This is a genomic window from Mycolicibacterium houstonense (genome assembly GCF_900078665.2).
Lineage (GTDB): Bacteria > Actinomycetota > Actinomycetes > Mycobacteriales > Mycobacteriaceae > Mycobacterium > Mycobacterium houstonense.
Map to the genome: position 1 here is coordinate 5,410,696 of NZ_LT546207.1, position 55,925 is coordinate 5,466,620.

The 55,925-nt window shown below is 67.4% G+C and carries 55 protein-coding genes, 2 pseudogenes and 1 riboswitch (1 of these 58 running past the window's edge); of the genes and pseudogenes, 19 read left to right on the forward strand and 38 right to left on the reverse strand.

Going from position 1 to position 55,925, the window contains the following annotated elements; genetic code table 11:
- Positions 1-196: pseudogene (locus BN4332_RS27280) on the reverse strand (amino acid permease); the annotation flags it as partial.
- Between the two features lie 9 nt (positions 197-205).
- Positions 206-532, reverse strand: a complete 327-nt coding sequence (locus tag BN4332_RS27285) for a hypothetical protein (protein WP_066902587.1) — start codon at positions 530-532, stop codon at positions 206-208.
- A 159-nt stretch (positions 533-691) separates the two neighbouring features.
- On the opposite strand from BN4332_RS27285, the gene BN4332_RS27290 reads away from it, so the two are divergent.
- On the forward strand, positions 692-1,165 hold the full coding sequence (locus tag BN4332_RS27290; protein WP_066902589.1) for an Lrp/AsnC family transcriptional regulator: 474 nt from the start codon (positions 692-694) through the stop codon (positions 1,163-1,165).
- A gap of 156 nt (positions 1,166-1,321) precedes the next feature.
- Positions 1,322-4,243, forward strand: a complete 2,922-nt coding sequence (locus tag BN4332_RS27295; protein ID WP_200820361.1) for an aminotransferase — start codon at positions 1,322-1,324, stop codon at positions 4,241-4,243.
- A 32-nt stretch (positions 4,244-4,275) separates the two neighbouring features.
- On the opposite strand, the gene BN4332_RS27300 is transcribed toward BN4332_RS27295, so the two are convergent.
- A complete protein-coding gene (locus BN4332_RS27300; protein ID WP_066902591.1) occupies positions 4,276-4,500 on the reverse strand; it encodes a hypothetical protein in 225 nt (74 codons plus the stop codon).
- 97 nt (positions 4,501-4,597) lie between these two features.
- Between BN4332_RS27300 and BN4332_RS27305 the strand changes: the two genes are divergently transcribed.
- Positions 4,598-5,845 (forward strand): TetR/AcrR family transcriptional regulator, encoded by a 1,248-nt coding sequence (locus BN4332_RS27305; RefSeq protein WP_066902593.1) that lies wholly within the window; start codon positions 4,598-4,600, stop codon positions 5,843-5,845.
- Here BN4332_RS27305 and BN4332_RS27310 read toward each other — a convergent pair.
- Complete coding sequence (locus BN4332_RS27310; RefSeq protein ID WP_066902595.1) at positions 5,812-6,081, reverse strand: DoxX-related protein; 270 nt, start codon at positions 6,079-6,081, stop codon at positions 5,812-5,814. The genes BN4332_RS27305 and BN4332_RS27310 overlap by 34 nt on opposite strands.
- Positions 6,082-6,097: 16 nt before the next feature.
- The gene (locus BN4332_RS27315; protein WP_066902597.1) at positions 6,098-7,582 is read right to left on the reverse strand and encodes a flavin-containing monooxygenase; all 1,485 of its coding nucleotides are present in this window, start codon (positions 7,580-7,582) and stop codon (positions 6,098-6,100) included.
- Positions 7,583-7,684: 102 nt separating this feature from the next.
- Here BN4332_RS27315 and BN4332_RS27320 point away from each other — a divergent pair, with 102 nt between their 5' ends.
- The 4 genes from BN4332_RS27320 (at position 7,685) to BN4332_RS27335 (ending at position 12,776) form a co-directional block, all read left to right on the forward strand.
- On the forward strand, positions 7,685-8,602 hold the full coding sequence (locus tag BN4332_RS27320; protein WP_066902599.1) for a LysR family transcriptional regulator: 918 nt from the start codon (positions 7,685-7,687) through the stop codon (positions 8,600-8,602).
- Positions 8,603-8,701: 99 nt separating this feature from the next.
- The gene (locus BN4332_RS27325; protein WP_066902715.1) at positions 8,702-10,030 is read left to right on the forward strand and encodes an MFS transporter; all 1,329 of its coding nucleotides are present in this window, start codon (positions 8,702-8,704) and stop codon (positions 10,028-10,030) included.
- Between the two features lie 44 nt (positions 10,031-10,074).
- On the forward strand, positions 10,075-11,322 hold the full coding sequence (locus tag BN4332_RS27330; RefSeq protein ID WP_066902601.1) for a M20 family metallo-hydrolase: 1,248 nt from the start codon (positions 10,075-10,077) through the stop codon (positions 11,320-11,322).
- On the forward strand, positions 11,322-12,776 hold the full coding sequence (locus BN4332_RS27335; RefSeq protein WP_066902603.1) for an amidase: 1,455 nt from the start codon (positions 11,322-11,324) through the stop codon (positions 12,774-12,776). The genes BN4332_RS27330 and BN4332_RS27335 overlap by 1 nt, the downstream gene beginning before the upstream one ends.
- Positions 12,777-12,795: 19 nt before the next feature.
- Here BN4332_RS27335 and BN4332_RS27340 read toward each other — a convergent pair whose 3' ends face one another.
- The 5 genes from BN4332_RS27340 to thiC form a co-directional block, all read right to left on the reverse strand.
- Complete coding sequence (locus BN4332_RS27340) at positions 12,796-13,725, reverse strand: DUF5996 family protein (protein WP_066902605.1); 930 nt, start codon at positions 13,723-13,725, stop codon at positions 12,796-12,798.
- 122 nt (positions 13,726-13,847) lie between these two features.
- Entirely contained in the window at positions 13,848-14,402 is a 555-nt protein-coding gene (locus tag BN4332_RS27345) for a septum formation family protein (RefSeq protein WP_066902607.1), read from the reverse strand.
- On the reverse strand, positions 14,399-15,025 hold the full coding sequence (locus tag BN4332_RS27350) for an alpha/beta hydrolase family protein (RefSeq protein ID WP_066902718.1): 627 nt from the start codon (positions 15,023-15,025) through the stop codon (positions 14,399-14,401). Before BN4332_RS27350 ends, BN4332_RS27345 begins: the two co-directional genes overlap by 4 nt.
- A gap of 4 nt (positions 15,026-15,029) precedes the next feature.
- Positions 15,030-15,866 (reverse strand): bifunctional hydroxymethylpyrimidine kinase/phosphomethylpyrimidine kinase, encoded by an 837-nt coding sequence (gene thiD, locus BN4332_RS27355; protein WP_066902609.1) that lies wholly within the window; start codon positions 15,864-15,866, stop codon positions 15,030-15,032.
- On the reverse strand, positions 15,863-17,497 hold the full coding sequence (gene thiC / locus BN4332_RS27360; protein ID WP_066902716.1) for a phosphomethylpyrimidine synthase ThiC: 1,635 nt from the start codon (positions 17,495-17,497) through the stop codon (positions 15,863-15,865). Before thiC ends, thiD begins: the two co-directional genes overlap by 4 nt.
- Positions 17,488-17,596: riboswitch (TPP riboswitch) on the reverse strand. Its footprint overlaps the gene before it by 10 nt.
- 552 nt (positions 17,597-18,148) lie before the next feature.
- On the opposite strand from thiC, the pseudogene BN4332_RS27365 reads away from it, so the two are divergent.
- The 4 genes and pseudogenes from BN4332_RS27365 to BN4332_RS27380 all read left to right on the forward strand — a co-directional run bounded on the left by BN4332_RS27365 (position 18,149) and on the right by BN4332_RS27380 (position 22,205).
- Positions 18,149-19,910: pseudogene (locus tag BN4332_RS27365) on the forward strand (MFS transporter).
- Between the two features lie 54 nt (positions 19,911-19,964).
- Entirely contained in the window at positions 19,965-20,807 is an 843-nt protein-coding gene (locus BN4332_RS27370; RefSeq protein ID WP_066902611.1) for an LppU/SCO3897 family protein, read from the forward strand.
- Between the two features lie 22 nt (positions 20,808-20,829).
- Complete coding sequence (locus BN4332_RS27375; protein ID WP_066902613.1) at positions 20,830-21,471, forward strand: class I SAM-dependent methyltransferase; 642 nt, start codon at positions 20,830-20,832, stop codon at positions 21,469-21,471.
- On the forward strand, positions 21,468-22,205 hold the full coding sequence (locus BN4332_RS27380; protein ID WP_066902615.1) for an LOG family protein: 738 nt from the start codon (positions 21,468-21,470) through the stop codon (positions 22,203-22,205). Before BN4332_RS27375 ends, BN4332_RS27380 begins: the two co-directional genes overlap by 4 nt.
- Here the strand turns inward: BN4332_RS27380 and BN4332_RS27385 are convergent.
- From BN4332_RS27385 to BN4332_RS27425, 8 genes are all read right to left on the reverse strand, one after another.
- Positions 22,186-23,499: a phenylacetate--CoA ligase family protein gene (locus tag BN4332_RS27385; RefSeq protein ID WP_066902617.1), complete on the reverse strand. Its 1,314-nt coding sequence runs from the start codon at positions 23,497-23,499 to the stop codon at positions 22,186-22,188. The genes BN4332_RS27380 and BN4332_RS27385 overlap by 20 nt on opposite strands.
- Positions 23,492-23,848, reverse strand: a complete 357-nt coding sequence (locus BN4332_RS33400) for a hypothetical protein (RefSeq protein ID WP_066902619.1) — start codon at positions 23,846-23,848, stop codon at positions 23,492-23,494. Before BN4332_RS33400 ends, BN4332_RS27385 begins: the two co-directional genes overlap by 8 nt.
- A 1,531-nt stretch (positions 23,849-25,379) precedes the next feature.
- The gene (locus BN4332_RS27400; RefSeq protein WP_066902623.1) at positions 25,380-25,994 is read right to left on the reverse strand and encodes a hypothetical protein; all 615 of its coding nucleotides are present in this window, start codon (positions 25,992-25,994) and stop codon (positions 25,380-25,382) included.
- Positions 25,991-27,559, reverse strand: coding sequence for an AAA family ATPase (locus BN4332_RS27405; RefSeq protein ID WP_066902625.1), 1,569 nt, complete (start codon positions 27,557-27,559; stop codon positions 25,991-25,993). Before BN4332_RS27405 ends, BN4332_RS27400 begins: the two co-directional genes overlap by 4 nt.
- 42 nt (positions 27,560-27,601) lie before the next feature.
- Positions 27,602-28,414 carry an exodeoxyribonuclease III gene (locus BN4332_RS27410; protein ID WP_066902627.1) on the reverse strand — a complete coding sequence of 271 codons (813 nt, stop codon included), beginning with the start codon at positions 28,412-28,414 and terminating at the stop codon, positions 27,602-27,604.
- A gap of 18 nt (positions 28,415-28,432) precedes the next feature.
- Complete coding sequence (locus BN4332_RS27415; RefSeq protein WP_435405212.1) at positions 28,433-28,753, reverse strand: GNAT family N-acetyltransferase; 321 nt, start codon at positions 28,751-28,753, stop codon at positions 28,433-28,435.
- 12 nt (positions 28,754-28,765) lie between these two features.
- Complete coding sequence (locus BN4332_RS35650; protein ID WP_066902632.1) at positions 28,766-30,820, reverse strand: putative acetyltransferase; 2,055 nt, start codon at positions 30,818-30,820, stop codon at positions 28,766-28,768.
- 12 nt (positions 30,821-30,832) lie between these two features.
- Positions 30,833-31,426, reverse strand: a complete 594-nt coding sequence (locus tag BN4332_RS27425; RefSeq protein WP_066902634.1) for a peptide deformylase — start codon at positions 31,424-31,426, stop codon at positions 30,833-30,835.
- Positions 31,427-31,564: 138 nt separating this feature from the next.
- Here BN4332_RS27425 and napA point away from each other — a divergent pair, with 138 nt between their 5' ends.
- The 4 genes from napA to BN4332_RS27445 all read left to right on the forward strand — a co-directional run bounded on the left by napA (position 31,565) and on the right by BN4332_RS27445 (position 34,249).
- The gene (gene napA, locus BN4332_RS27430; RefSeq protein WP_029110770.1) at positions 31,565-31,876 is read left to right on the forward strand and encodes a nucleoid-associated protein NapA; all 312 of its coding nucleotides are present in this window, start codon (positions 31,565-31,567) and stop codon (positions 31,874-31,876) included.
- Positions 31,877-31,950: 74 nt separating this feature from the next.
- Positions 31,951-32,421 (forward strand): LytR C-terminal domain-containing protein, encoded by a 471-nt coding sequence (locus tag BN4332_RS27435; protein ID WP_066902719.1) that lies wholly within the window; start codon positions 31,951-31,953, stop codon positions 32,419-32,421.
- A gap of 9 nt (positions 32,422-32,430) precedes the next feature.
- Positions 32,431-33,138: a superoxide dismutase[Cu-Zn] gene (sodC, locus tag BN4332_RS27440; RefSeq protein ID WP_066902636.1), complete on the forward strand. Its 708-nt coding sequence runs from the start codon at positions 32,431-32,433 to the stop codon at positions 33,136-33,138.
- Positions 33,119-34,249, forward strand: a complete 1,131-nt coding sequence (locus BN4332_RS27445; RefSeq protein WP_066902721.1) for a glutamate--cysteine ligase — start codon at positions 33,119-33,121, stop codon at positions 34,247-34,249. Before sodC ends, BN4332_RS27445 begins: the two co-directional genes overlap by 20 nt.
- A gap of 4 nt (positions 34,250-34,253) precedes the next feature.
- On the opposite strand, the gene BN4332_RS27450 is transcribed toward BN4332_RS27445, so the two are convergent.
- Positions 34,254-35,258 carry an Lrp/AsnC family transcriptional regulator gene (locus tag BN4332_RS27450; RefSeq protein WP_066902638.1) on the reverse strand — a complete coding sequence of 335 codons (1,005 nt, stop codon included), beginning with the start codon at positions 35,256-35,258 and terminating at the stop codon, positions 34,254-34,256.
- 71 nt (positions 35,259-35,329) lie between these two features.
- Between BN4332_RS27450 and BN4332_RS27455 the strand changes: the two genes are divergently transcribed.
- The gene (locus BN4332_RS27455; protein ID WP_066902640.1) at positions 35,330-35,956 is read left to right on the forward strand and encodes an LON peptidase substrate-binding domain-containing protein; all 627 of its coding nucleotides are present in this window, start codon (positions 35,330-35,332) and stop codon (positions 35,954-35,956) included.
- A gap of 14 nt (positions 35,957-35,970) precedes the next feature.
- Here BN4332_RS27455 and BN4332_RS27460 read toward each other — a convergent pair whose 3' ends face one another.
- Genes BN4332_RS27460 through BN4332_RS27490 form a run of 7 tightly spaced genes read right to left on the reverse strand, consistent with a single transcriptional unit; the run spans position 35,971 to position 43,063 of the window.
- Complete coding sequence (locus tag BN4332_RS27460) at positions 35,971-36,873, reverse strand: SAM-dependent methyltransferase (RefSeq protein ID WP_066902642.1); 903 nt, start codon at positions 36,871-36,873, stop codon at positions 35,971-35,973.
- The gene (gene mnhG, locus BN4332_RS27465) at positions 36,860-37,213 is read right to left on the reverse strand and encodes a monovalent cation/H(+) antiporter subunit G (RefSeq protein ID WP_066902644.1); all 354 of its coding nucleotides are present in this window, start codon (positions 37,211-37,213) and stop codon (positions 36,860-36,862) included. Before mnhG ends, BN4332_RS27460 begins: the two co-directional genes overlap by 14 nt.
- Positions 37,210-37,509, reverse strand: coding sequence for a monovalent cation/H+ antiporter complex subunit F (locus BN4332_RS27470; RefSeq protein ID WP_066902646.1), 300 nt, complete (start codon positions 37,507-37,509; stop codon positions 37,210-37,212). The genes mnhG and BN4332_RS27470 overlap by 4 nt, the downstream gene beginning before the upstream one ends.
- Entirely contained in the window at positions 37,506-38,048 is a 543-nt protein-coding gene (locus BN4332_RS27475; protein ID WP_084459432.1) for a Na+/H+ antiporter subunit E, read from the reverse strand. Before BN4332_RS27475 ends, BN4332_RS27470 begins: the two co-directional genes overlap by 4 nt.
- Before the next feature lie 58 nt (positions 38,049-38,106).
- On the reverse strand, positions 38,107-39,705 hold the full coding sequence (locus BN4332_RS27480; protein WP_066902651.1) for a Na+/H+ antiporter subunit D: 1,599 nt from the start codon (positions 39,703-39,705) through the stop codon (positions 38,107-38,109).
- On the reverse strand, positions 39,702-40,166 hold the full coding sequence (locus BN4332_RS27485) for a Na(+)/H(+) antiporter subunit C (RefSeq protein WP_066902653.1): 465 nt from the start codon (positions 40,164-40,166) through the stop codon (positions 39,702-39,704). Before BN4332_RS27485 ends, BN4332_RS27480 begins: the two co-directional genes overlap by 4 nt.
- Positions 40,163-43,063 carry a Na+/H+ antiporter subunit A gene (locus tag BN4332_RS27490; RefSeq protein WP_066902655.1) on the reverse strand — a complete coding sequence of 967 codons (2,901 nt, stop codon included), beginning with the start codon at positions 43,061-43,063 and terminating at the stop codon, positions 40,163-40,165. The genes BN4332_RS27485 and BN4332_RS27490 overlap by 4 nt, the downstream gene beginning before the upstream one ends.
- Before the next feature lie 131 nt (positions 43,064-43,194).
- On the opposite strand from BN4332_RS27490, the gene BN4332_RS27495 reads away from it, so the two are divergent.
- Positions 43,195-44,619, forward strand: a complete 1,425-nt coding sequence (locus BN4332_RS27495; protein ID WP_235654216.1) for an FAD-dependent monooxygenase — start codon at positions 43,195-43,197, stop codon at positions 44,617-44,619.
- A 6-nt stretch (positions 44,620-44,625) separates the two neighbouring features.
- Here BN4332_RS27495 and BN4332_RS27500 read toward each other — a convergent pair whose 3' ends face one another.
- The 3 genes from BN4332_RS27500 to BN4332_RS27510 are packed head-to-tail and all read right to left on the reverse strand — an operon-like array spanning position 44,626 to position 46,016.
- A complete protein-coding gene (locus BN4332_RS27500; protein ID WP_066902659.1) occupies positions 44,626-45,075 on the reverse strand; it encodes a DUF1707 domain-containing protein in 450 nt (149 codons plus the stop codon).
- A gap of 60 nt (positions 45,076-45,135) precedes the next feature.
- Positions 45,136-45,630 (reverse strand): SRPBCC family protein, encoded by a 495-nt coding sequence (locus tag BN4332_RS27505; protein ID WP_066902661.1) that lies wholly within the window; start codon positions 45,628-45,630, stop codon positions 45,136-45,138.
- Positions 45,627-46,016, reverse strand: a complete 390-nt coding sequence (locus BN4332_RS27510; protein ID WP_066902663.1) for a hypothetical protein — start codon at positions 46,014-46,016, stop codon at positions 45,627-45,629. The genes BN4332_RS27505 and BN4332_RS27510 overlap by 4 nt, the downstream gene beginning before the upstream one ends.
- 21 nt (positions 46,017-46,037) lie before the next feature.
- On the opposite strand from BN4332_RS27510, the gene BN4332_RS27515 reads away from it, so the two are divergent.
- A complete protein-coding gene (locus BN4332_RS27515) occupies positions 46,038-46,622 on the forward strand; it encodes a TetR/AcrR family transcriptional regulator (protein ID WP_066902665.1) in 585 nt (194 codons plus the stop codon).
- Positions 46,623-46,632: 10 nt separating this feature from the next.
- Here BN4332_RS27515 and BN4332_RS34705 read toward each other — a convergent pair whose 3' ends face one another.
- The 3 genes from BN4332_RS34705 to BN4332_RS27525 form a co-directional block, all read right to left on the reverse strand.
- Complete coding sequence (locus tag BN4332_RS34705; RefSeq protein WP_235654217.1) at positions 46,633-46,950, reverse strand: ESX-1 secretion-associated protein; 318 nt, start codon at positions 46,948-46,950, stop codon at positions 46,633-46,635.
- Between the two features lie 33 nt (positions 46,951-46,983).
- Positions 46,984-47,772, reverse strand: a complete 789-nt coding sequence (locus BN4332_RS27520) for an EspA/EspE family type VII secretion system effector (RefSeq protein ID WP_235654218.1) — start codon at positions 47,770-47,772, stop codon at positions 46,984-46,986.
- A gap of 112 nt (positions 47,773-47,884) precedes the next feature.
- The gene (locus tag BN4332_RS27525; protein WP_066902668.1) at positions 47,885-48,619 is read right to left on the reverse strand and encodes a hypothetical protein; all 735 of its coding nucleotides are present in this window, start codon (positions 48,617-48,619) and stop codon (positions 47,885-47,887) included.
- A 46-nt stretch (positions 48,620-48,665) separates the two neighbouring features.
- Between BN4332_RS27525 and BN4332_RS27530 the strand changes: the two genes are divergently transcribed.
- Positions 48,666-49,121 carry an SRPBCC family protein gene (locus BN4332_RS27530; protein ID WP_066902670.1) on the forward strand — a complete coding sequence of 152 codons (456 nt, stop codon included), beginning with the start codon at positions 48,666-48,668 and terminating at the stop codon, positions 49,119-49,121.
- A 522-nt stretch (positions 49,122-49,643) separates the two neighbouring features.
- Here the strand turns inward: BN4332_RS27530 and BN4332_RS27535 are convergent.
- The 6 genes in view from BN4332_RS27535 to BN4332_RS27560 are tightly spaced (at most 35 nt apart) and all read right to left on the reverse strand, a layout consistent with a single transcriptional unit that may run on beyond the window.
- Positions 49,644-51,872 carry an AAA family ATPase gene (locus BN4332_RS27535; protein WP_066902672.1) on the reverse strand — a complete coding sequence of 743 codons (2,229 nt, stop codon included), beginning with the start codon at positions 51,870-51,872 and terminating at the stop codon, positions 49,644-49,646.
- Position 51,873: 1 nt separating this feature from the next.
- Positions 51,874-52,755: a CDP-diacylglycerol--serine O-phosphatidyltransferase gene (pssA, locus tag BN4332_RS27540; RefSeq protein ID WP_066902674.1), complete on the reverse strand. Its 882-nt coding sequence runs from the start codon at positions 52,753-52,755 to the stop codon at positions 51,874-51,876.
- Entirely contained in the window at positions 52,752-53,450 is a 699-nt protein-coding gene (locus BN4332_RS27545; RefSeq protein WP_066902676.1) for a phosphatidylserine decarboxylase, read from the reverse strand. The genes pssA and BN4332_RS27545 overlap by 4 nt, the downstream gene beginning before the upstream one ends.
- 35 nt (positions 53,451-53,485) lie before the next feature.
- Positions 53,486-54,673: a molybdopterin molybdotransferase MoeA gene (gene moeA / locus BN4332_RS27550; protein ID WP_066902723.1), complete on the reverse strand. Its 1,188-nt coding sequence runs from the start codon at positions 54,671-54,673 to the stop codon at positions 53,486-53,488.
- 2 nt (positions 54,674-54,675) lie between these two features.
- Positions 54,676-55,599 carry an SDR family NAD(P)-dependent oxidoreductase gene (locus BN4332_RS27555; protein WP_066902677.1) on the reverse strand — a complete coding sequence of 308 codons (924 nt, stop codon included), beginning with the start codon at positions 55,597-55,599 and terminating at the stop codon, positions 54,676-54,678.
- Between the two features lie 31 nt (positions 55,600-55,630).
- A protein-coding gene (locus tag BN4332_RS27560) for a flavin-containing monooxygenase (protein ID WP_066902678.1) crosses the window boundary here: on the reverse strand, positions 55,631-55,925 show its final stretch. It continues 1,001 nt past the right edge of the window; only the last 295 of its 1,296 coding nucleotides appear in the window; its start codon lies off the right edge, out of view; it ends in the stop codon at positions 55,631-55,633.

Below are 55,925 nucleotides of genomic sequence, written 5' to 3' on the forward strand. Positions count from 1 at the left end.
CCAGCCGGGCCGAGGATGTCGCATTGCAGTAGGCGACGACGGCGGCCACGGCCAGCCCGATGAGCAGACCGCTTCCGCCCGCCGCTGCCGCCGGGGCCAGGGCGGCGAAAATGCCTGCGCCCACCATGGATCCGAGGCCGATCACGACGGCGTCGGTGGTCCCCAGCCTCCGTTGGAGTTCTCCGGGCGTGCTCACCCCGTGATGTTAAGGCGTATCGCGGTTGGGCATCAGGGTGTCGTGCGCCGACGATGTCGCGGCACGGAACAACACGGCGATCAGGGCCAGCGCGCCGAGCGCCACCACCGGAATGGTCCACAGCCGGCGCGTGGTCAGGGCCGACCCGCATTTGTCCACGTACTCACCGCCGGCGGCGGTGGCCTGAACGAGATGAGCCGAATAGCCGGTGCCGCAGGGGATCTGCATGCCGAACTTGTCGAAGTCGTCGAGGTACACCGGCATGCTGAGCAGATACAGCCCGATGGCGAGCACCACGGCCCCGGCGATTCCGATGTATACGGCGCGAAAACTCACTCGTCCCCCCTTAGCGTCGTGCGCTGCACAGCGCACACGGTTCATTCTCAACGATGTGTCGGATGGATCGCTCTTTGCGCCGGGTCGCCGGGCACACCGGTTACGATGCGTAACCAATGGAACCGAAAGAGTTCATATTCCGCACTTGTGGAGAGTCGCATGACCTCACCCTCTCCTGAGTCCAAAGACGATCTCGACGATATCGATCGTGTCCTGCTGACCGCGCTTCAGAAGGACGGTCGTATCGGGTATGCCGAGTTGGGTGAGCTGGTCGGCCTCACCGCGGGCGGGGCACGCAAGCGGTTCAAGCGCCTGCAGGACCGTGGAATTCTGCGGATCGTCGGTGTCACGGACCCGCTCCGGCTCGGTTATCGCAGTATGGCGATGGTGGGCGTCGTTGTCGACGGCGATATCGAGACCATTGCTGAGGCGCTCAATGGCATCGAGGATGTCATCTACGTCGTTCTCTCGGCGGGCCGCTACGACCTGCTGGTCGAGGTCATCGCCGCCGATCAGGCGGCCATGCTCGAAGTGATCAACCGAAAGATCCGTCCCATCCCGGGAGTGGCTCGGGCTGAGACGTTCCCGTACTACGGAATCCGCACCCACCGGTTCGAGTGGGGCGTCCGCTAGCTCTCCCGACGGAATGCGGGTGCCGGCCTCTGGTCGTCGATTTCTCCCGGACCGGGCTGTCGTGGTGATCAAAGATTACTAGAATAGATTTTCTGGTCATGTAATATGACTACCTATTCGGGACCGGTCACGATATGAACTCTGATTGGGGTAGTAGTGGACAACATCGCCGATCAGCGGTGGCGCCTTGCCCGCCCGGCCGTGGAAGCCGAGGAGGCTGCGCGGATCGTGGCCGAGCAGTTCGGCGTTGACGGTCGAGTTTCTGAGCTCGGCAGCCAGCAGGACCGCAATTTTCGCGTCGACCCCGAATCGGGTGCCGGGCTGCTCTTCAAGGTCAACCATCCCTCGGTGCCGCCCGAGGTGGTGGACTTGCAGGCCACGGCGTCGGACCGCCTGCGGGCCGCCGGCATCACGACGCCGGCGGTCCTTTCGACCGTCAGCGGGCAGCGGTCGATCGCGATCTCCGCGCCTGACGGGACGGTCGCGCGGGCGTGCGCCTTCGAACTGGTTTCGGGTGCCCCGGTCGCGGAGCGCGAGTCGCTCACCGGTGCACTGGTTCAGGAGTTGGGCACTCTCGCCGGCCGCACGGTCCGAGCGCTGGCTGGCTTGGAGCATCCGGCCGCAGATCGAAAGATCCAGTGGGAGCTGAGCCAGAGCCTCGACGTCGTCAAGGTTCTGCAGGACGACCTTGCGGCTCATCTTCGCGAGAAGTGTCTCAATGCGGCACAGGAGGCGGCCGCGCAATTGGGAGTGCTTGCCTCGGCACTGCCTCGTCAGATCATCCACGGCGACCTGACCACCGACAACGTGCTGACGGACGCACACGGCGGGTTGTGGATCGTGGATCTCGGGGATGTGTCGTACTCGTGGCGCGTCGCCGAACTCGCGATGCTCGCGGCCGACATCCTCGGACGCACCGGCAGCATGACCATGGTCGGACGAGCCGTTCGAGGGTTCGCCGCGGAGGTGGAGCTGACCGACGAGGAGCTCGCCGCTCTGTGGCCGATGATGGTGCTCCGCGGTGCGGTCTTGGTGGTCAGCGGGTGGAGCCAGCTCCGCATCGACCCGGACAACGCTTACGCGCGGGAGCGGCTCGAGCATGAATGGCAGGTGTTCGAGCGCACCCTGGATTACCAACCGGCTCAGGCCACTTCGCAGCTGCGTCTGGCCGCCGGCCGAGCCCATGTCGCGGGATACCGCTATTCCGAGACCGTGCCCGGTAGTGGCGAAGCGAGAGTGATCGACCTCGGTGTTCGCAGCGAAGCGCTCGACCGCGGTCGGTGGATCGCGCCCGGCGCCGAGCGTGAGCTGGCACGCGAAGCGCTCGCGCATGCCCCTGTCGCGGTCATGCGGTTCGGCGAGGCACGACTCACCCGGGTATCGCTGGAGGTGGGACAGCCGGCGTCGACCCGCTCGCGTTGCGTTGAGTTGTGGACGCGGCCAGGAACGCTTGTGCGCGCGCCCTTTTCAGGCTCGGTCGTGCCGGAAGACGCCGGCCTCGAACTGGCCGACCGGGGTGTTGTCCTGCGCTTCGAAGGACTTTCACCTGCCGCGGCCAACGGTGACGTACAGGCAGGTGAGCTGATCGGGCGGGTCGCTGCCGATCCGGAAGGTCTTGGCCGGCTGGTGATTACCCGCCGGGTGCTGGACGCATCCGGTGACGCGATCTTCGCCGGCCCGGACGACGAGTACGAGACCGACGGTGCCGCAGACCCGTCGCGGATCCTGGGGCTGCCGTCGGTTCCCGACCCGCTCGCCGAGTTGCGGGCCGAACGGATGCGTCGCGATCACGCCATCGGCGGCGCCGCCGAGCGATACTACGCCGAGCCGCCGCAGATCGAACGCGGCTGGGGGACAAGGCTGATCGACACGCAGGGCCGGGCCTACCTGGACATGGTGAACAACGTGACCGCGATCGGTCACTCGCATCCGCGGCTGGCGGACGCGGTGGGGCGGCAGCTGAACCTGCTCAACACGAACTCGCGGTTCCTGTACCGAGCGTATGCCGACTTCACCGAGAAGCTCCTCGCCTGCAGCCCGGATCCGACGCTGGACACCGTGATCCCGGTGAACAGCGGTTCTGAGGCGATCGATCTCGCGATCCGGCTCGCCCGGGTGGCCACCGGTCGGCGCGATGTGATCGCGACGCGCGAGGGCTACCACGGGTGGACGATGGCGGCGGATGCGGTGAGTACCTCCGCCTACGACAATCCGAACGCGCTGTCCTCACGCCCCGAGTGGGTGCATCTGGTTGATGCCCCCAACGCATATCGCGGCCCCTTTCGTGGGCCGGACGCCGGACCCCGGTATGCGGCGCAAGTCGCCGACATCGCCGTTGCGCTCGTATCGGAAAACCGTGCCCCGGCGGCGTTCATCTGCGAGCCCGTGCTGGGCAACGCGGGCGGCGTGATCCCGCCCGAGGGTTATCTCGCGCAGGCATATGCAGCCGTGCGCCGACACGGTGGGCTCGCCATCGCCGACGAGGTGCAGGTCGGGTATGGGCGACTGGGCGCCGCGTTCTGGGGCTCCCAGATGCAGGGAGTGGTGCCGGACATCATCGCGGTTGCCAAGGCCGCGGGCAACGCCTATCCGATCGGGGCGGTCATCACCCGTCGTGAGGTGGTCGACGCACTGCGCGCGGAGGGAATGTTCTTCTCCTCCGCCGCAGGCGCGCCCGCCGGGGCGGTTGCCGGGTCGGTAGTCCTGGACGTGATCAGGGAGGAAGGGCTGCAAGCCAACGCGGCCCGGGTCGGGGCTCACCTGCGCCGGCGACTCTGCACCCTGAGCGAAAAGCACGCGATCATCGGTGCCGTTCACGGCTCGGGGCTGTACCTGGGAGTGGAGCTGGTCCGCGATCGTGTGTCGCTGAAACCGGCAACGGCCGAAACCGCCTGGCTTTGTGAGCGACTCCTCGGCCTCGGCGTCATCATGCAGCCGACCTCCGAACGGCAGAACGTCCTCAAGGTGAAGCCACCGCTCACGCTCACGGTCGATGAGGCGGACGCTTTCGTCGACGCGGTGGATGTCGCACTGACCGAACTCGGTGCCCGGGACGGCGCCGTGCGGGTCAGCGGGTAGTCGATCGTTGAGGTGGGGGCACGCAGCCGCCCTCACGTCATGCACACGTCGGTGAACAACAGCACCGGCCAGGAGACGATCGCGCCCAGGAAGGACACCACCGCGTCGAGGCTGCCCAGCCCGTGCAGGTGGTCAATGTGGGTGCCCGACCAGAAGGTGCCGATCAACAGGTAGGGCACACCGAGCACCACAGCAACGACGATGAGCTCACCGACGGTGACTCGGTAGGCCAGCAACCTCCGCAACCTGGCAAGCACGCAACCCCCATCCTGGTCTCAACGCCATATATGTTAATCCTGATTCTCGGTCGGAGAACCATTTTGACCGGGCTGTTCGGTCCGTTATGGTGACGGAATGGCGCGCATCTCGCCCCGGTCGATCGACAGCGGTGCCAATGGTGTGCGACGCCGTCCGAAGGACCGAAAGGCCCAGATAGCACGGGCGTCGGCGGAGTCTTTCAGCGCGCTGGGATATCACGGTGTGAGCATGGAGGCCATTGCCTCGCGGGTCGGAATCTCCGCGGCCGCGTTGTACCGGCACTATTCGAGCAAGTACGAATTATTCCGCGACGCCGTGCTCAATCTCAGTCAGCAACTCGTCGACAGCACCGCCTTCATCGACGACGCCGAGGGGGACCCCAGGGAGCAGTTGCGCCGCCTGGTCGCCGCGCTCAGCGACACCGCCTTGGTTAACCGCGAATCCGGCGGGCTGTACCGCTGGGAGGCGCGTTATCTGCGGGGCGACGACCAGCGCACCCTCGACGCGCAGGTGCGCACGGTGCATCGCCGGATCCATCGGCCGCTGATGGAGCTACGGCCCGAACTGGGATCGCGAGCTCGCTGGACCTTGTCGACCGCCGTGCTCGGGGTGATCGGCAGTGTCGTCGATCATCGGGCCAAACTGCCCGCCGGCCAGGTCCGCGCCCTGCTCGCCGACATCTGCGACACCGTGCTGGCCGCCGAACTGCCGGAGCTCCCCAATCCGACGGATCCGGTGGTGGCACCACAGCCGGTCGTGGGCACGACCAAATATGAAGCGCTGCTGACCGAATCGATGCGGCTGTTCAACGACAAGGGTTACCGCGACACCACGATGGAGGACATCGCCGCCGCGGTCGGCATGCCCGCATCGGGGATCTACCGGTACTTCGCCGGCAAATCCGACATCCTGGCCGCCGCGTTCCGGCGGGCCGCCGACCGGCTGTCGGCGGACATGTCCGAGGTGCTCGGCGCGACCCCGGACCCCGAACAGGCGCTGGGTGCCCTGATCGACGACTACGTCGCCCGATCGTTCGACCGCCCCGAACTCGACTACGTGTACTACACCGAACGCCTCAACATGACGCCCGCCGACCAGAAGATCCTGCGCGACATGCAACGGGCGGCGGTCGAATCGTGGGTCGAGGTGGTGATGCCGGTGCGCCCGCAGTGGAGTGCGGGACAGGCGCGCTTCGCGGTTCATGCCGCGATGGCCTTGGTGATCGACTTGGGCCGGCTGATGAACTACCAGAATTCCGAGCAGGCCCGCGCCGTCGTCGCGGTCCTGCTCGATCTGACCCTGCTGGGCCGCTACCGGTTACGGACGGCGTTGCCGGCCAGGTAGGCCACGTAGCCCAGGGTGCCGATGGTGGCCAGCTTGCGGGTCTTGGGCATCAGGAGGCCCAGCCCGATCGCGGTCTCGATGCCGCCGTTGGTGTAGATGTGCTTCTGAGTGTCCTTGGGGAACGCCGGCTTGGTGATCGATTCGAACAGCTGCGGCTTCACGAAATGTGAGACGCCGGCGCCGAAGACGCCGAGGCCGACGAGCTTGGCCAGCGTGGAGTTCTTGCCCTCTGCCATGTGTGATCCTCTCTGATCAGGCAAATGTGTAGTCGCTCAACGGGAATCGTGAAGCTTCCGCGACGGCCCGGCGGGTCGTCATCGGCCGGAGCAGCGTTGCCTCGCCGCTCGGATTGAAATAGTACGACCGTGCCGATGCGCAGTTGCCGAGGGTGAACAACGAGTCGCCCAGCGCTTCGGTCATCCGGCCGAGGTAGCGGCTGTTGGCCTGCTCGGTCACCTCGAACGTGGTTGCGTCGCGGCGCTTGAGTTCGCCGAACAGCCGGTCCATCAAGCGCATCTGGTATTCCATGGTGTTGAAGAAGTTCAGACCGAGGAACGCGTACGGACTGGCCAGGCTCAGGTAGTTCGGGAAATACGGCATCGATACGCCCTGGTAGGCCTGGAACCTGGTTTCCCGCCACCACTTTCCGAGGTTACGGCCGTCGCGCCCGATCACCTCGATGGCTGGGAAGTTGGCCTCCCACAGGTCGAAGCCGGTAGCCAGGACGAGAGTGTCGATGACCGTCTTGGTGCCGTCGGCGTTGACGATGCCGTCTTCTTCGATACGTTCGATGCCATCGGCCTGCAGGTGTACGTGCGGCTTGGTGAACGTGCGGTAGTAGCCGTTGGAGAACGTCGGGCGCTTGCAGCCGAAGTCGTAGTCCGGGGTGAGCTTGCGGCGCAGCTCGGGGTCGCGGATCGAGGCGAACCGGTGCAGCTTGGCCAGATCGGACGCGGCGATGTTGAACCGCCGGAAGTACCGGTGCTTGAGCACGGCGGTGTCGACCATGAACGCGTAGATGCCGTCGGTGACGGCACGGATGGCCCGTTGCGCGGCAGGCACACGGGCGAACAACGCCTTGACGCGACCGGAGAACTTCAGGTCGATCTTGGGCACCACCCAGATCGGGGTGCGCTGATAGACCGTCAGATCGGCGGCTTTCTTGGCCAGCTCGGGGATCAGCTGGACGGCGGTGGCGCCGGTGCCGATGATCGCGACGCGACGGCCGGTGGCGTCGTAGTCGTCGTCCCAGTCGGTGGTGTGGATGACCTTGCCGGCGAAGTCGGTGATGCCCGGGATGTCGGGAGTGTGCGGCTGGGACAGGAAACCGGTGGCGGTGATCAGAAACCGTGCGCTCAGTGCCTCGCCGCCGGCCACGGCCACCCGCCAGAGCGACGCCTCCTCGTCCCAGTGCGCGCCTTCCACGGTGACGTTGAACCGGATGTGGCGGCGCACGTCGTACTTGTCGGCGACGTCGTCGGCGTACTGCTTGATCTCGGTTCCCGTGGAGAACAGGCGCGACCAGTTCGGATTGGGCTCGAAGAAGTACGAGTAGGTGGTGGTGGGTACGTCGACGGCCAGGCCCGGATAGTGGTTGACGTACCAGGTGCCGCCCAAGTCATCCTCGCGGTCCAGGATCGCGAAGTCGTCGATCCCGAGCCGTTTGAGCTGGATGGCGGCGCCGATGCCGGCGAAGCCGGCGCCGACGATGATCGCCTCGTATTCCCCCGCGCTCATGCCGCAAACAGTACCGCAGGTACCGGGTACTTTGTCGAGGGCCGGCGCCGACGAGCGCGCCCGCAGCTACCTTCATGGTGTCGCGGGCGGCATCATTTCGGCATGGCGAAGTCGTTCACGCTCGTCCAACTGAGGTACTTCACCGTGGTCGCGCGGCTGGAGAACATGAGGGCGGCCGCGCATGAACTCAACGTGACCCAGTCGACGCTGTCGTCGGCGATCCACCAACTCGAACACGAGCTGGGCGCACAGCTGTTTCAGCGGCTGCCCAGCCGGGGGCTGCGGCTGACGGCCGAGGGCCGCAGGCTGCTCGTCGAGGCCAGGACGTTCCTCGAGGACGCCGACCAGCTCTACCACTCGGTGCGGGCCGAACGTGAGGAACTGGTCGGCGACCTCGCGGTGGGCATCTTCTCGCCGATTGCTCCATTTCATGCGCCGCACCTCCTGACCGCGCTGGAGTCGCGTCACCCGGGCATCAACGTGCGGGTGCTCGAAGGTGATCAGGAGACCCTCATGGGCGCACTCGTCGAGGGAACGTGCGAGATCGCCGTGATGTACAACCTCGGTGTCGGAAGCGAATTCGACTACCGTGTGCTGGAACGAATCCCGCCGCACCTGCTGGTCTCGGCCGGACATCCACGTGCCGCCCGGCCGGATGTTCCGGTGCATCTGCGGGAATTCGAGGATGAGCCGTTCATCTTGCTCGACCTCAAGCACACGCGCGAGTACTACCTCGACTTCTTCAAACGGTTGGGGCTCCGGCCGCGCATTCGGCACTTCGTCTCCGGATATGAAACCGTCCGGTCCTACGTGAGCCTGGGGCATGGCTACTCCATCTTGAACCGGCGCCTGGCCCACAACATGACCTACACCGGCGCCCCGGTGGTCCCGCTGGAATTGGCCGACGAGTTGCCCCCGATCGAGGTGGTCCTGGTGCGGGTACGGGGTTCGCGTCCGACCAGAAAGTCGCTGGCCTTCGAAGAGGTGTGTGCGGCCTTGTACGACGACCCCGGCCGCTGATCGATTTAATCGAACGGCCTGTGCGATCTTCTTCGTTGGACGTGTGTGAGGGCGGTCACCAAACTGGACGGACGTGACCCCCGACGAGAGCAGAATTCCATGCCGTTGACAGAGCAGGAGCAACGTGTGCCCACGGTGTTGCCGACCGGAACACCCAGCTCAGGGATGCAGAAGCGGGTTCTGGCCGGCGGCGGCATCGGACAGTTCATCGAGTTCTACGACTTCACGCTGTACGGGCTGTCCGCGGTCACCCTCGCGAAGTTGTTCTTTCCCGGCGGTAGCGCGCTGACCGGTCTGCTCGCGACCTTCGCCACGTTCGGTGTGGCCCTCTTCGTGCGGCCACTGGGCGGCCTGTTCTTCGGGGCGCTGGGCGACCGCATCGGCCGCCGCAAGGTTCTGTTCATCACGCTGGTCGCGATCGGCCTTGCCACGGCGATGATCGGGCTGCTGCCCACCTACGCGAGCATCGGCATCGCCGCTCCGATCCTCCTGGTGGTCTGCCGGTTGATCCAGGGGTTCTCCGCGGGTGGTGAATCCGTCGGCGCTCCCGCGTTCGTGTTCGAGCACGCCCCCTTGGAGCGGCGCGGTTTCTGGCTCAACATCACCATCGCCGCAACCGCCCTGCCGTCCGTGGTCGGCGGAACCCTGATCCTCGTGCTGTCGTCGACCATGCCGTCGGAGGCATTCCTGTCCTACGGCTGGCGGATCCCGTTCCTGCTCGCGTTGCCGCTGGCCATCTTCGGCGTGTGGATCCGTACCAAGACCGAAGAATCCGAGGCCTTCAAGCAGGTGCTGGCCAAGCATGAGCACGACGAATACAGCCCGATCCGGGAAACCTTCCGGGAGAACAAGGTCCGGATGGCACAGGTCATCTTCGTGATGGGCCTGACCGCCATGGGGTTTTACTTCCTCTCGGGATACTTCGTGTCCTACGTCCAGACCTCCGGAAACCTGAGCCGCGAGCAGTCCCTGCTCGCCAACGCGGTTGCCATGGCCTTCTATGCCGTGCTGCTTCCCGTCGGCGGGATCATCGGCGACCGGGTGGGCCGCAAGCCGATGCTCATCGCCGGATCCATCGCGCTGGCAGTACTTTCCGTGCCCTGCTTCATGCTGGTGACCAGTGGTTCGCTGCCGTTGGCCATGGCCGGGCAGCTGCTGTTCGTGGTGCCGCTGTGCATCTACGGCGGCGGGTGCTACACGTTCTTCGTCGAGGTGTTCACCACGGCAACGCGTTTCACCTCGGCGGCGATCAGCTACAACGTCGCCTACGCGCTGTTCGGCGGCACCGCACCCTTCATCGGAACGATGCTGGTGTCCACCACCGAGATGAGCTCCGCACCCGGCTACTACATGGCGGCAGCCGCGGTGATCGTGCTGCTCCTGCTGGTGTTCACCCGGGTTCCGGAGACCCGCCGACGCATCGGCTGACCGCAGATCTGCCCGAAATTCTTTTTCTACCAAGGAGATCCAACATGGGAACTACCGAGTTCCTCACCGACTTCCATCACGTGGCCACGTTCGGCGCGACCGACAACAACGGCGTCGACCGCCAGGCTGCGACACCCGAGGACAAGCTGAGCCGGGACTGGTTCGCCGCGTTCGCGGCCGAACGCGGCTGGGAGCTTCGCGTGGACGGCATCGGAAACATGTTCGCGCTCATCGAGTTCGTGCCGGGCGCGCCCTACATTCTCATCGGGTCGCACCTCGACTCGCAGCCGCTCGGCGGCCGATTCGACGGTGCCTACGGCGTGATCGCAGGGCTACACGCAGCCGAGCGCGTCGCCCAGCGGGTGGCCGAGCACGGCGCCGGCGTCCAGTACAACCTCGCCGTCGTCAACTGGTTCAACGAGGAGGGCGGGCGGTTCGCCCCGTCGATCATGGGCTCCTCGGTGTTCGCGGGGTTGATGTCCGAGGACGAGATGCTCGACGTGCGTGACCTTTCGGGCGTCTCGGTGGCCGAGGCGCTGACCGCGATCGGCTACCGCGGCAGTGATCCGCGACCCGAGGTGGCCGGATACGCCGAGATCCACATCGAGCAGGGCCGCATCCTGGAACGCGAGGGCATCACGCTCGGAGCGGTGGACTACTCCTGGTACACCCAGAAGCTGGACATCGAGGTGCTCGGTGAGCAGTCGCACACCGGCGCGACGGCCATGGCCGACCGGCACGATGCACTCGTGGCCGCGAGCAAGGTCGTCCTGCTCGTGCACGACGTCACGAAGCAGTTCGACGACGAGGCCATCGTCTCGTCGGTCGGGCGGTTCACGGTCGAACCCAACTCGCCGATCGTGGTGGCGCGGCGCGTACATCTGGTGGCCGACCTGCGCTCGGCGTCTCCGGAGATCGTCGCGGCAGCCCGGGCCAGCCTGCTCGCCGACATCGCCGAGATCGCCCGCGACCACGACATCCGGATCAACGTCCGGGACTTCGACATCCGTGACATCCAGCGTTACCCGCAAGCCGGCATCGAGCTTACCGAGAAGGTCGCTGCCGATCTCGGGCTGAGCGTACGGCCGATCCGCACCATGGCCGGCCATGATTCGGTGGCGATGAACCGCATCGTGCCCACCGTCATGATGTTCATCCCGTCCGTGGACGGCGTGAGCCACTGTGAACGGGAGTTCAGCACCGACGACGACATGGTTGCCGGAGTGGATGCCCTGACCGGAGTGGCGTGGGAGATGGTCCGCGGTGCCCTGCCGCCCGAGGCGGACGCCTGATGGACACCGGTGTCATGACACCGCTGGCGTACCTGAACGCCGTCGAGGCGGTGAAAGCCTTTCGGCGATTGGAACTCTCACCGCTCGACGTGCTCGAGGCGCAGATCGAGCAGATCGAAACCCACAACGGAGACACCGCCACGGGCGTCAACGCTTTCACCGAAACCCTTTTCGACGAGGCAAGGACCTCGGCCCGGCGGGCGGCCGACACCTACGCCCGCTGTGCGGCCACGGGGCAGGAACCGCCCCCACTGCTGGGTATCACGGTGGCGACCAAGGAGAAACACGGGATCGCCGGATTGCGGCTCGAGCAGGGTCTGGCCGCGCACCGGGGGCGGATCGCCGAGCACGACCACCCGGTGGTCGAGCGGATCCTGGCGGCGGGCGGGATCATCCATGCCCGCACCACGAGCCCGGAGTTCAGCTGCGCGACCGTGACCCACTCGCCGATGTGGGGCGTGACGCGCAACCCATGGAACCGTGCGACCTCACCCGGCGGCTCGTCGGGCGGCGCGGGGGCGGCCCTGGCCGCCGGATTCACCACGCTGGCAACGGCATCCGACATCGCCGGGTCTACCCGCATTCCCGCGGGATTCACCGGCACGGTCGGTTACAAGGCTCCCTACGGCCGGATCCCAGGTCTGCCGCCGCTGGCTGCGGACTGGTACCGCGGGGACGGTCCGATGGGCCGCACCGTCGCGGACGTGGCCCTGCTGAGTTCGGTGATGTCGGGACGGCACCCCGTCGACCACGCGTCGTGGGGCGCACACGGCGAAGTGCCCTCGCTGGGCGGCGGTGTGCAGGGCTTGCGGATCGGCTTGAGCATCCGGCTCGGCGACCATCCGGTCGCCGACGAAGTCGCCGCCAACACCCATGCGGTGGCGGCCGCCCTGCAGCAGGCCGGAGCCGAGATCGTCGACGTCGAGCTGCCCTGGACCACGGCGATGATTCGCGAGACGATCTTCGCGCACTTCGGCCACATCCTCGGACCTGCCATGGGACGCGAGACCGCCGGGACCGAAGCCGAGCTCGCCGGCTACACCCGACGGTTCATCCACGACGCTGCCGTTGCGGCACAGCGTTATTCACTGGTCGATTCGCTGGGCATGGACGCCCGGATCCGCGCGGATCTGGCGACCGCCATGCAGGGCATCGACGTACTGCTGTGCCCGACCTCGGCCGTGACGTCGCTACAGGCCGACGGTGAATACCTCGACGGTCTCGACACGCCGTTCGGCCATCGCGAGCACTACTGGGAAGGCCACCTCACCAGTCCGTTCAACGTGGCCAACCACTGCGCGGTGCTGTCGGTGCCCAGCGGTCTGTCCGACCAGAACGTGCCGACGGGCGTGCAGGTGGTGAGCCACCCCCACGACGAAGCGATGGCGTTCCGGGTCGCACACGCCGTCGAGGCCCTGGTCGGATTCGACGGCCGACCCGCGTTGGACTCCTGAGGCCGTCTGGCCTGACCCGTCACCTCGGCTCCAGCCAGCGCCTGGGATCGTCCTCAAGGCTCGCGCGGTCCCAGCCGCCCAGGTCGGCGGCCGCGGCATAGCTGGACTGCAGGAATTCCAGCAGCGCGCGGTCGGGGTCGGGTGCGGTGCGCACCGCTTCGTAGGGCAGCAGGAACTGCTTGAAGTCCGCGCTGTAGAAGGCCGCGTCCGGGCCGACGGTGTAGTCGGCGAAGCCCTCCGGTTCGGGATAGGCGTACGCGTAGAACGCGCCCTCCTCGCCGCCCCCGGGCCAGAAACCGCAGCTGCTCAGCTCGTGCGAGTAACCCTCCACCATCACCCAGTCGCCGCAGTTCGGTGCCCCGCCCGGATGCGTGGGCGCGGGGCGCCCGGAGAATCTCGTACAAGCCATGTCGAACGAGCCCCAGAAGAAGTGCACCGGGCTCACCTTGCCGATGAAGTGGGAGCGGAACTCGCCGATCACCCGATGGGCCTGGATCAGCTGGCGCCAGAACAGATTCGCGGCCCGTGGGTCATAGGACGCGTGCTGATGGTCCTCGGCGAACGGAATCGCCGGATCGACCTCGTTGGGCGCAGCCGAGATGCCCGCTTCGATACCGAGGGTCCGCAGCGCGGACAGCGTCTCGGTATAGAACTCGGCGACCGGTTTGGCGGTCAGTGCGACGGTGGCGGATCCACCGTCACTGGTGCGGATCGCCAGCACGTGGTCGACGAAGTCGAACTCCATGTCGAACACCCGGTCGCCGTAGGGAATCGACGACGTGGTCAACCCGCGCGGACTGACGTAGAAGGTGACCTGCCACCAGTGATTGAGTAACGGCGAGTGCGTGAGCCGGACCTTGCCCACGATCTGCGTCCACATGTGCAGTGTGTCGCGGGTCGGCTCCCAATCCGATACGCGCAGGCTGGGCCAGCCGTTGTCGCTGCTCATTCGAATTCCTCTCCACTGCATCGGTCGGTGCGAAAATCGCATGATGCGAAGACAATTCGGAGCTTGTCCGGCCGGCCGGTGCGCCGGTGGCAGAACGCTCTACCGCCAGCGTAGGCCGCCGGTTACGTGATTTTTCCGGTCCGGGGATTTTCGCTGGTGGCGATGCACGTGACGGTGCGGTCACCGCGCTTCCAGGAGTCCGCGGTGGGGTACAGCACGAACAGCTGGATCCCGGACTCGGCGGTGGCGTCCGGTGCGTACTCGGCGAGCGCGGGTCCGCATTTGTCGGTGTACTTGACCACCTCGGCATCGCCGGGGAAATCGCCTTCGGGCAGCGTCAGAACCGCGAACACCTCACCCTTGTGCGGCTGATCGCAACTCACCGTCTTGACGTACAGCACGCGGCTGCTGTCGGGAACCTCGCTCAGGCAGTCGCCCGAGCGGACCTGGCTGGCCTCGGTGGCGCCGCGGTCGCGGGCGAGATACAACACCGCTGCCGCGGCGATGACGATCGCCACCAGCACCACGACCGCCAGCAGCACCCACTTGAGCGCCGAGGACTTCTTCGGCGGAGCCGAGAACTGGTCGGGGCCGGTGGAATACGGCTGTGGCGGCGGCGGCGGGTAGCGGTGGCCCAAGGGATCGGGAGGTCCGGGCGGGCCGGGCGGATACGTCATGGTTCGACGATATCGAGTGCCCGCAGTGCGGCGTCCACCGCGAGGGCCGGCACGTTCAAACTCTTGGATCCGAGATCGTGCCGGGCGCCGGTGATGACGACCAGCTCGGTGTGACCGCTCACCAGAGCCGCGGCAGCGGTGAGCTCCTCGACCGAACCGAACGGGTCGGCGGTGCCGTGGGTGAACACCGTGGGCACCGTGATGCGGGACAGGTGCTCGGTGCGGGCGCGTTCCGGCTTGCCCGGCGGATGCAGCGGGTAGGAGAACAACGTCAGCACGTCCGGGCCCGCACCGTCTGCCGTCACCATCGACGTCATCCGCCCGCCGTAGGAATGCCCGCCGGCGATCACGGGGCCATCGGCCAAAGTACGGGCCAGCGCGATCGCCTCGGCGATGCCGTCCTGATCCCCGGCGGCCGACCCCGACGGTGGTCCCTTGGGCCTGCGGCGGCGATACGGCAGGTTGTACCGGATGGCCAGCCAGCCCCGGGCGGCCCACTCGTCACAGGTCTTGATCAGCAACGCGGAGTCCCGATTGCCGCCGGCGCCGTGGGTGAGCACGACGACCCCGGTCGGCGACGTCTCGGGTTGATGGGCGATGCCGTCGATGGCCTCGAGGTTCATCACCTCAATCTAGGGCCGTCAACCTGAACAGTGCCGACACCGGGCCATGGCCGTGGCCCAGCGGGTAGGCCGCGCGCAGACACTCGGTGACCCAGCGCTTGCCGAAGGCCACCGCGTCGGGCACCGAGTAGCCATGGGCCAGCGCGCTCGCCGTGGCGGCGGCCAGCGTGTCGCCTGCGCCGTGGTCGTGGCCGGTGTCGATGCGCTCGGCGTCGAATTCGCGGAACTCGGCGCCGTCGAACAGCAGGTCGGGCGCCCGGTCGGAGGTCCGCAGATGCCCGCCCTTGACCAGCGCCCATTTCGGGCCGAGTGCGTGCAGGGCCTTGGCGGCGTCCCGCTGGGTGGCCTCGTCCACCACTTCGATGCCGGTGAGCAGCCGGACCTCGTCGAGGTTGGGCGTAACCAGCGTGGCCAACGGGAACAGCGCGGTGCGCAGTGCCTCCAACGCGCTGGGATGCAGCAGCGGGTCGCCGTGCATCGAGGCGCACACGGGATCCACTACCAGCGGAGCGTCGAGGTCCTGCCGCTTCCAGGTGTCGGCGATGGTTTCGATGATCTCCGACGAGGCCAGCATCCCGGTCTTGGCGGCCTGCAGCCCGATGTCGGAGGCCACGGCCTCGATCTGCCCGGCCACCACCTCCAGGGGAACTTCGTGAAACCCCTTGACGCCCACTGAATTCTGGACCGTCACCGCGGTCACGGCGACCAGGCCGTGCAGGCCGAGCATCGCGAACGTGCGCATGTCGGCCTGGATACCTGCCCCGCCACCGGAATCCGACCCGGCGATGGTCATCACCCGGTGCGGGGTCTGACCAGGCGGGGTCAGCGGAAGCAGATTCATGACGAGGCCAGGGGCAGATACACCCGGTTGCCGTGGTCGGCGAACTCCTGGGATTTCTCCGCCATGCCCTGGGCGATCTCGTCGGGCACGCCGTTGGGATAGGCATCCCGGATGTCCTGCGTGATGCGCATCGAGCAGAACTTGGGCCCGCACATCGAGCAGAAGTGCGCGGTCTTGGCGGGTTCCGCCGGCAGGGTTTCGTCATGGAACTCACGGGCGGTGTCCGGGTCCAGCGACAGCGCGAACTGATCGTGCCAGCGGAACTCGAACCGCGCCTTCGAGAGCGCGTCGTCACGCTGTTGGGCCCTGGGATGCGCCTTGGCCAGATCGGCGGCGTGTGCCGCGATCTTGTAGGCGATCACCCCGTCCTTGACGTCCTTGCGGTCGGGCAGGCCCAGGTGCTCCTTGGGCGTGACGTAGCACAGCATCGCGGTGCCGGCCTGGGCGATGATGGCCGCGCCGATCGCCGAGGTGATGTGGTCATAGGCCGGAGCGATGTCGGTGGCCAGCGGGCCCAGCGTGTAGAACGGCGCCTCTTCGCAGAGTTCCTCTTCCAGTCGCACGTTCTCGACGATCTTGTGCATGGGAACGTGGCCCGGGCCTTCGATCATCACCTGCACGCCATGAGATTTGGCGATCTTGGTGAGCTCACCCAGCGTGCGCAGCTCGGCGAACTGGGCCTCGTCGTTGGCATCGGCGATCGACCCGGGCCGCAGCCCGTCGCCGAGCGAGAACGTGACGTCGTAGCGGGCCAGGATCTCGCACAGCTCGTGGAAGTTGGTGTAGAGGAACGACTCCTGGTGATGTGCCAGGCACCACGCCGCCATGATCGAGCCACCACGCGACACGATGCCGGTGACCCGATTGACGGTCAGCGGGATGTAGCGCAGCAGCACCCCGGCATGCACCGTCATGTAGTCGACGCCCTGCTCGCACTGTTCGATCACGGTGTCGCGGTAGAGCTCCCACGTCATCTTGGTGGGGTCACCGTTGACCTTCTCCAGGGCCTGGTAGATCGGGACGGTGCCGACCGGGACGGGGGAGTTGCGCAGGATCCACTCGCGGGTCAGGTGGATGTCCTTGCCCGTGGACAGGTCCATGATGGTGTCGGCGCCCCACCGGGTGGCCCACACCATCTTGTCGACCTCTTCGCCGATCGAGCTGGTGACGGCCGAATTGCCGATATTGGCATTGACTTTCACCGAGAACGCCTTCCCGATGATCATCGGCTCGCTCTCCGGGTGATTGTGGTTGGCCGGGATGACCGCACGGCCGCGGGCCACCTCGTCGCGCACCAGCTCGGGTGAGACACCTTCGCGCTCAGCGATATACGCCATTTCGGCGGTGATCTCGCCAGCCCGCGCGCGTTGCAACTGGGTGCCGCGGTCGCGAATCACAGCCGGACGCGGCGGCAGGCCGGCGTTCAGGTCGATCACCGCATTCTCGTCGGTGTACGGCCCCGAGGTGTCGTACAGGTCGAGATGCTCGCCGTTGGTGAGATTCACCCGGCGAAACGGCACCCGCATGGACACGCCGTCCCGGTTGATCTCCCGATAGGTCTTGGTGCTCCCGGTGATCGGACCGGTGGTCACGGAAGGGTCGGTAAGGCCGCCAAAAACAGAACTGCTCATGAAAATCTCCCTACGCCGGCATTACCCGGTCAGGTTCGTACGGTCGACGGGCGTACCCGTCCTCTCAGCGCGCTCGTGCGCACTCCCGCGTGTGTGGTTTGCAGGCCCCAACCTAGCGCAGACGTTGCGCGGTGGGTAGTAACGGTCATGTTTCGTGTGGTCAGGCCTTACTTGCCGCAGGGGACTCTGGTCCACGTGTGGCCAATTCAACCCCTCGAGGCACTTACGCCGCGGATTGCAGTCACCAGGCGGCTGCAACCCGACACTTAGAGTGTGTCTAATCAATGTGAATAGTGTTGCGGCCCAAAGGGAGACCCTGACGTGCCACCCGCCAGGCCCAATTGCGCGACTCGACACGGGCGCAGCTGTACGCCCGCAAACTGCAGCCCTCGTCTAGGCAGTTCCGAGACCCGGGAGATTCTCCGCTCGTTCGCGGCGCGATCGTCGGCCCACAGTTTCTGCGGCGTTCGGGTTGCGTTGGACGGTGCCGCCGTTTTCGACTCCAGGGTGGGCCGATCGTGTGATTTGGCGACCCTCGGGTGGAAAACTGCGCGGCAGAGGAGGGCGCCTCGGATTGCCCGCACCCGATTTATATAGCTAATATATGCGTTTTGCATAGGCGATAAATGCGATTTGAGATGCGAACACGCGATGACGACTGAAGCTGATCTGACCAACGCGGCCGCTGGTGCCGACACCGCCCAGGCCGAGACCGCCGAGCGCCGTAAACGGATGGATCACGACCACCCCTTCTACAAGTGGGTGGTGCTGTCCAACACCACGTTGGGCATCCTGCTGGCCTCGATCAACGCCTCGATCGTGCTGATCTCGCTGCCCGCGATCTTCCGCGGTATCGGCCTGAACCCGCTGGCCCCGGTCAACGTCAGCTACCTGCTGTGGATGCTGATGGGCTACCTGGTGGTGACGGCGGTGCTCGTCGTCCCGTTCGGGCGGCTCGGCGACATGTACGGCCGGGTCCGCATCTACAACCTCGGCTTCGTCATCTTCACCGTGGCCGCCATCGCGCTGTCCTTCGACCCGTTCCAACTCGGCGGCGGTGCGGTCTGGCTGATCGGCTGGCGTGTCGTCCAGGGCATCGGCGGAGCCATGCTGATGGCGTCGTCGTCGGCGATCCTCACCGACGCCTTCCCGGCCAACCAGAGGGGGATGGCGTTGGGCACCAACATGGTGGCCGCCGTCGCCGGGTCGTTCCTCGGCCTGCTGATCGGCGGTTTCCTGTCCGAGTGGCATTGGAAGGCCGTCTTCTGGGTGGGCGTGCCGATCGGCGTCCTCGGCACCATCTGGAGCTACCGCTCGCTGAAAGAACTCGGGGTCCGCACCGCGGGACGGCTCGACTGGGCCGGCACCCTGACCTTCGGCCTCGGCCTGACGGTGCTGCTGATCGGCATCACCTACGGCATCCAGCCCTATGGTGCCTCCACCACCGGCTGGACCAACCCGTGGGTGCTGGGCTCGATCGCCGTCGGCCTGCTGCTGGTGGTGGCGTTCTGCATCGTCGAGCTCAAGGTGTCCTCGCCGATGGTGGACATCCGGTTGTTCAAATCGGCCGCGTTCGGGATGGGCAACTTGGCCGGCCTGATGTCCTCGGTGGGCCGCGGCGGACTGCAGTTCATGCTCATCATCTGGCTGCAGGGCATCTGGCTCGCTGCACGGCTACAGCTTCGAGTCAACCCCGCTGTGGGCCGGTATCTACCTGTTGCCGGTCACCGTCGGGTTCCTGGTCGCCGCGCCGATCGCCGGATCGCTCTCTGACCGCATCGGTGCGCGGCCGCTGACCGTCGGCGGCATGCTGCTGATGGCGGCCACCTTCGTGGCGCTGCTGCTCATCCCGGTCAACTTCGACTACTGGGTGTTCGCGATCCTGGTGTTCCTCAACGGCCTGGGCGGCGGCATCTTCACCGCCCCCAACACCGCGGCGATCATGTCGAGTGTGCCGGCCGATCAGCGCGGCGCGGCCTCGGGTGTCCGATCCACCTTCTTCAACGCCGGCAGCTCGCTGTCGATCGGCATTTTCTTCTCGCTGATGATCGTCGGGCTGGCCAACACGCTGCCAACGGCGTTGACCAGCGGCCTGACGCAGCAAGGTGTTTCGGCCGCCGTCGCCCACGACGTGGCGAACCTGCCCCCGGTCGGCAGTCTGTTCGCGGCCTTCCTGGGCTACAACCCGATGGCAGAGTTGCTCGCCCCCTACGACGCGCTGCACCAGCCGGGCGTGAACGCCGATGTGATCACCGGCCAGACATTCTTCCCGCAGCTGATCACCGAGCCGTTCCATTCCGGACTGACGGTGGTGTTCACCGCTGCTGCGGTGATGATGGTGATCGGTGCCGTGGCGTCGATGTTCAGTGCGGGCCGCTATGGCACGGAGGCTGGGGCCGACAACGAGGCCTGAGCGGGCCCGTCAGCAAACGAATCCCCGGGCGTTGGTCATGGAATACTCACCGCCATGGTCGTGCACAATCTGGCCGCCGCTGAAAGCGCCGCGTACTCCGCGGGCTATCTCCTCGGCGGGCTGCTGATCCCTGGGCTGGGGTTGCTGCTGCTGATCCTCGGTCTGGTTCGGCGTTCGTCGTCCCGGTCCCAGCCGAGCGGTCAACCCGGGTATCCGCCGGGCTATCCGCAATCCGGTTTCCCGCCGGGCTATCCACAGCCGGGCTATCCGCAGCAACCGGGTTACCCGCAGCAACCGGGTTACCCGCCGGCCTATGGCGTGCCACCCAAGAAGGGCGGCACGGTGATGATCGTGATCGGTGTGATCCTGCTGGTGCTCGGCCTGCTGGGGTTCGCGGCTCGGATGGCGTCACGGACGTCGGAGTCGGGCTCGGGGTCACGCACGTCGAGCTCGAGCTCGACTTCCGGGGCCCCGAGGTCGGGCCGCGCTGGTGACTTGGCAGTGGGGGATTGCATCACCGGCGATCAGTACGCCGCGGCGGACATGAACGTCACCTCGGTCGACTGCAGCAGCCCGGAGTCCGTCTACGAGCTGGTGTCCAAAGGTGGCGCATCCTCGACATGCCCGGACGGCAAACGGGACGACTCGGACTACTCGGTGCTCATGAACGAGTCCCTCATTTACTGTTTCATCCTGGACATCGAAGAGGGCCAGTGCTTCGACGTCAACGAAGCGGACAATCTCGTCACCCCGGTGGAATGCTCCGACCCGAGCGCTGACATGAAGATCGTCAAGCGCGTCGACGGATCAACGGACACCGGCGTGTGCGATTCCGGCGCGCGGGCGGTGGCCTTTCCGGAGCCGGCACGGGTCTACTGCGCCGAAGACCCGTCGTAGTAGTCGACCTACACTCGGGCCGATGAGCACCGCACAGCGTCGCGGATTCAACGACGCCATCACGAGCTTCTGGAGTTTTGCCGCGCCGGCCTACGACCAGGGCTGCCTGCAGCGGTGGGTGTACCGGCCCGCCCAGGACGAGGTGGTCGCCCAGCTGCGGCAGCGCGGTTCCCGTGCCATCGCCGACATCGCCTGCGGTACCGGCATCCTTGCCGATCGCATCGAACGGGATCTGCGTCCCGATGAGGTCTATGGCCTGGATATGTCCGCCGGAATGCTCGCCCAGGCGGGCAAGCGTTCGGACCGGGTGCGGTGGATGTCGGCCCCGGCCGAGGAACTGCCGTTCCAGGACGGCTTCCTCGACGCCGTGGTCACCACGTCGGCCTTCCATTTCTTCGATCAGCCCGCCGCGCTCGCGGAGTTCTATCGGGTGCTGACGCCCGGGGGAATGGTGGCGGTGACGACGATGAGCCCCCGCAGGACGTTCCTGCCGCTGCACGCGCTGTCGGCCGGTGTGGGGGCGCCTGCGCACAGCCCCACCGAAACGGAGATGCGCGCGCTGTTCGAAGGGGCCGGATTCACCGTGGCCGAACAGCACCGGGTGCGCAGGCCGGTGTGGACGCCGATCTCCGACGTCATCACGGTGGGGGTCAAACCCGCATGACCGAGAACGACGAGAGCCCGCTCCAGATTCGCGGCTCGGTGCAACTCCGACGCGACCGCTGTGCCGCCACGACCGCCGATCAGCGACTGCTGGACCGGCGCGGCCCCACCGATTGGGTGCACACCGATCCGTGGCGGGTGATGCGCATCCAGGGCGAGTTCGTCGACGGCTTCGACGCCCTCGCCGAGATGCCCAGGGCTGTCACCGTTTTCGGTTCGGCGCGGACGGTGCCGCATTCACCCGAGTACCGGTTGGGCGAAGAACTCGGGATCGCGCTGGTGCGAGCGGGGTACGCGGTGATCACCGGGGGTGGTCCGGGCTCGATGGAGGCGGTCAACCGCGGGGCCAGCGAGTCCGGCGGCTACTCCGTCGGACTCGGCATCGAACTGCCCTTCGAGCAGCGCCTCAACCACTGGGTCGATCTCGGCATCAACTTCCGCTACTTCTTCGTCCGTAAGACCATGTTCGTGAAGTACGCCCAGGCATTCGTGTGCCTGCCAGGCGGATTCGGCACCCTCGACGAGCTGTTCGAGGCGCTGACCCTGGTGCAGACCCACAAGGTCACCGAGTTCCCGATCATCCTGCTCGGTGTCGACTACTGGTCGGGCCTGATCGACTGGATCCGCAACACCATGCTGCGCGGCGGAAAGATCTCCGAATCCGATCTCGCGCTGCTGCACTGCACCGACAGCGTGGCCGAAGCCGTCGACCTCATCACCGCGTCGGCGCGGTAGCCGAGTAGTAGCGCCGCGGCTTCCCCGGCCCCAGATCGGCCAACGTGGCCACCCGGGTCACCTCGACGGGCCGGCCCAACAGCAGGGTCAGCGCCTCGATCACCCGCTGCCGATCACCCGAGGCGATCACCGCCGAGACGCGGCCATCCGCATCCTGCGTGACGCTCCACCCGCGGGCGCCTGCCGCCTGCAACTGCTGGGTGAGGTCGACGCACGGCACCGCGTCGCCGGCGGTCGAGACGAAAACCGTTGCCTGTCTTCCCTCCAGATCGGTCAGCGCGGGCCGGCCTCGATGGGTGACGAGTCGGCCGTAGTCGCCGGTGCGGTACCGCACGAGCGGCAGGAACTGGTTCTCGCCACAGGTCACCACGATCTCACCGGCCAGCACCTCGACGTGCACCCGCCGTTTCGCCACCACGAACGGACCGCCGTCATCGCTGACCGCAATGGGCCGAGTCTCGTGCAGGCCGTAGACGTCCAGCACCGGGCAGTCGTACGCCGCCTCCAGTGCGCGGCGCAGCGGAGCGGTCAACGTCATCGCCCCGGAGATCAGCGCCAGCGGCCGCAAGGCCGCGGCGAGCGCAGGTTCCAGCAGCACCTCCAGCGACGTCGGCGTGCCGCTGATCACCTGAGGGTCGGTGTCCCGCAGAAACCCGTCGCGCTGCGCACTGCCCCCAGACCAGGTGGCCGGATGCAGGTTCAGCCGGGCCATCAACGCCTCACCGAAACCCGGGATCACCGAGGGATAGGTGAACGCCTGCCGCTGAAACACCATCTGCACCAATGCCACCCGATGTGGCACCGGCTCCCATCCGGCGCCCACCAGTCCACGCAGCCAGTGGAATCCGCGGGCCAACTCGTCGGGGTCGTCCGGCATCACCAGGGCGGCGCCGGTGCTGCCGGAACTCGTACCGTGCAGCATGCGGCTCAGATCGGCACCCGGCGGGACGAACGCCGCGATGTCGTCGACCAGGTCCTCGCGCCCGATGAGCGGGAAGTCGGCCAGGCGGTTCAACGGGCCCTGATGACGGCGATAGGCCGGCAGGGTGCGGGCCAGCGCGAGATGGCGCGGCAGCCAATCGTCAAGCGGCAGTTGCCGGGTGGCCGTTCGTTGTTGCTCGGGGGTGAGCCGGTGCCCGACGCGGTGACACCACGCCGGGGCGAGAGAGTGCTGCTCGAGGGCGGCCAGCCGGGCCCGGCCGGCCGCCGACAGGCCCGGCCAGCGTTGTTCGTCGGTCAGCGCCACCTGGCCGAACGGAACGTAGTCTGCGAGCCGCAGGGGATCGTCACTCACTGTTGTACCGTGCCGCAGCTTCTTTCGCCCGGGCGTCGGCCAGCCGGCGCTGGACGGCCATGCGGTGTTCGTGGTCGGCCAGGGCTTGGGCCAGGGCACTTTCGCGGCGTACCGAATCCCGCATCTCGAACAGTGAACGGGCCTGCGTGACGTCCTCGCCGTGGGGCAGCAGACCGTTCCACAGCAGGAAAGTGCGCACCGCCTCGTCGCGGCGCTCCGAATCGCTGAGCCAACGGCCGGGGTCCACGAGCGGTGCCACGCGAAAAGCCAACGCCAACAACGCCCGTGCGGCCATCGATTCGTCGAGCGGCGTGCTGAACGGTCCGACCAGGTCGGTGCTGGCGAACAACCACAGGCCGATGGCGGCGCCACGCCGGCCGGCCAGGGTGCCCCGTTCGACGATCCGCTGCGCGGCCGCGGCGNGCCGCCTCCAGTGCGCGGCGCAGCGGAGCGGTCAACGTCATCGCCCCGGAGATCAGCGCCAGCGGCCGCAAGGCCGCGGCGAGCGCAGGTTCCAGCAGCACCTCCAGCGACGTCGGCGTGCCGCTGATCACCTGAGGGTCGGTGTCCCGCAGAAACCCGTCGCGCTGCGCACTGCCCCCAGACCAGGTGGCCGGATGCAGGTTCAGCCGGGCCATCAACGCCTCACCGAAACCCGGGATCACCGAGGGATAGGTGAACGCCTGCCGCTGAAACACCATCTGCACCAATGCCACCCGATGTGGCACCGGCTCCCATCCGGCGCCCACCAGTCCACGCAGCCAGTGGAATCCGCGGGCCAACTCGTCGGGGTCGTCCGGCATCACCAGGGCGGCGCCGGTGCTGCCGGAACTCGTACCGTGCAGCATGCGGCTCAGATCGGCACCCGGCGGGACGAACGCCGCGATGTCGTCGACCAGGTCCTCGCGCCCGATGAGCGGGAAGTCGGCCAGGCGGTTCAACGGGCCCTGATGACGGCGATAGGCCGGCAGGGTGCGGGCCAGCGCGAGATGGCGCGGCAGCCAATCGTCAAGCGGCAGTTGCCGGGTGGCCGTTCGTTGTTGCTCGGGGGTGAGCCGGTGCCCGACGCGGTGACACCACGCCGGGGCGAGAGAGTGCTGCTCGAGGGCGGCCAGCCGGGCCCGGCCGGCCGCCGACAGGCCCGGCCAGCGTTGTTCGTCGGTCAGCGCCACCTGGCCGAACGGAACGTAGTCTGCGAGCCGCAGGGGATCGTCACTCACTGTTGTACCGTGCCGCAGCTTCTTTCGCCCGGGCGTCGGCCAGCCGGCGCTGGACGGCCATGCGGTGTTCGTGGTCGGCCAGGGCTTGGGCCAGGGCACTTTCGCGGCGTACCGAATCCCGCATCTCGAACAGTGAACGGGCCTGCGTGACGTCCTCGCCGTGGGGCAGCAGACCGTTCCACAGCAGGAAAGTGCGCACCGCCTCGTCGCGGCGCTCCGAATCGCTGAGCCAACGGCCGGGGTCCACGAGCGGTGCCACGCGAAAAGCCAACGCCAACAACGCCCGTGCGGCCATCGATTCGTCGAGCGGCGTGCTGAACGGTCCGACCAGGTCGGTGCTGGCGAACAACCACAGGCCGATGGCGGCGCCACGCCGGCCGGCCAGGGTGCCCCGTTCGACGATCCGCTGCGCGGCCGCGGCGNTGCTGGGGGACAGCACGTGATGGCCGATCTCGTGGGCGAAGACGCTGGCCAGGTGGTGCTCGGCGCCTCGGCGGGTCAGCTCATCGAGGTCGATCGAGATCGACGGCGGGAAGGAGAACCAGGCGAACGTGCCGGTTCCGCTGTCGCGCACCATGTTCGGCGGGTGCAGCTGTACGCCCCACAGGTCGAGCGCGGCCCGCCAGGCCACCAGCTCGGCGTCGGTCGGTACGCGGCCGCTCATGCCGGCCAGATCTCGGCCAGATAGGAGGTCGGGCGCACCACGAGCCGCGCGGTCCGTGGCCCGTCGTCGGACTGGCCGGCCACAGGCGTCGGTGCGAGCACATGGCCGAACACGTCAGCGTCGATCTGCCAGCGCTGGGTGCCGATGTTCACCGTCCACCGGCCCGGTCCGCAGGCCACCGGATCAGTAGGGGGATGCTGCCACACGCCGCCGAGTCCGGTGAAACCGCCGACCCGCGCGATCAATTCACCCGGCCGGTGCAGCGGCCAGTAGAACCGGTCCACCGCCTGACCGTTGGTGAACGGGACGACGGCGTCGACCGGAAGACTCAGCACCCGGGCGGCCAGATCGATGGGCAGCCGCTCCAGCCGGGCCAGTGCGTCGGTCCGGATCCCCAGCACCCCGGCCCGCCAGGCGGCCACCGTGGCGACGTCGACCATGGCCTCGGGTGCTGCCGTAATGCCGCTCAGCGCATGGCGGTAGCGGTGTGGATCACCGCCGAACCGGGCGACGTTGTCGACCGAGGTCGCCAGGTCGAGTCCGGGCACCGCGGGCAGCTCGGCCGATGCGGGCGCATCGAGGTTGACCCGGTGATACGCCCGGGCGGTCACCCGCGGTTCTCCAGCCAGTGCAGATAGTTCGAATACCGTTGGTAGAGATACTTCAGCGCGACCAGATCGTCGAAATCGCGGCCGTAGATCTTGCCGATGCCCGAGATCGCCGAGATGCGGGCCTCGATCGTGGTGAGGCGTCGCGTTACCTCGAGCGCGCCCACACCGTCGAGGCCGCGGTCGAACTCGGCGAGTAGCTCGGCCACCGGGTCTTCGTCCTCGCGGGCCAGGGCGACGAACTGGCGGCACGAGGTGTCGAACAGATCGGTCAGCCAGCTGGCGGGATCGGAGGCCAGTTCCCGGTCGGCGCCGGTATCGAACCGGGGGTGGGCGGAATTCGGTAACAGCTTGCCGCGCAAGGCGAACGGCACCATGGCCCGGACGTCCTCGAGGGTGACGGTGTCGTTGCCGCGGAACCAGGCCAGCGCCTTGGCGTAGAGCACCAGGTTCTGCAGCGAGCGCACCGACACCCCGTTGACGGTCTGCGAGCCGAGGTCCACCTGAAGGTCCGCGCCCGAGTTGGCGTCGATGACCTGTTCCACCTCGAGGCCGGCGGTGGCCACCACATCCTTGGTCCGGTATTCGAAGCGACGGCCACCGTGCTGGACGAACTCGAAGTGGCTGATGAAGAACTCCAGGCGGCGGCGAACCTCGGTGGGCACCGGGATGGCCCGGATCGCGGCGACCATCGCGGTCTGTTCGGCGGCGGTGAACACCAGCTCGGCAGGCACGTTGTCCTCGGGGCGGTCCCCGGCCTCGACCCGGCTCACCAGTTCGTCGAGGAACCGGCTGTTGAACCCGAACGCCTGCACCGTCACATCGATGCGGTCGCGCAGGGCCTGGATCACCGGGAAGGTGCCGCCACCGCCGTCGTCGTTCGCGGTGAAAAACCAGCTCTGCACGCCGTGTTCGGGCGCGGTGACGTGCATCTGGTCGTGGCTTTCGACATATCCCTCGGCGACCATGGTCAGCAGCGCGGACTGGGTCTTGGTCGGAATCCGGTTGTACTCGTCGACGATCTTGACCGGTGCGGTGAGCCAGCTCTTCCACGCGATGGTGATCTCGGCCAGGCTGCCGGCCTGTACCAGATCCCGCGGCAGCGGAATCCCCACCAGGTCACCCACGGTCAATTGGGGCTGGCCCTGTTGCACGTGGCGTCGCACGTCGGCCGGTGCGGATCCGGCCAGCACCCCCATCAGCACGGCCAGGGTGGTCTTGCCGCGCCCCGGACCGCCGATCAGCAGACACCGGCCGCCGACCGCGAAAGTCAGCAGCGGCACAAGGACATTGGAGGAGTAGGCGGGCTGCTTCGGCAGGCTCAGGGTGGCGCCGGCATCACCGAGCGGGAAGCTGACGGTGGTGTCCGAGCCGAATTCGACGTCGTAGAACGGCGAGATGACGGCCTTGTTGATCAGCCAGAAGTAGGCGCGGCGCAGCTTCTCGTCGAGGGTGATCGGCGCCGCGGCCGGCGGCGTGAACAGGTCGGCGGCGGTGAGACCGTCGGCCGGCGCGTGGTGCACGGGCAAGGTCGGCGATTGGGACACCGCGCTCCACCTGGTCGTCATCTGCCCCCCTTCGGGCTCATGCTAACTGTCTGCGGCCGGCCCTCAGCTCAGCTCCACCACGACCGGGGCGTGATCGCTCGGGGCGGTGGTGCCCTTCTTGGGACGTCGCTCGTCCTTGACGATCTCGGCGTGCGTGACGCGTGAGGCCAGGCCGGGGGAGCCGAGGATGAAGTCGATGCGCATGCCTCGACGCTTCTGGAACGCCAGCTGCGTGTAGTCCCAGTAGGTGTAGATTCCCGGCCCTTCCGTGAAAGGCCGCACCACATCGGTGAATTTGGCGTCGTGCATGGCCTGGAACGCGGCCCGTTCGGGTTCGGACACGTGCGTGCTCCCATTGAAGGCGGCCATGTCCCAGACGTCTTCGTCCTTGGGGGCGATGTTCCAGTCGCCGACGAGGGCGATCGGCTGCTCCGGATCGGCCTGCAGCCATCCCGCTGCGGTATCCCGCAGGGCGGCAAGCCAATCCAGCTTGTAGGCGTAGTGCGGATCGGCCAGCGTGCGGCCGTTGGGCACGTACAGGCTCCACACCCGCACCCCGCCGCAGGTGGCGCCGAGGGCACGGGCCTCGGCGGTGGCCTCCTCCTCGGGTTTGCTGCTCCAGGTCGGCTGACCGGCGAAACCGATCTCGATGTCGTCCAGGCCCACCCGCGATGCGATGGCCACGCCGTTCCACTGGTTGAGCCCGATGTGGGCCACCTCGTAACCCAGCGCCACGAAAGGCAGCATCGGGAACTGCTCGTCGGTGCACTTGGTTTCCTGCATGGCCAGCACGTCGACGTCGGCACGCTCCAGCCAGTCCACCACCCGGTCGACACGGGTTCGGATCGAGTTGACGTTCCAGGTGGCCAGGCGCATGGGTGTAGAGAGTACGGGTCAGCGAGAGGCGAGAAGTTCCTCGGCCGCGACATAGCGGGTGTGGTGGTGCAGCCGGAAACCCAGTGAGGTGTAGAGCGCGACGGCATCGTGGTTGTCCATCTCGACCTGGACGTAGGCCTGCTGCGCGCCCGCCTCGGCGCCCCAGCGCAGCAGCGCCTCGCATACCGCGCGGGCATGACCCTGTCGGCGGTGATCGGGGGACACCCGCACCGACGAGATGCCAAGCCAGGCCGTGCCGTCGGGAGCCGTCGTCACCGCGCCGCGGCNGGCCGCAGCCCGGACCACACGTCCTGCTCGTCCAGTCCCTCGGCGAACCAGTTCGCCAGTTCATCAGCCATGTGTCACTGCCCGCCGGTACCTCGTGATGTGCGCGGCCAGCCGTGCGCAGACGGCAGGCGCGTCGGTCATGGTGTCCAGATAGTCGACGGCATAGCCGGCTTCGGCGGCCGGGCCGGCCACCGAGCGGGACCGGTCCTGGACCAGCAGGGTGGCGGTGTCGAGTTGGCCACGCACCTTGGCCGCCACTCCGGCGTACTCGTCCTGACCGGCCCCGAACATCGATGCCAGCCCGTCATCGGACAGCACCACGAGGTGGCGCAGCTGATCGCGCGCCCGCTCACCGGACGGGTACCGGGAGGCCAGCAGGTCCAGCGGGAACACGGTGCCGCCGGAGAAGAAGGTGGTCAGTTGCCGCACGATCTCCAGCCGGTCGCGGGTGTACACGCTGTCCCCGGCCACCTGGCCACGTCCCGACCATGACGTGACCCGCACCCGTCCACCGCCTTTGAGCACCGACAGGGCCAGGATCATGCCGGCCAGCACAGCCGGTGAGCCTCGATCGGGCTTCGGCATCGACCCCGAGGAATCGATGTACAGATCCAGTGTCACCGCTTCGGTGGTGGCGACCGCGTCGTCGGGCAGTTGGGTGCGTCGCCGCGTCGTCACACCGGGGATCACCGCCGGGTTCACGGCGAGAGTCGCAGGCCAGTCCAGTTCGGTCGCGTCGTCACCGAGCTCCCAGGTCTCCAGTGGTCCCGGAATTCCCTGTTCCGCCGCGCCGCGACCGGTTTGCCGCAGTGGGCGGACCCATGGCCGGGCCTGCGCCTCGTACCACGCGAGCATGACGGCGTTCGGATCGGCACCGGCGAACAGGTCCAAAGTCTCTGCGACACCGTAACTCTGGCCCGAACCCAGGTCTTGGGGCGGCTCACCGATGGCGGCTGCCGAGGGATGCGTCGGGGTCTCGCTGAGTCGCGGATCGGCCAGCACCTGAGCCAGTTCGGCCGCGGTGGCCGGCGGACCGCCGTGTTCGGCGCAGCCACCGTCGGGCAGGCCGGACGCCTCGGGAATCATCGATTCCAGTACCAGGTAGGGCGCCAGCACCATGCCGAAGGTCAGGGCGCCGCCCACCGGGTCGGCCCCGAAGGTGCGGACGGCCTGGGCCACGTACTCGGCGTCGGTGACGGGGTACACCGGCTGACTGGACAACAGTTCGTCCTGGATGGCCTGCACCCGCATAGCTGCCGCCCGGTGGGCCCGTTCCTTTTCGCGCAGATCCTCGCGGACCATCGACACGTCGATCGTGGCGGGATCGACGTGCTGGCGGGCTCGCGCCGATGTCCGCACCGCCTCCGATAGGGCCGGGGGATCGTTGGGGCACAACGTGTTCGACGGCAACGACCACAGCAACTCGTAAGCCCGCATGAGCACCCACCAGGCCGCGTTGGTCACCGGCTCGCGGGCGGTCAGCGTTCGCCACAACGTGATCATGTCCGGCTCGGCGCCGGGTATCAGCCTGCGCTGCATCCGGACCACCCGATCGTTGATGATCAGGTCCGACCACAGATTGGACAGCATCCGCGCTGTGGCGGCGACGGGAAGGGCCCGGCGCGGATCGCTCGCCACTATCGCCCGAGCCATCTGTTGCAGCAGCTTGAACGACACGATGCGGGTGCTGGGGGACAGCACGTGATGGCCGATCTCGTGGGCGAAGACGCTGGCCAGGTGGTGCTCGGCGCCTCGGCGGGTCAGCTCATCGAGGTCGATCGAGATCGACGGCGGGAAGGAGAACCAGGCGAACGTGCCGGTTCCGCTGTCGCGCACCATGTTCGGCGGGTGCAGCTGTACGCCCCACAGGTCGAGCGCGGCCCGCCAGGCCACCAGCTCGGCGTCGGTCGGTACGCGGCCGCTCATGCCGGCCAGATCTCGGCCAGATAGGAGGTCGGGCGCACCACGNTCGACGAGCTCGCCGTCCTTGGTGCGGATCAGCACCGACGGAGTGAGCTGCTCCAGGTGCCCGATGACGTCGGTCAGCGGTTTGGCCGCCCCGGCCGGCAGCCGGTAGCGCAGGCTGACCCGCGACCCGAGTGCGGGGAGCTCAGACATCGGCGATCGGCATCAGTGCCCGAACGGGTCGGGAACCTCGCCGGGCATCCAGGACAGGCCGGGAACGCCCCAGCCGTTGCGCTTGACGGTCTTCTTGGCGGCCCGGGCGTAACGGCCCACGAGCCGGTCGATGTAGAGGAACCCGTCGAGGTGCCCGGTCTCGTGCTGCAGCATCCGGGCAAACAGATCGGTGCCCTCGAGAGTGATGGGCGAACCGTCGGCGTCCAGGCCGGTGACCCGGGCCCAATCGGCCCGTCCGGTCGGGAAATTCTCGCCCGGCACGGACAGGCAGCCTTCCTCGTCATCGTCGGGATCGGGCATCGTCTCGGGGACGTCCGAGGTCTCCAGCACCGGGTTGATGACCACCCCCCGCTTACGGGTGCGGCTGTTGCGCGTCTCGGCGCAGTCGTAGACGAACAGCCGCTTGCTCACGCCGATCTGGTTGGCGGCCAAGCCAACCCCGTTGGCGGCGTCCATGGTCTCGAACATGGTCTGGATGAGTTCGGGGAGGTCTGCGGGAAGTGAACCGTCCGGGCCGACCGGCACCGGCTCGGTCGGCGTGTGCAGAACGGGATCCCCGACGATGCAAATCGGTACGACGGCCATGGGGGAAGCTTAAGTGGGCAAGGCTTGCCACCCGACTCGCGGGCTTATGTGTCACCGAGACCCAGCAAGCCGTGGTTGAATAATCGCCGAACCACAGCGATGTTATTTCTCAAGTGTCGGAAGGGTCCAGGGAGCAATATGGACGGCGCCATGGCGCGGACTGAGCAATCCGGGGACGACTCTGACCTGAGCGATGGGCTCACCCGCCGCGAGCACGACATTTTGGCCTTCGAACGCCAATGGTGGAAGTACGCGGGGAGCAAGGAAGACGCGATCAAAGAGCTGTTCTCGATGTCGGCGACGCGTTACTACCAGGTGCTCAACGCTCTGGTCGACCGTCCCGAGGCGCTGGCCGCCGATCCGATGCTGGTCAAGCGCCTGCGCCGGATGCGTGCGAGCCGGCAAAAGGCCCGGGCCGCGCGGCGGCTCGGCTTCGATATCACTACCTAACGGTCTTCCCGCACGCGAGGAGGACAAATGGCCGGAGTGAGGGATCGGGCGGTTCGCTCGATACAGTGGTGACGATGAATCAGCGAGACTCCTCCGGGCTGCCCCTGCGCGCCATGGTCATGGTGCTGTTGTTCCTCGGGGTGGTGTTCCTGCTGGTCGGGTTCCAGGCGCTCGGCTCCGACGACGACTCGGCAGACCAGTCGCCCGTCGCCACGACGTCGGCGACCGCCACCACGACGAAGACCTCGGCGAAGGCCGAACCCGCCCCCGAGGCCAAGGCCGACGTGCGCGTGTACAACGTCTCCGATGTCGCCGGTGCCGCCGAGACCACGGCCAACCGGCTGCGTGAGGCGCGCTGGAACGTGACCGAGACCGGCAACCTGACCATGGAAGGCGTGGCGGGCACCACGGTGTTCTTCGGCGAGGCTCCGGGCGAGAAGGAAGCAGCCGAAGCCGTGGGCAAGCTGCTGCAGGCACCCGTCGAACCGCGACGCCCCGAACTCGGCGAGCAACCACCGGGCGTGATCGTAGTAGTCACCGGTTAGGCTTTGGGCATGCTCAAGCCCGTCAGTGTTGCCGTCCTGTTCGCTGCCCCCGTCGTCGCGCTGAGCGCCTGCAGCCCGCCCGGTGAAGTGCCGTCCGACGTGCCCGGCACCACGCCGTCGGTCTGGACCGGTTCGCCCTCGCCTTCCGCCGCTCCCGGTGAGCACGGCGGCGGCCACGGCTCGCCGGCCACCAGCGGCGGAGAGACCCTCACCGCAGATCTCAAGACCGCCGACGGCACCTCGGTGGCGACCGCCGACATCCAGTTCGCCGACGGCTTCGCCACCGTGACGGTCGAGACCACCGCCCCCGGCCGCCTGGCCCCCGGGTTCCACGGTCTGCACATCCACTCCGTCGGCAAGTGCGAGGCCAACTCCGTGGCCCCGACCGGCGGCGCGCCCGGCGACTTCAACTCCGCCGGCGGCCACTTCCAGGTGCCCGGGCACACCGGGCATCCCTCCAGCGGTGACCTGAGCTCGCTGCAGATCCGTTCCGACGGCTCGGGCAAGCTGGTGACCACCACCGACGCCTTCACCGCCGAGGATCTGCAGGCCGGCGCGAAGACCGCGATCATCATCCACGAGAAGTCGGACAACTTCGCCAACATCCCGCCGGAGAAGTACCAGCAGGTCAACGGGACCCCGGGTCCCGACCAGGCCACGATGGCCACCGGTGACGCGGGCGGCCGGGTGGCGTGCGGTGTCATCGGCGCAGGCTGACAGCCGCATCGATTTCGCCGGGTCACCCCGGCCAACTGTCGGCGTCGAATGGGAGTTCGCTCTCGTCGACGCCGACAGTCGTGATCTGAGCAACGGTGCCGCCGAGGTCATCGCCGAGATCGGCGAGAACCCCCACGTCCACAAGGAGCTGCTGCGCAACACGATCGAACTCGTCACCGGCATCTGCGACAACACCGGTGAGGCGATGGACGACCTGCGCAGCACCCTTGGCACCGTTCGCAAGATCGTGCACGACCGCGGCATGGAGCTGTTCTGCGCCGGCACCCATCCGTTCGCGAAATGGTCGGCGCAACAACTCACCGACGCGCCCCGCTACGCCGAGCTGATCAAGCGCACCCAGTGGTGGGGCAGGCAGATGCTGATCTGGGGCGTGCACGTGCACGTCGGCGTTTCCTCGGCGCACAAGGTGATGCCGATCATCTCCTCGCTGCTCAACCAGTACCCGCACCTGCTGGCGCTGTCGGCCTCGTCACCGTATTGGGACGGCGAGGACACCGGGTACGCCAGCAACCGGGCGATGATGTTCCAGCAGCTGCCCACGGCCGGTCTGCCGTTCCAGTTCCAGACCTGGCCGGAGTTCGAGGGTTTCGTCCACGACCAGAAGAAGACCGGCATCATCGACCATCTCAACGAGATTCGTTGGGACATCCGGCCTTCACCACACCTCGGCACGGTCGAGGTACGCATCTTCGACGGAGTGTCGAATGTGCGTGAGCTCGGCGCACTGGTCGCGCTGACCCACTGCCTGATCGTCGACCTGGACCGTCGCCTCGACGCCGGCGAGCAGTTGCCCACCATGCCGCCCTGGCATGTCCAGGAGAACAAGTGGCGCGCCGCCCGTTACGGGTTGGATGCGGTGATCATCCTCGACGCGGACAGCAACGAGCGGTTGGTCACCGAGGACCTCGATGAGTTGCTGAATCATCTTGAGCCGGTTGCCAAGTCACTGGGTTGCGCCGACGAGCTGGCTGCGGTGACCGACATCTACCGCGGCGGCGGTTCGTATCAGCGGCAGCGCCGGGTGGCCGAGGAGAACGACGGCGACCTCCGCGAAGTCGTGGACGCGCTGGTCGGCGAACTCGAGCTGTAGCTGCTCAGACCACCCGGATCGCGCTGGTATCGCCCCGCGGGTGAATTGCCTTGTAGTGCACCGTGACATCGGGCCAGGCCTGCATCTCGGTGACACCGTCCAGGCCACGGATGCTGTCGTCGAGCACCGCAAGCAGACCCTCCGCGCTCGCGGTCACCACCTCGGCCAGGACATCCCACCGTCCGGCGGTCAGCGCCACGTACGACACCGCGTCCACGCGGGTCAGCGCCTCGGCGACCTTCTGTGCGCCCGAGCGGCCGTCGGTCCGCAGGGCCACCCAACTGCAGTGCCGGTAGCCGAGCCGCAGCGGATTCGCGATGCACATCACCCGGGCCGCCCCGGAATCCACCATCCGGCCGTACCGGGAGCGGATCGTCGTCTCGGACAAGCCGAGCGCAGAAGCGAAGTCGCGGAAGGCGGCGCGGCCGTCGACCGCCAGCCGGGTGAGAATGGCCCGGTCGGTGTCGTCCAGCGGACGCGGCCGCACGCCACCGCCGGCGAGCTGACCCGACAGCCGGGCCTGTTGATAGTGCAGCCGCAGATATGGAAGCAGTTCGACCGAGCCGACCCCGGGCCGCGACGCGATCGTGCCGAACGCCACGTCGTGCAGCTCGCGGGCATCGGTGCAGACCAGTTCCAGCACCACTCCGAACGGCCCCGTCGTCGCCGTCACGTAGTCGGCTTCGGGCAGCAGGGCCAGCTCGGCGGCCAGATCGACCGGAGTGCGTGCCCCGTCGACGGTCAGCAGCGCCAGGCCCAGTGCGCCGAAGCCGAGCACGGCAGGATCGGTGACCGCTGCGATGGTGATGTAGCCCTCGCTCAACAGCCGCGAAACCCGGCGGCGCGCAGCCTTTTCCGTGATGTCGGCCCGGCGGCCCAGCTCCGCGTAGGGGATCCGGCCGTCGGCCTGCAGTAGTTCGATCAGGTGGCGGTCGACCGGGTCGAGATCGGCGTAGCCCGGATCGGACAGCAACGTGCGGGGTGCCTCAAGCTCCGCTGACGGTGGCATCACCTGAGGTTACCGGGTGCGGATGCCCCTGCTCGATTGACCAAACGGAAGACGAGGACGATCCTGGCCCCATGACGGTCTCACCGATGTTTCCGCTCGAAGTGGCGATGCTGCCCGGTCAGGAACTGCCGCTGCGGATCTTCGAACCCCGTTACGTGGCAATGGTGGGCGACTGCATGGCCATGCCGGAGCCGTCTTTCGGGGTGGTGCTGATATCGGCCGGGCGCGAGGTGGGCGGTGGCGACCGGCGTTGCGACGTCGGGGCGCGGGCCTCGATCGTGGATTGCCAGGAGTTCGGGGTCAGCAAGTACCGGCTGCTGTGCGTGATGGGGGAGCGCATCCGGGTGCGGCACTGGCTCGACGACGCCCCGTATCCGCGAGCCGAGATCGAGCCATGGCCCGACGACCCGGACAGCCCGGCCGATCCGGCCCGCATCCGCGACATCGAAGACCGGATGGTCGCGCTGCTCGACCGGATCGGCGAGGCGCGCGGTACACCGATTCGCAGCCGCGAGATCGTGGAGTCCGCCGGCGTCGACCCGGAGAACCGCTTGTACGCCTTGGCGTCCCGGTTGCCCATCGGGCCGGCCGACCGCTACTCGCTGCTGTCCGCGCCGTCGGAGGCGGCCCGCGTCGAAGTGCTCAGCGAAGCCCTCGACACGGTCGCCGCAATGGTGGAGTTCCAGCTGTCGGAATGAGCGCCGGCGCAGGGCTATTCGGTCAGAACACCTTCGACGAATTCGGTGGGCATGGTGCCGCCGGTGATCTCGGCGGGCATCGAGCGGTGGTAACGCGCCATCAGGTCATCGGCGGGCAGTGCCGCCACCTCCCAGCAATGCTGGCCCAGCCACTCGGTGACATCGGCGCGGTCCTCGATGAACCACAGGGCCTCCGGGTCGGGCATCTCGTCACCGCTCTCGGCTGCCTCGGCGCGCATCTGGGCGATCTGCTCACGGCGGCGGGCCAGGTTCTCCTCAGAGAAGAAGCCCTCACCGAAGGCCTCGACCGCGATCCGGCTGTCCCGCGCCGACAGTTCGGTGATGCGCTCGAACAGTAGATCTTGCGCCTCGGCCGGCAGGTAGGGCAGTAAACCCTCGACCGACCATGCCGTCGGCTCGGTGGGATCGAAACCCGCCTCCCGCAATGCTTCCGGCCAATCGTGTCGCAGATCGACCGGGACGGCGACGTGCCGGGCCTTGGGGGCGACCCGGTGGGCCGCCAGCACCTCGGCCTTGAACTGCAGCACCTGCGGCTGGTCGATCTCGAACACGACAGTGTCGTGGATCCACGGCAGCCGCCAGGCCCGGGCATCGAGGCCGGCCGCCAGGATCACCGCTTGGCGGATACCGGCCGCGCCCGCGGCGACGAAGAACTCGTCGAACCACTTGGTCCGGGACGCGGCGTAATTGCCGATGGCACGGATCCGCTCGGCCATCGCGCCGGTGGGTGGGCGCCAGCCCCGCTCCGCGGCGGCGTCGAGGAACAACTGTGCACACGGGTCGGTGAACAACGGGGATTCGGCAGTGGTTTCGTTGGCGCGAGCCAGCGCCACCCCGAGTGCGGTTTCGCCCACGCTCTCGGTGATGTCCCAGCTGTCGTCGCTAGTTCTGGCCATCGTTGCCAGTATCCCCGAACTCGGCCATCTCGTCCCGGGTCAGCAGATCGTCGCGGATGTTCTGCTCGCGATAGGCCAGCTGCCCGACGCGGTTGGCCACCACCGGTGCGGTGATCAACGTGAACAGGCCCGTGAGGATCACCATGCCGATGTCGGCGTGTCCGCGCAGCCGGATCGCCGCACCGGCCAGCACCAGCAGCAGGCCGAGCACCTGAGGCTTGGTGGCCGCATGCATCCGCGACAACGTGTCGGGGAAGCGAACCACGCCGATCGCGGCCGTCAGCGCCAGCGTGGACCCGCTGAGAATCAGCACCGCGGTGATGATGTCGAGTACGTTCATCGCGGCCCCCGCCGGGAGCGCAGCCGCGGACGCGGGTCGTCGGTGTCGGGCACACGGAACCGGGCCACGCTCACCGAGCCGACGAAACTGATCAACGCCAGCGCGGTCAGGCTGTAGGTGACCGTGGTGTCGAGGCTGAACGCCGCCCACGTGCCGATACCGCACATGGTTACGGCGATCAGAGTGTCCAGCGACACCAGGCGGTCCAGTGTGCTGGGCCCGGCCAGCACACGGAACATGGTGATCGTGGCGGCCGCGGTCAGCATCACCGCGGCGATGATCCACACGATGGTCATGCGTGCCCCGCCTCCCGCTCGGCCGACGGCCGCCAATCGCTCTCCCGCTCAAAGGCCGCCACCAGCAGACGCTCCACCTGTTCGACCTGACGGTAGAACCGCTGCACCGTGGCGTCCGAGCCGACGTCGATCAGGTGGACATAGAGGATGCGGCGGGCCTGGTCGATCTCGAGCACGATCGATCCGGGGATCAGGTTGAAGATGTTGACGGCCAGGGCCAGCACCAGATCGGACTTCAATGCGGGCAGATTGGCGCGCAGCACCGCCACCAGCGGCGGCGGGCCGGGGCGAATCGCCATCCAGGCCACCTGAACTGACGACAGCACCAGGTAATAGCCCACGAGCGCAACGAGTTTCAGCAGCGAGATCGGGTGCAGGCGGCCTTCGACCGGCACCGAGGGCAGCGGCAGCAGCACGGTGATGAGCACCGCGACGGCCAGGCCGCTGACCATGTTGGCGACCGTGATCTGGCCCCACAGCAGAACCCAGACCATCATCAGGAAGCACAGCAGCCAGACCCGCAGCGCGACGTGTCTCATCTGCGGTCTGGTCTTCGCGCGATCGCTCATCGGGGCTGTCTCCTCTTCGCGCGAGCGCTCATCGGGCCGTACCTCCCAGCACCGCCGAGATGTACTGTCCGCGATCGAGCACCTCGGCGGCCGACCGTTCGCCGTACCCGAAGATCGGCCCGGCCGCGATGGTCAGCGCCAGGCCCACCGCGATCAGCGCGCCCGTCGGCACCAGCATGCCGCTCGGCATCCGTCCCACGTTGTCGCGATCGGCGAACTCGACGTCCTGGGTGTCGTCGAGCAGCACCGAGGGCGCGGCCGCGGCCAGGTGGCCTTCCGGGGCGTCGGCCCGGGACCGCCAGAACGCCTTCGTCCACACCCGGGCCACCACGTACAGGGTCAGCAGGCTGGTGACGACGCCGCCGGCAACCAGCGTCCAGGCCAGTGCCGACCCGTTCTCGGCCCCGGCCTCCAGCAGTGCCACCTTCCCGATGAAGCCCGAGAACGGCGGGATGCCACCGAGATTGAGGGCGGGGACGACGAACACGAACGCCAGCAGCGGGCTGGCGGCGGCCAGACCGCCCAGCCGGTTGAGGGTGGACGCACCGGCCTGGCGCTCGATCAGCCCGACCACGAGGAACAGCGTCGTCTGCACGACGATGTGGTGGGCGACGTAGTAGATCGCACCCGACATGCCCAACTGGTTGCCCAGTGCCACGCCGAACACCATGTAGCCGATGTGGCTGACGAGTGTGAACGACAGCAACCGTTTGATGTCGCTCTGCGCGATGGCGCCGAGGATGCCGATCACCATGGTCAGCAGCCCGGCCACCAGCAGCACCGAATCCAGGCTGCCGCCGGGGAACAGCAACGCGTGGGCCCGGATGATCGCGTACACACCGACTTTCGTCAGCAAGCCGGCGAACACCGCGGTGACCGGGGCCGGCGCGGTGGGGTACGAGTCGGGCAGCCAGGTCGACAGCGGGAACACCGCCGCTTTGATGCCGAACGCCACCAGCAGCACTGCGAACAGCGCATTGCGGGTGCCCGCGGGCACGTCGTCGAGGCGCACCGCCAATTCGGCCAGGTTCAGCGTGCCGGTGGCGGCATAGACCAGCGCGATGCCGATCAGGAAGATCAGCGACGACACCATCGACACCATCACGTAGGAGATTCCGGCCCGGACCCGCTCCTCGCTGGCGCCGATGGTCAGCAGCACGAAACTCGCGGCGAGCAGCACCTCGAACCCCACGAAGAGGTTGAACAGGTCCCCGGCCAAAAACGCCGTGCAGACGCCCGCCGAGAGCACCAGGTAGGTGGGCAGGAAGATCGACACCGGCTGGCGTTCGTCGCCGTCGCGGATACCCTGCCCGATGGCGTAGGCGACCACCGCCAGCAGCACGATCGACGACACCACCAGCATCAGGGCCGAGAGCCGGTCGACCACCAACGTGATGCCCAGCGGCCCCATGCCGGGCACGGTCTGCCCCCAGCCACCGACATGCAGCGCCAGGGTTCCGTCGCGGTCGGCCAGGTAGACCAGCGCCGCGCAGACCGCCACCACGGCGGCCAGGGCGAGCTGAGTGATCACCCGCTGCAGCCGCGGCCGGCGCCCGGCGATCAGCGTGAGCGCCGCGGCCAGCGCGGGGATCAACACCGGCAGCGGGATCAATGCCTGGGCGGTCACTTCGAACCCTCGAATCCGGGCAGCGCGTCGAGCTCGTCGGGGGCGTCGGTGTCGCGGCGGGCGTCGGGTTGGGGCACCGGTTCGTATTCGTCCTCGGTGCCGGCCTGCTGCGAGACGCGGGTGTCCTCGGGGTCGTTGCTGACTTCTTCGACCGTGGTCAACCGGTAGGACCGGTAGGCCAGCGCGAGGACGAACGCCGCGATACCCATGCTGATCACGATCGCCGTCAGAATCATGCCCTGGGCCAGCGGATCGGCGGTGGTGGTGGCACCGTTGCTGGTGCGCCCCCGGATCGGCGGATTGCCGCCCGCGCCACCGACCGTCAGGATCAGCAGATTCACCGCATTGCCGATCAGCAACAGGCCCAACAACATTCGGGTCAGGTTGCGTTCCAGTAGCAGATACACGCCGGTGCTCGTCAGGCCACCGATGATGATCAGCGGAATCAGGAAAGTGGTCATCGCGCCACCGCCTGCGTGGTGGCCGAATGCGGCGCCTGGGCCGGGCCGCCGGCCAGATCCGCGTCCACCCGTGCGCCGAGGCTGCGCAGTACGTCGAGCACCAGGCCGACCACGATGAGGTACACCCCCAGATCGAAGAACAGTGCGGTCACGAGCTTGACGTGACCGAACACCGGGATGTCGAACTGCAGCACCGCCGACGACAGGGCGGGCGCGCCCAGCAGTATCGACATGACCGCGGTCCCGGCCGAGAGCCCCAGGCCGGTGCCCAGGATCTTGCCCGCATCGAGCGGCAGCGTCTCACCGAGTTCGAATCGGCCGCCGGCCAGATACCGCAGCACCAACGCCAGGCCCGCGGTCAGACCGCCGGCGAAACCGCCGCCGGGGGTGTTGTGCCCGGCGAAGAAGAAATACGCGGACAGCACCATGATGAGCGGGAAGATCACCCTGGTGGCCACCTCCAGCACCAGTGACCGATGCCGCGGGTCGCGCAGTTCCGAGCCGCGCAGCCAGGTGACGTCGCCGATGGCCGGGCTGTAGGCGCCGATCGGCCCGATGTCGGGCTGGCCGACGGCCGTGCTGACCCGCGGGGCCGCGCCGAACCGGCGGTGCCGGAACACCAGTGACGCGACGCCGGTCGCCGCCACCAGCAGCACCATGATCTCGCCCATGGTGTCCCAGGCGCGGATGTCGACGAGTAGGACGTTGACCGTGTTGGCGCCCTGCCCGCGGTAATACGCGGCATCCGGCAGCAGCTCGGCGATGCCCGCGCCGGTGCGGGCGGCCATCGCGTAGACGGCCAGTGCGGTGACCGAGGCGCCCACCGCGAGGGCCAGCAGGACCCGCGGGACGCGATGGCTGTTGATCTTGGCGGCGTCGGCCTCGGCGGGCAGGGTACGCAGCACCAGCACGAAGATCACCAGAACCAGTGTCTCGACCAGGAATTGGGTCAGCGCCAGGTCGGGCGCGCCGTGGAAGGCGAATATCGCGCCGCACCCGTAGCCCGTCACGCCGACCAGCAGCACTGCGGCCAGGCGGTTGCGCATCACGGTCGCCCCGATGGCGGCGGCCAGCATCAGCAACCCGACCACCACCTGCAGTGGCGTGTCCCAGAGCGCGAAATCGGGTCGGTCGCGGGTGCCGAGGACAAGCGTTGCGATCGGCAACGCCACCAGCGTGCAGAGGATCACCGACTGCGTCGCCGGCAGCGAGCCGCGCTGCGTCGAGCCGGTCAGCCGCAGCGAAAGGACGTCCAGCCCACGGATGGTCGCGTCGTACATCCGGTCCGCGTTGCCCAGCGGCTGGTAGGCGAACCGGGTGCGGGGCAGGCGGCGGCGGCCGAAGAAGACCGCGGTGCCGACGGTGAGCACCACCACCGACAGCAGCAGCGGCAGACCCAATCCGTGCCACAGCGCCAGGTGATAACCGGACCCGCCCGGCATGGTGTCGGCGTATTCGTCGAGCACCGAGTCCATACCTTCCGGCCACAACCCGAAGGCCAGACCCGCGGCGGCGAGGATGGCCGGTGGTGTGAGGAAAGTGATTGAGGGCCGATGCATTTCGGCGACGCGCGTGCTGGGTTCGTCCAATCCTTTGGACGCGAACGCACCCCATAGGAACCGCAGGCTGTAGATGGTGGTGAACACCGAGCCGACGACGATGCCGGTCAGGACCCACGGCGCCGCCGAGCCCAGCGCCTGGCTGTGCAGCACGGTCTCCAGGTCGGCCTCTTTGGCGACGAACCCGAAGAACGGTGGCAAGGCGGCCATGCTTGCCGCGGCGCCGACGGCGATGATCAGCAGCGGACGGTGTCGGCGGCCGAGCCCGGCCAGCCTGCGGATGTCGCGAGTACCGGTGGCATGGTCGATCACACCGACCACCATGAACAACGCCGCCTTGAACATCGCGTGCGCGCACAGCATGGCCAGCCCGGCCAGCATCATGTCGCTGCCGCCGGACCCGACCATCACGGTGATCAGGCCCAACTGACTCACCGTGCCGAAGGCCAGGATCAGTTTGAGGTCGTACTCGCGCACGGCCCGCCAACCCGCCAGCAGCATGGTGGCCAGGCCGAGCCCCACCACCATGGGACGCCACAGCGTGGTGTCGGCGAATCCGGGCGTCATGCGCGCCACCAGGTAGACGCCGGCTTTCACCATGGCCGCGGCGTGCAGGTACGCGCTCACCGGAGTCGGCGCGGCCATGGCGCCGGGCAGCCAGAAGTGCATCGGCACGATGGCCGACTTCGACAGGGCACCGACCAGGATCAGCGCCACGCCGATGGAGGCAGCCGTACCGGTGGGCGGCGCGGCGATCAGTTCGGACAGCAGATAGGTGCCGGCCAGGTTGCCCAGCACGATGATGCCGACCAGCATGGCCAGCCCACCGAAGGTGGTGACGAGCAGTGCCTGTGTGGCGGCCCGGCGGCTGGTGGCCCGCTCGGCGTAGTGGCCGACGAGCAGGAACGACAGCACCGTGGTGGTTTCCCAGAAGATGTAGAGCACCAGCATGTTGTCGCTGACGACCAGGCCGAACATCGACCCGGAGAAGGCGACCAGCTCGGCGGCGAAGCTGGGCAGCCGCTTCTCAATCTTCCCGTCGTGATGGTGGAAGTATTCGCCGCAGTAGAAGAGGACGAGAGCGCCGATGGCCAGCACCAGCACGCTCATGATCGCGGCGAGCGAATCGAACCGCAGGGTGATGTCCATCGACAGCTCGGGCACCCACGGGATGTGCAGGGTGGGCACGTGCTCGGCGTCGGGCCAGTTCAAGCCGACCCACAGCAGGGAGAACAACGGCACCAGCGCGAGCGGATAGAACGCCATCCGCCCCCATCTGGCCACCAGAAGCGGCGCCAGCGCGGTTGCGACCGCGTGGGCGAGCAGAACGGCGAGCATGGCACTCCGATCGGGTTGGGGTCGGGGTGTCAGCCTTGTATGGCTTTCGGGCTTTGGTTGCCCATTCTACGTGGGCCGTTGTCGATACGATCAGGCTGCAGAGCAGTCGCGGCGGCAGGGGGTGAATTGCCGTGGCAACCAATGGGGTTCTGATGGTCGGCGCCGGACCGACCGGTTTGATGCTCGCCTGCGAGCTCGCCCTGGGCGGGGTGCCGGTGACGGTGCTGGAGGAGCGCACCTCGACGCCCAACATCACCCGAGCGTTCGCCGTGCATGCGCGGACCCTGGAACTGCTCGACGGCCGCGGACTGGTCGACGAGTTGCTGGACCGCGGTCTCAAGGTGGCATCGGTGGCCCCGCCCGGTGGGGCCACGCTCGACCTGAGCGAGCTGCCGACCCGGTTCGGCATGGTGTTGATCGTCCCGCAGAGCGGCACCGAACATGTCCTGGAGGCCCTGGCCGGCGAACTCGGTGTCCAGGTGCGCCGGGGTGCCGAGGTGGTGGGACTGCGCCAGGACGACACCGGGGTGAACGTGGAGTTGACGGGCGGGGAGACGCTGCGCGCCGAGTACGTGGTCGGCTGCGACGGAGCGCACAGCACGGTACGGCGGCTGGTCGGCATCGACTTCGTCGGCAAACAGTACGAGACCCACATCCTGCTCGCCGACGTCCGGTTGGCCTCGCCGCCGGAGGAAACACTGTTCGCCCAAACGAGTACCGAGGGCGTTGTGCTGTTCGTCCCGTTCGGGGACGGCTGGTTTCGCGCCATCGCGTGGGACCGGCTGCGCGAGCAGGCGCCGCTGGAGGAGCCGGTGACGCTCGACGAGATGCGCGACGCGTTCCGCCGGATCGCCGGCGACGACTACGGCATGACCGAGATGCGCTGGAGCTCACGGTTCCTCAGCGAGCGCCGTCAGGCCCGGCATTACCGGTCAGGTCGGGTGTTCCTGGCCGGCGATGCCGCGCACGTGCACTCCCCGCTCGGTGGGCAGGGGATGAACACCGGGCTCGGGGACGCGTTCAACCTGGGCTGGAAGCTGGCCTTGGCCGTCCGCGGCCAGGCGCCGCCCTGGCTCCTGGACAGCTATGAACGCGAACGCCATCCCGTCGGCGCCGCCGTGCTGCGGTTGACCGATGCGTTCAACCAGGTGGTGCTGAGTTCGGCCGCCACCCGGCGGGTGCGGGTGATGATCTTGGGGATCGTGCTGCGTATTCCGCGGACCCGGCGTTTCCTCGCCGAGCGGCTCAGCGGTATCGGTATCGCCTATCCGCGCTCCAAGGGCGAGGACTGGCTGGTCGGACGTCGGATGGCCGATGTGAACTGCGGTGGAACACGGTTGTACGAGTTGCTGCGGGCCGGGAAGTTTGTGCTCGTGACCGCCGCGCCGGTCGATGTCGGTGACTGCGACGTGGTGCAGGCGGTCGACAATCGGCCCGAGCTGCCGGATGCGGTACTCGTCCGGCCGGACGGCTATGTCGCGTGGGCCAGCGAGCGGTTACCGCATCCCGCCGAGGTGCGTGCCGCGATTGCGCACTGGACGTCCGCGTCAGGGTGAGGCGGGTCAGCCGATCCGTCCCGGGTGCGTCGAACCGTGTGCCCACACCGGAATGGCATGGGACACAACGCCGATGCCCCAGCCCATCATCGGCCACACCGGCCAGAAGTACCACCCGCCTCCGCCGAGGCCGACGGCCAGCCAGATGCCGAGCATGAGCAGTGACCCAGCGAGGTAGGCGGCCAGGTGAATGCGGACGCTCAGCCGGGCAGCCCGCTGTTGGGCGGCGTGGCGGCGGGGGTCGTTCCGCCGCAGCCGGTTGACCGGCAGGTCGGCGACGAGTCGACGCAGTTCCTCTGTGGTCTGGGAGCGGAATGTCGCCTGAAGCCGGTCTTCGTATTCCGGCATGGTCAGGTAGCCCTGGGAGAGGGCCTGGCCCAGGTCATTGGCGGTCCGTTCGCGCTCCCGATCGCCGGCGCGGGCGGTTTCAACGGTGTGTAGGGCGGTGTCGGCCATCTCAACTCCCGTGAATCTAGTCGGTGACTAGTTACACTCTCGCACTAGAACTTGTCACCGTCAAGATGCCGTCCTGGCCGCTTCCCGTTCGGCCAGTTCGCGCAGCGTGAGCAGTTGCTTGCGCATCATCACCAGATCGCCCATCGCCAGCGCCCAGCCGATGATCCGCGGGCCCTCGAAACGGATCCTGACGTGTAAGCGCGTGCCCTCGGCGCTGCTCCGGACCGCGTACGTCACGGTGACCTTCCCGGACTGCAGCGTGAGATGCTCGACCTCGGCGAACGAGCGCAAGGTGAACATCTCCATGAATTTCTGGCCGACCTCGAGTCGCGTGAGTTCGGGATCTCGGATGCGCGGGCTGCGCCGGCCGAGGTTGTCGAGCAAGTCGTAGCTGTAGGGCGCGACGCGCAACTGACAGAGCCAGGCGAACACCGTTGCCGGCGGCGCGTCGATGCTGATCGCGCGGTCCGCGCTGACGGTGGCGCCCGGGGCGAGGGCGTCGCACGGTAGGGCGCTTTGTTGTTCCTGCGCCGTGGCGCCCCAATTCAGGATCACGCCATCACCTCCGGGCGTGGGCGCAATTGCCCCGCAATACGTTTGAGGGCCTGGCGCACCGCGATCACATGGATGCCAGAGCTGATCACCAGGGCGCGGTAGACCTTTCCGTGGATACCCGGGAAGGCGGCCCAGGTTTGCGAGCGAACCCGGGTGCGGTGCGGGCCGAGGTGGTCGAGCTCGAAGACCCATTCGTAGATCGAGAACGGGTGACGGCCCTTGAGGATCAGGCGTTTTCGTGGGGTGCACTCGCCGATCGCGAATCCGAGCGGGGCCCGCGGCTCGGCCGGGTCGCTGCACAGCGTGCGCAGGACTGCCGCCCATGTCGTTGCCGCGTCGGCGTCGACGGTTATGGCATGCTCATCGATATAGGGTAAACGTTCCATATAGAAGGACTGTACTAGATCATGGCACCTCCGCGGAAGCATGAGACCGATGCGATCTTGGATGCCACGCGGGCGCTCGTGCTCGCGGAAGGGCCCAGGGCGGCAAGCGTTGCCGCGATCGCCAAGGTCAGCGGGGCCCCGGCGGGCACGCTGTATCACCGATTCGGCAACCGCAACGGTGTGCTCACCGCGGCCTGGCTGCGGGCGCTCGAGCGGTTCCAGTCCCGGGCGATGGCGGCGGCCGGGGATGACTCGGTCGAGGCGGCGGTCGCTATGGGTGTGGCTGCCGTTGGGTTCGCCCGCGAGGTCCCCGACGATGCCCGCTTGCTGTTGACCATCCGGCCCAGAGACCTGCTCGACGGCGCACCCGACGACGAGTTCAACGCGACGCTGTCGGCGATGAACGCGCCCCTCATCGAGCGGTTACGCGAGTTGGCGCGCGCCATCTTCGGCAACGACGACGCCCGCACGATGGATGCGATGGCCCGGGCCGTGGTCGACCTGCCCTATGCGGTGGTGCGTCGCCATGCCAACGATGCCGAGTTACCGCCGTGGATCGAGGAAGACCTGGCCGATGCGGTGCGGAAGTTGTTGACGGTCGGGTGACGTGGCTCGCTTAACGCGGAGGCATCTGGCCGTTGAGGTTGTCACCCTGTTGCTGGTCGGTGCTGACGTAATCGGTGGCTGCCTGGTTCAGCTTGACGGCGAGGTCTGTCGAGATGAGATGCATCTTCTCGGCGGCTTCGCGACGCGCCGACTCTGCCGATCGCAATGCCAACGCGGTGGCCGAGCACACTAGGCCGTGGGTCTGGAAAACGTGGCCGGAAGCTCCATCGGGTGCTGATTTGGCCATCTCGATCTGCGATGCAGCTTGCTGCTGAGGTGTGGCCTTCGAGCGGATCTGATCGGATACGGTGAGTGCCGGTTGGGTCATGGGCAGCCTCTCGTCGGTAGGGCTCGAGCAAAGTTAAGCGGGACCGAATCCGCCGCCTGGCATCTCGGCATTTGACGCGATGGATTGGTACTCCGATGTGATTCCTCTGATCGTGCGCGCGTGCTCGCCGGCATGTTCGGTCATCAGGGACACTCGTTGGGTAGCGAAGGGGACCGTACCGGAGACCGCGGCGATCTCGATCATGGTTGAGATGACCTGTCCGCCATACGGTATGAGCTTGGCAGCCAGTGCGGGCGCGATGGCGGCGCTCAGTATCGTCTGGCGCTTTGACACGAATTCGCGCGTGTTGTCGACCTGGCCGGCTTCTTCGGCCAGCACCTTTTGGATCGCCATGTCCTTGGAGTACATGTCGGCTGTGCGGGCCTGTTGTTCTTTGTTGCGGTCACCGTAGGCGTTGGACGCGTCCCCGGTCCAATCGTCAGGGGGTGCAGATTGCAGTAGGGATGCGTTGGCAGACATGAATTGGTCTGCGCCCCGGGTGAATCTTTCACCGTCCTCTGGCCGCCCAAACCCCAACATGTTGCTTTCGAGGGTCAGGGCGACAAGTCCTGCATTGATAATGGGCGTTCCAGCGCCCTTAGCGAAGCTCTTGAGGCTTTCTGCGGAGGATGCCGCGCCTGACGCGGCTGCCGATTTGGCCATCAACTGCGCGCCTTCAGTGGCAACTAGCTGCCCCATTGACATGAGATCGGTACCGATTCCGGCCATGGCCCACGGCACGCTCGACTTCGCGCCATTAGCGTGGTCGGCGATACCGTAAGCGTAATTACCCTGTAGGTAATAGAAGGCTCCGACGCTCATATCAAGATCCCATCCGCTCGGCTCGTCGGCGATCCTAACACCATCGAGAACTGTGAGAATGCACCAAAATTCGGCCAAAACCTCAGGTGGTGGCGTCTAGTGGGACGTAGGGTCAGGGCTCGGGTCGATCGGCCCGGGGGATCGGCAGATGGATCAGAGCGCGACCGTCCGTGAGTTCGTCCCGTTGCTCGGGATGTTGCCAATAGAAGCGGACCATTTCGATAAGTGCCGTTCCTTTTGGCGTATACGTCCCGGGTGCTTCCATCAACAGTGCCTTTCCATTTTTTAGGGTGACAACCATTGGATTCCAAAAACGTTCTTCGTTCGGTAATTTGTCAGCGATTCCTTTGACGTCTTCCCATTTTGCAGACTTCGGCGCAATAAATCCCGCAAATTCGACGCCGTCAGGGCTGAGAAATAGATAACTCAGTCCGCCCTGTGTTGAATCTTTGAGCCAGAGCCATGCCATAGGTACCGCTGCGGCCCCGAAGGCGATAGGAAAAACGTGCCGGACATCGCCGAGCGGTAGATAGAGGACGCCAATGACCCATGCGGCGAACATGAGCCCCATGGACAGCGTTCCGGCGACAAGCAATCTGTGCATGTTCTTCGTGATACGGACATCGGGACGGATGACCGTTCCTGCGCCGTCGAATGATGTCTGGACGGAGACGTCCTTCGACGCACGCAATACGGAGATCAGATAGAAGCATGTCAGTGATAGCCCTAAGGCGACGATGACGGTGATGAGGGAGAACTGGATAGCTGCGAAGCCTGCCCATATCCAACAGACAGCGGCAAGCATTGCCGAAAGGCCGATTCCGAATCTCCTGGTGAACGTTTCCACTTCGCCCCTCGTCTGGCCCCGCCGATATGTGGGTATGGTTTGGCTCATGGATGATACGGCCGGAGCTTCAAGGGTTGTCGCAGCAAGTCGAGAGGTCGCCGCGCCGGCGGAGGTCATCTTCGAGCTGATCGCCGACCCGTCCCAACAGCCTCGCTGGGATGGCAACGACAACCTGGCGCAGGCTCCGTCCGGACAGCGGGTTCGTGCAGTCGGCGATGTGTTCGTCATGACGATCACCCAGGGCAGTGACCGTCAGAACCACATTGTGGAGTTCGAGGAAGGCCGGCGGATCGCGTGGCGGCCGTCGGAGGTTGGTAAGGAACCCCCGGGCCACCTGTGGCGCTGGGAGCTGGAACCATTGGGCGACAACAGAACTTTGGTCACCCACTCGTATGACTGGTCGCAGTTGACGGACGAGAAGCGCTTGGTGCGGGCACGGGCCACGACCGCCGACAAGCTGCGGGGTTCCATCGATCGGTTGGCTGCACTCGCCGAAACATAAACCGCCGGTATCTGTTTCGGCGCATCCACCTCAACTTTCACAGCTCGGCGCGCGCGTCGTTGTGCCCGCCTATGCGCGACAATCCAGCGACAATCGCCACATGGGCAACAATGGTGAGCATTTGTCGCAGACCGCTTCTCTACTCTCGTCACATTCGCGCCATTTAGCCTCGTGTGCAACAGATTTCGTAGTGCCCGCCTTTTAGCGACAGAGTCGCTAGAAGGCGGGCACTGGACTGAGGAGGCTCATGAGGTGCTCGTTGCGTCAGTGGCTGGTGCGACAAACGCTTGTGGGGTGGCTGATACCGAAGTGGCTCAGGAGGCGATTGTCGCTCGATTGTCGCGCATAGGCGGGCAGATCAGGTAGCGCGTTCGGCTCGGTGACAGTAGGTGCAAATGTGAATCGTGGGTCGGATGGCGGATCGGCCCCTACAGTTCGCGCGGGACGGGTCGGCTTGCGTAGGTTGGCTGGCCCGCGGCTTGGCAGCGTTGTCGGCCGGCCGCTGCCACGGTCGGAGACTCTCTACCTCCCGGCCGCGAACTCCCGCAACGACTGCACCTGCGCGGCATCCAGGGACGGCCGCACGGTCTCGCGGGCCTTGGCCACATCCGCCGCGGTGACGTCGGCCGCGTCGATGGACCGGCGCATCGCCGTCAGGGCCGCCTCGCGCAGCAGCGCCACGCAGTCGGCCGCGCTGTAGCCGTCCAGCTCGGACGCCAGGGTGTCGAGATCGACGTCGGCGGCCAGCGGAATGGATTTGCCGCTGGTGCGCAGGATTTCACGTCGGGCGTCGGCATCGGGTGGTTCGACGAAGACCAATCGTTCCAGCCGGCCGGGCCGCAGCAGGGCGGGGTCGATGAGGTCTGGACGGTTCGTCGCGCCCAGCACCACCACGTCGCGCATCGGTTCGATGCCGTCGAGTTCGGTCAGCAGTGACGCCACCACGCGGTCGGTCACGCCGGAATCGAAGCTCTGCCCGCGGCGGGGTGCCAGTGCGTCGATCTCGTCGAGGAACACCAGTGACGGCGCGGAATCCCGGGCACGGGCGAACAGTTCGCGTACCGCCTTCTCCGACGAGCCGACCCACTTGTCCATCAGCTCAGCGCCTTTGACGGCGTGTACCGAGAGCCGACCCGAGCTGGCCAGCGCGCGCACCACGAACGTCTTGCCGCAGCCAGGCGGTCCGTAGAGCAGCACGCCGCGTGGGGGCTCCACGCCCAGGCGCTGGAACGTGTCGGGATGCTGCAGCGGCCATAACACCGCCTCGGTGAGGGCCTGCTTGGTCTCGACCATGTCGCCGACGTCATCGAGCGTGATCGAGCCGACCGTCACCTCCTCGGCCGCAGATCTCGACAGCGGCCGGATCACGGTCAGCGCCCCGGTCAGGTCCTCCTGCCACAGCACCGGTTCGTTGCCGTCGGCGCTGGCCCGGGATGCGGCCCGCAGGGCGCCCTCGCGGACCAGGGCGGCCAGATCGGCGACCACGAAACCTGGTGTGCGGTCGGCGATCTGGCCCAGATCTAGCTCGGCGGTGGGAACGCCGCGCAGCAACACCTCCAGTAGCGCCTTGCGGGTGGTGGCGTCGGGCAGGGTCAGGGCCAGCTCACGGTCACACAGATCCGGCGCGCGCAGTCGGGGATCCACCCCGACGGGCATGGCCGATGTCGCGACGAAGGCCACGCCGCGGGTGGCCACCGCATCGCGCAACTCGGAGATGATCAAGGCCGCAACCGGTTCCGGAGGGCGGTCGGCCGCCGCGGGCAGCAATGCGTCGACATCGGAGATCAGCAGCACGCCGCCGCCGTCGCGCACGGTGGCCACCGCCCCGGAAACCCGGCTCAGCCGTTCATCGGCGGCCAGCGCCCCGACTTCGGGTCCGTCGAGTTCGATCAACCGACGCTCGGCGCAGACGGTGCGCACCATGGTGGCCTTGCCGACGCCGGCTGGGCCCGACACCAGGACACCGAGATTGGGCGTGGCGCCGAGGGTTTCGAGAAGTTCGGGTTCGTCCAGAGACAGCTTGAGCCACTCGGTGAGCTTGCCGGCCTGGACGTGGGAGCCCTTGAGATCGTCGAACTTGACCGCCGGTGCGGTGCGGGCGGGCGTGACCGTGTGGGCCCCAGTGGATTCGGACGGGCCCGGCTCACCGCCCGAAACACCCGAAACGCCGGCCCCCCAGGACACCAACGAATTCGGCTGGATGCTCACCGGGCCGGCCGGGTCAACCCCGGTCACCGTCAAAAGCTCAGAGGTCCAGGTGATTCCGACGGAGGATGCCAGTGCGGAGGTGGCCGCCGACGTCGAGGTGCCCGGGCCCAGATCACGTGGCAGCAGGGACACCGTGTCGCCGACGGTCATCACCTTGCCCAGCAGGGCTTGGCGCAGGGTCGCCGACGAAATCGAGTCGGTTGCCAGCCGGGATCCGGAGACGGTCACCGCCCGGGCGCCGTACACGGTCACCGGCGCCACGATCACCGTGGCGTTCTCGGGTATCCCGGCGTTGGACAACGTCACATCGTCGAGCAGGGCGGTGCCGGTCGGGGTGCCGCGCGGGGCGACGCCGACGACGGCCGCAGTGGTGCGCGAACCGGTCAGCGAGACGGCGTCCCACTCGCGGATGCCGAGGGCGGCGATGGCCTCCGGATGCAGCCGGACCACGCCGCGGCGGGAGTCGAGGGCGGAGGTGTTCAGCCGTGCGGTGAGGCGCAGATGACCGAGCGCAGGATCTTCGTCGACCTCGAGCTCGGACATGTCAGCGTCCCGGCTTCCGCAGGCCAAGCCGCGCCATCGACCGCCGATGCGGCTGGGCCCGGCGAATGGCGCGCCGGGTGGCGCGACGCTGTTGCGGCTTGTCGTCCCAGGATTCGGGGTGGCTGGCCACCCACTTCTTGGTGCGCACCGCGAACGGGATGTGGATCACGTAGGCCACGATGATCACCATGATCACGATGTAGCCGTAGAACACCGACGCCGCCACGCCGATCGCGACGAGGGCGAGCAGCGGCGCCACCATGTTCGGCGGCACAGAGAAGGTGTGGATCTTTCGCATCGGGATCCGGCTGACCACCAGCAGCGAGACGCCGATCATCCAGATCGACACCGCCCACTCGCTGGTCCACCAGCCTTCGCCGAACTGCATCTTGGCGGCCAGCAGACCGATCGCACCGATGGCGCCGGCCGGCGCGGGCATCCCGACGAAGTACTCCTTCTCGTACGCGGGCTGATCCACGTCGAGCAGCGCATTGAACCGGGCCAGCCGCAACACGATGCACACCGCGTACAGCAGCACCACGATCCAGCCGACCCGCGAATTCGACAGCAGCGTGCCGTAGACGATGAAAGCCGGTGCCACACCGAAGTTCACCGCGTCGGCGAGGGAGTCGATCTCCTCGCCCATCTTGGAGGTGGCGTTGAGCATCCGGGCCACCCGGCCGTCCAACGCGTCCAGGATCGCCGCGACCGCCAGGAACGCCATCGATTCGGTGGGCCGGCCGTCGAGCGCCATCTTGACCGCCGACAGACCCAGGCAGATCGCGGCCACCGTCATCGCGCTCGGCAGCATCCGCACGGTGAACGACGGCGGTCTCATGCGGCCCTTGATCAATGACGGGGGTCGCATGCGGGGTTTGATCATGGCAGCTCCGCGAGGACAGTCTCTCCGGCCAGCGTCCGCTGGCCCTGGGTGACGAGCAGTTTCGAACCCGCGGGCAGGTAGGTGTCGAGCCGGGAGCCGAACCGGATCAGCCCGTACGTCTCCCCGATGTCGAGCTTGTCGCCGACGTGCGCGTTGCACACGATGCGGCGGGCCACCAACCCGGCGATCTGGACGGCGATCACCTCGGTGCCGTCGGGCGTGCGGATGACGACGCTGTTGCGTTCGTTGTCCTCGCTGGCGGCCTCGAGTTCAGCCGAGTGGAAGCGGCCGGGACGGTGCTGCACCGCGACCACGTCACCGCCGATCGGTGCCCGCTGCACATGGGCGTCGAGCACCGAAAGGAAGATGCTGACCCGCGGCAGTGGGACGTCCGGCAGGCCCAGCTCGGCCGGTGGAACGGCATCCTGGATCAGGCACACCAACCCGTCGGCGGGGGCCACCACCACGCCGGGACGGGTGGGTGGCACGCGGGGCGGGTGGCGGAAGAACGCCGCGTTCGCCCCGGCAGCCAACAGGCCCGCGCGGCGCACCCAGCGGTGCTTGCGGCCCAGGGCCGCCACGGCGAGGCTGGCGCCGACGAAGGGCAGTCCGGCCGAATGCATCGGCGGAACACTGGTTCGCACCAGCGCCGCGAGGCGTTCTGGTCCGGATTGGAGATCGGGGCGTCTGGCCATCGGGAGGATTCTACGTGCGGTCGGCGGCGGTATCGCTAGCTCAGGTCCCAGACGGGAACCGCTGACCCGGCCGTAAGTTCGGTGATGTCCTCGGAGATCTCCAACAGGCAGTTCGCCGAGGCGAGCCATCGCAGGTGATGGGAAGCCGGGGGACCGTAGCTGCTTACCGAATCCCCGGCGAGCACTCCTCGGCGGAACTGCCGCTTCCCGCGCGGCGAGGTCACGTTCTCGGTCAGCCGTGCGGTGCGCCGCGGCCGGTCCGGTGCGGTGTGGCCCATCGCGGCCCGCAGTGGGGACCGCACGAACACCTCGAACGAGACCAGGGCACTGACGGGGTTGCCGGGCAGCGTGACGATCGGAACCCCGTCGACCGTGCCCGCGCCCTGCGGCATGCCGGGTTGCATTGCCACCTTGACGAACTCGACCTGATCCGACAGAGAGTCCTTGACGACCTCGTACGCGCCGGCGCTCACCCCGCCGGTGGTGATGATCAGGTCCGCATCGGTGGCATGTGCGGCCAGTGCGGCCCGGAACGCGTCGACATCGTCGGCCGACATCGGCGCGATGGTGGCCACGGCGCCGGCATCGCGGACCGCGGCGGCCAGCATCACCGCGTTCGACTCGTAGATCTGTCCGGGCTGCAATTCGGTGCCGGGGGCCACCAGTTCGGTGCCGGTGGACATCACCATCACCCGCTGCGGCGGCAGCACCGGCAGGGTCGGCAGCCCCAGCGCCGCGGCCAGTCCCAGTGCTGCCGGGCTGATCACCTGACCGGCATGCAGCACGGCGGTGCCCGCCGTGACGTCCTCACCGGCGCGGCGGACGTGCTGTCCCGGCCGCGCGGCCGCGCGAATGGTCACGGTGTCCGTCGCGCCGTCGGTGGCCTCGACGGGTATGACGGCGGTGGCGCCGGACGGCAGCGGCGCACCGGTCATGATGCGGTGCGCGGTCCCCGGCTGCAGCGTCAGCAGATCCGTACGACCGGCCGGGATGTCCTCGGCGACCGGCAACCGGACGGGGCTGTCCTCGGTGGCGGTCGCGATGTCGTCGGCGACGACGGCGTAGCCGTCCATCGCGGAGTTGTCGAAGCCGGGCAGCGACAGCGGGGCGACGACGTCTTCGGCCAGCACCAGCCCGAGCGTCTCATTCAGTGGAAGGTTCTGTGCCGCACGGGCTTTGATCAGCCCGGCGACCACCTTCTGGTGTTCTTCTACGGTCCGCATCATCACACCGGGAAGCTGACGCCGGTGAGCTCTTCGGACACCGTCCAGAGCCGGCGCTGCAGGTCTTCGTCATGCGACTGCTTGCTGGAAGACACGAGCTTCGGATAGCCGACCATCTCGCGGAAACCGGACGGACCGTAGTACTGGCCGCCACGCACATCTGGATCGGTGGCCGCACGCAACGTGGCGAGCGCGCCCTTGGCGGGGCTGTTGGTGAACAGGCCGGCGAGCTGGTTGTAGCCCGGCAGCCCGGTGCCCGGGATATGGCGCATGAGTTCGGTGTTGGACAGGCCGGGATGGGCGGCCACCGCGATGGTCTTCTCGTTCTTGGCGGCCAGCCTGCGCTGCAGTTCATAGGTGAACAGCAGGTTGGACAGCTTGGACTGCCCGTAGGCGGCGACGCGGTTGTAGCTGCGTTCCCACTGCAGGTCGTCGAAATGGATCGCGGCCTGGATGCGGTGCGCGACGCTAGCGACCGCGACGACGCGCGACCCGTCCACCGGGAGCAGGTGATCCAACAGCAGCCCGGTCAGTGCGAAGGCCCCGAGGTGGTTGGTGCCGAACTGCAGCTCGAAGCCGTCCACGGTGGTCTGCTTGGGCGGGTACATCACCCCGGCGTTGTTGATCAGCAGGTCGATCCGCGGATACGCCCCCTTCAGTTCGTCGGCGACGGCTCGCACCGAGTCCAGCGAGCCCACATCCAGCTGCTGCAGCTTGAGGTCGGCCTTGGGTGCGGCGGCAGTGATCCGCTCGACGGCCTGACGGCCCTTGTCCAGGTTGCGTACCGCGACGACGACGTGCGCGCCCCTGGCGGCGAGCACACGCGCGGTCTCATAGCCCAGACCGGTATTGGAGCCGGTCACGATCGCGACCCGGCCAGACTGATCGGGGACATCGGCTTCGGTCCACTTGGAGTTCGCACTCATGGCTCGAACTCTACGGGGATGCCGTTGCGCCTCACACCGCTGCGATCAGGGATTCCGGCGACCGGGTCCGCATCACGTGGTCGATGTGGATCTGGCCGGCGATGAACCGCCCGTTGTCCGCGACGGCGGCCAGCCCGGTGCGGGCCAGCGAGTTACCGTCGGGCAGCCCCGCGTAGTACAGGCCGGGCAGGGCGCCGAGGATGCCGCCCTGCTGAAGTGGGACCCCGTTCTCATCGAGCGCATGAGCGGGCAGGATCCGATAGTCGGCACGAAACCCCGTGCACCACACGATGGTTGAGATGCCGTGCTGACGCAGGTCGAGCCGG

Excerpts from the sequence above, each read along its gene's own strand:
- BN4332_RS27375 (WP_066902613.1), top strand. The coding sequence starts at position 20,830 with ATGAGCACCGCACAGCGTCGCGGATTCAACGACGCCATCACGAGCTTC.
- mnhG (WP_066902644.1), bottom strand. The coding sequence starts at position 37,213 with ATGAACGTACTCGACATCATCACCGCGGTGCTGATTCTCAGCGGGTCC.
- BN4332_RS27520 (WP_235654218.1), bottom strand. The coding sequence starts at position 47,772 with ATGAGCGTCGGAGCCTTCTATTACCTACAGGGTAATTACGCTTACGGT.
- BN4332_RS27330 (WP_066902601.1), top strand. The coding sequence starts at position 10,075 with ATGGGAACTACCGAGTTCCTCACCGACTTCCATCACGTGGCCACGTTC.
- thiC (WP_066902716.1), bottom strand. The coding sequence starts at position 17,497 with ATGAGCAGTTCTGTTTTTGGCGGCCTTACCGACCCTTCCGTGACCACC.
- BN4332_RS27450 (WP_066902638.1), bottom strand. The coding sequence starts at position 35,258 with ATGCCACCGTCAGCGGAGCTTGAGGCACCCCGCACGTTGCTGTCCGAT.
- BN4332_RS27485 (WP_066902653.1), bottom strand. The coding sequence starts at position 40,166 with ATGACCACTTTCCTGATTCCGCTGATCATCATCGGTGGCCTGACGAGC.
- BN4332_RS27340 (WP_066902605.1), bottom strand. The coding sequence starts at position 13,725 with ATGAGCAGCGACAACGGCTGGCCCAGCCTGCGCGTATCGGATTGGGAG.
- BN4332_RS27335 (WP_066902603.1), top strand. The coding sequence starts at position 11,322 with ATGGACACCGGTGTCATGACACCGCTGGCGTACCTGAACGCCGTCGAG.
- BN4332_RS27490 (WP_066902655.1), bottom strand. The coding sequence starts at position 43,063 with ATGCTCGCCGTTCTGCTCGCCCACGCGGTCGCAACCGCGCTGGCGCCG.
- BN4332_RS27475 (WP_084459432.1), bottom strand. The coding sequence starts at position 38,048 with ATGAGACACGTCGCGCTGCGGGTCTGGCTGCTGTGCTTCCTGATGATG.
- BN4332_RS27290 (WP_066902589.1), top strand. The coding sequence starts at position 692 with ATGACCTCACCCTCTCCTGAGTCCAAAGACGATCTCGACGATATCGAT.
- BN4332_RS27320 (WP_066902599.1), top strand. The coding sequence starts at position 7,685 with ATGGCGAAGTCGTTCACGCTCGTCCAACTGAGGTACTTCACCGTGGTC.
- BN4332_RS27470 (WP_066902646.1), bottom strand. The coding sequence starts at position 37,509 with ATGACCATCGTGTGGATCATCGCCGCGGTGATGCTGACCGCGGCCGCC.
- BN4332_RS27515 (WP_066902665.1), top strand. The coding sequence starts at position 46,038 with ATGGCACCTCCGCGGAAGCATGAGACCGATGCGATCTTGGATGCCACG.
- BN4332_RS27545 (WP_066902676.1), bottom strand. The coding sequence starts at position 53,450 with ATGGCCAGACGCCCCGATCTCCAATCCGGACCAGAACGCCTCGCGGCG.
- BN4332_RS27530 (WP_066902670.1), top strand. The coding sequence starts at position 48,666 with ATGGATGATACGGCCGGAGCTTCAAGGGTTGTCGCAGCAAGTCGAGAG.
- BN4332_RS34705 (WP_235654217.1), bottom strand. The coding sequence starts at position 46,950 with ATGACCCAACCGGCACTCACCGTATCCGATCAGATCCGCTCGAAGGCC.
- BN4332_RS27555 (WP_066902677.1), bottom strand. The coding sequence starts at position 55,599 with ATGAGTGCGAACTCCAAGTGGACCGAAGCCGATGTCCCCGATCAGTCT.
- BN4332_RS27410 (WP_066902627.1), bottom strand. The coding sequence starts at position 28,414 with ATGCGCCTGGCCACCTGGAACGTCAACTCGATCCGAACCCGTGTCGAC.
- BN4332_RS27460 (WP_066902642.1), bottom strand. The coding sequence starts at position 36,873 with ATGGCCAGAACTAGCGACGACAGCTGGGACATCACCGAGAGCGTGGGC.
- moeA (WP_066902723.1), bottom strand. The coding sequence starts at position 54,673 with ATGCGGACCGTAGAAGAACACCAGAAGGTGGTCGCCGGGCTGATCAAA.
- BN4332_RS27315 (WP_066902597.1), bottom strand. The coding sequence starts at position 7,582 with ATGAGCGCGGGGGAATACGAGGCGATCATCGTCGGCGCCGGCTTCGCC.
- BN4332_RS27535 (WP_066902672.1), bottom strand. The coding sequence starts at position 51,872 with ATGTCCGAGCTCGAGGTCGACGAAGATCCTGCGCTCGGTCATCTGCGC.
- BN4332_RS27305 (WP_066902593.1), top strand. The coding sequence starts at position 4,598 with ATGGCGCGCATCTCGCCCCGGTCGATCGACAGCGGTGCCAATGGTGTG.
- BN4332_RS27510 (WP_066902663.1), bottom strand. The coding sequence starts at position 46,016 with ATGGAACGTTTACCCTATATCGATGAGCATGCCATAACCGTCGACGCC.
- napA (WP_029110770.1), top strand. The coding sequence starts at position 31,565 with ATGGACGGCGCCATGGCGCGGACTGAGCAATCCGGGGACGACTCTGAC.
- BN4332_RS27380 (WP_066902615.1), top strand. The coding sequence starts at position 21,468 with ATGACCGAGAACGACGAGAGCCCGCTCCAGATTCGCGGCTCGGTGCAA.
- BN4332_RS27425 (WP_066902634.1), bottom strand. The coding sequence starts at position 31,426 with ATGGCCGTCGTACCGATTTGCATCGTCGGGGATCCCGTTCTGCACACG.
- sodC (WP_066902636.1), top strand. The coding sequence starts at position 32,431 with ATGCTCAAGCCCGTCAGTGTTGCCGTCCTGTTCGCTGCCCCCGTCGTC.
- BN4332_RS27405 (WP_066902625.1), bottom strand. The coding sequence starts at position 27,559 with ATGACGACCAGGTGGAGCGCGGTGTCCCAATCGCCGACCTTGCCCGTG.
- BN4332_RS27455 (WP_066902640.1), top strand. The coding sequence starts at position 35,330 with ATGACGGTCTCACCGATGTTTCCGCTCGAAGTGGCGATGCTGCCCGGT.
- BN4332_RS27435 (WP_066902719.1), top strand. The coding sequence starts at position 31,951 with ATGAATCAGCGAGACTCCTCCGGGCTGCCCCTGCGCGCCATGGTCATG.
- BN4332_RS27325 (WP_066902715.1), top strand. The coding sequence starts at position 8,702 with ATGCCGTTGACAGAGCAGGAGCAACGTGTGCCCACGGTGTTGCCGACC.
- thiD (WP_066902609.1), bottom strand. The coding sequence starts at position 15,866 with ATGAATCTGCTTCCGCTGACCCCGCCTGGTCAGACCCCGCACCGGGTG.
- pssA (WP_066902674.1), bottom strand. The coding sequence starts at position 52,755 with ATGATCAAACCCCGCATGCGACCCCCGTCATTGATCAAGGGCCGCATG.
- BN4332_RS27500 (WP_066902659.1), bottom strand. The coding sequence starts at position 45,075 with ATGGCCGACACCGCCCTACACACCGTTGAAACCGCCCGCGCCGGCGAT.
- BN4332_RS27310 (WP_066902595.1), bottom strand. The coding sequence starts at position 6,081 with ATGGCAGAGGGCAAGAACTCCACGCTGGCCAAGCTCGTCGGCCTCGGC.
- BN4332_RS27350 (WP_066902718.1), bottom strand. The coding sequence starts at position 15,025 with ATGAACCTCGAGGCCATCGACGGCATCGCCCATCAACCCGAGACGTCG.
- BN4332_RS27370 (WP_066902611.1), top strand. The coding sequence starts at position 19,965 with ATGGTCGTGCACAATCTGGCCGCCGCTGAAAGCGCCGCGTACTCCGCG.
- BN4332_RS27345 (WP_066902607.1), bottom strand. The coding sequence starts at position 14,402 with ATGACGTATCCGCCCGGCCCGCCCGGACCTCCCGATCCCTTGGGCCAC.